The 57,222-nt window shown below is 65.6% G+C and carries 55 protein-coding genes; 44 read left to right on the top strand and 11 right to left on the bottom strand.

Annotation, left to right across the window (positions count from 1 at the left end; translation table 11 throughout):
- Positions 1-3 precede the first annotated feature (3 nt).
- The 10 genes from dnaJ (at position 4) to GNZ21_RS12270 (ending at position 9,162) form a co-directional block, all read left to right on the top strand.
- A complete protein-coding gene (gene dnaJ, locus GNZ21_RS12315) occupies positions 4-1,128 on the top strand; it encodes a molecular chaperone DnaJ (protein ID WP_157324771.1) in 1,125 nt (374 codons plus the stop codon).
- Positions 1,129-1,141: 13 nt separating this feature from the next.
- A complete protein-coding gene (locus GNZ21_RS12310) occupies positions 1,142-1,903 on the top strand; it encodes a 16S rRNA (uracil(1498)-N(3))-methyltransferase (protein WP_188503654.1) in 762 nt (253 codons plus the stop codon).
- Positions 1,904-2,037: 134 nt separating this feature from the next.
- On the top strand, positions 2,038-3,057 hold the full coding sequence (locus GNZ21_RS12305) for a PhoH family protein (RefSeq protein WP_373868430.1): 1,020 nt from the start codon (positions 2,038-2,040) through the stop codon (positions 3,055-3,057).
- Entirely contained in the window at positions 3,054-3,578 is a 525-nt protein-coding gene (gene ybeY / locus GNZ21_RS12300) for an rRNA maturation RNase YbeY (protein ID WP_157324769.1), read from the top strand. The genes GNZ21_RS12305 and ybeY overlap by 4 nt, the downstream gene beginning before the upstream one ends.
- Before the next feature lie 75 nt (positions 3,579-3,653).
- Positions 3,654-4,613: a GTPase Era gene (era, locus tag GNZ21_RS12295; RefSeq protein WP_157324766.1), complete on the top strand. Its 960-nt coding sequence runs from the start codon at positions 3,654-3,656 to the stop codon at positions 4,611-4,613.
- 36 nt (positions 4,614-4,649) lie between these two features.
- Positions 4,650-4,826: a hypothetical protein gene (locus GNZ21_RS12290; protein WP_157324764.1), complete on the top strand. Its 177-nt coding sequence runs from the start codon at positions 4,650-4,652 to the stop codon at positions 4,824-4,826.
- Complete coding sequence (locus tag GNZ21_RS12285) at positions 4,823-5,500, top strand: hypothetical protein (protein ID WP_157324761.1); 678 nt, start codon at positions 4,823-4,825, stop codon at positions 5,498-5,500. Before GNZ21_RS12290 ends, GNZ21_RS12285 begins: the two co-directional genes overlap by 4 nt.
- Positions 5,501-5,742: 242 nt before the next feature.
- Positions 5,743-7,488 (top strand): 2-isopropylmalate synthase, encoded by a 1,746-nt coding sequence (gene leuA, locus GNZ21_RS12280; protein ID WP_157324759.1) that lies wholly within the window; start codon positions 5,743-5,745, stop codon positions 7,486-7,488.
- Between the two features lie 25 nt (positions 7,489-7,513).
- Positions 7,514-8,263, top strand: coding sequence for a DNA repair protein RecO (recO, locus tag GNZ21_RS12275; RefSeq protein WP_157324755.1), 750 nt, complete (start codon positions 7,514-7,516; stop codon positions 8,261-8,263).
- 83 nt (positions 8,264-8,346) lie between these two features.
- Positions 8,347-9,162 (top strand): isoprenyl transferase, encoded by an 816-nt coding sequence (locus GNZ21_RS12270; RefSeq protein WP_188503653.1) that lies wholly within the window; start codon positions 8,347-8,349, stop codon positions 9,160-9,162.
- Here GNZ21_RS12270 and GNZ21_RS12265 read toward each other — a convergent pair.
- Positions 9,144-10,151, bottom strand: coding sequence for an alpha/beta hydrolase (locus GNZ21_RS12265; RefSeq protein WP_157324753.1), 1,008 nt, complete (start codon positions 10,149-10,151; stop codon positions 9,144-9,146). The two genes, GNZ21_RS12270 and GNZ21_RS12265, sit on opposite strands and share 19 nt — an antisense overlap.
- Positions 10,152-10,195: 44 nt before the next feature.
- Here GNZ21_RS12265 and GNZ21_RS12260 point away from each other — a divergent pair, with 44 nt between their 5' ends.
- The gene (locus GNZ21_RS12260; RefSeq protein WP_157324751.1) at positions 10,196-11,302 is read left to right on the top strand and encodes a quinone-dependent dihydroorotate dehydrogenase; all 1,107 of its coding nucleotides are present in this window, start codon (positions 10,196-10,198) and stop codon (positions 11,300-11,302) included.
- Between the two features lie 94 nt (positions 11,303-11,396).
- Here the strand turns inward: GNZ21_RS12260 and GNZ21_RS12255 are convergent, their stop codons facing one another.
- Positions 11,397-12,020: a DUF3043 domain-containing protein gene (locus GNZ21_RS12255; protein ID WP_229659494.1), complete on the bottom strand. Its 624-nt coding sequence runs from the start codon at positions 12,018-12,020 to the stop codon at positions 11,397-11,399.
- A gap of 119 nt (positions 12,021-12,139) precedes the next feature.
- On the opposite strand from GNZ21_RS12255, the gene GNZ21_RS12250 reads away from it, so the two are divergent.
- The 5 genes from GNZ21_RS12250 to def all read left to right on the top strand — a co-directional run bounded on the left by GNZ21_RS12250 (position 12,140) and on the right by def (position 16,479).
- Positions 12,140-12,535, top strand: a complete 396-nt coding sequence (locus tag GNZ21_RS12250) for a HesB/IscA family protein (protein WP_157324748.1) — start codon at positions 12,140-12,142, stop codon at positions 12,533-12,535.
- A 240-nt stretch (positions 12,536-12,775) separates the two neighbouring features.
- Entirely contained in the window at positions 12,776-13,690 is a 915-nt protein-coding gene (ctaC, locus tag GNZ21_RS12245; RefSeq protein WP_229659493.1) for an aa3-type cytochrome oxidase subunit II, read from the top strand.
- A gap of 2 nt (positions 13,691-13,692) precedes the next feature.
- Positions 13,693-15,417 (top strand): aa3-type cytochrome oxidase subunit I, encoded by a 1,725-nt coding sequence (ctaD, locus tag GNZ21_RS12240; RefSeq protein ID WP_157324745.1) that lies wholly within the window; start codon positions 13,693-13,695, stop codon positions 15,415-15,417.
- Between the two features lie 2 nt (positions 15,418-15,419).
- Positions 15,420-15,821 carry an aa3-type cytochrome oxidase subunit IV gene (gene ctaF / locus GNZ21_RS12235; protein WP_157324743.1) on the top strand — a complete coding sequence of 134 codons (402 nt, stop codon included), beginning with the start codon at positions 15,420-15,422 and terminating at the stop codon, positions 15,819-15,821.
- Between the two features lie 70 nt (positions 15,822-15,891).
- Positions 15,892-16,479 carry a peptide deformylase gene (def, locus tag GNZ21_RS12230; protein ID WP_157324741.1) on the top strand — a complete coding sequence of 196 codons (588 nt, stop codon included), beginning with the start codon at positions 15,892-15,894 and terminating at the stop codon, positions 16,477-16,479.
- Here the strand turns inward: def and trpD are convergent.
- A complete protein-coding gene (gene trpD, locus GNZ21_RS12225; RefSeq protein WP_198346023.1) occupies positions 16,461-17,507 on the bottom strand; it encodes an anthranilate phosphoribosyltransferase in 1,047 nt (348 codons plus the stop codon). The two genes, def and trpD, sit on opposite strands and share 19 nt — an antisense overlap.
- Before the next feature lie 204 nt (positions 17,508-17,711).
- Between trpD and ctaE the strand changes: the two genes are divergently transcribed.
- The 4 genes from ctaE to qcrB are packed head-to-tail and all read left to right on the top strand — an operon-like array spanning position 17,712 to position 22,101.
- Complete coding sequence (ctaE, locus tag GNZ21_RS12220) at positions 17,712-18,359, top strand: aa3-type cytochrome oxidase subunit III (protein ID WP_373868429.1); 648 nt, start codon at positions 17,712-17,714, stop codon at positions 18,357-18,359.
- A 60-nt stretch (positions 18,360-18,419) separates the two neighbouring features.
- Positions 18,420-19,217, top strand: coding sequence for a cytochrome bc1 complex diheme cytochrome c subunit (gene qcrC / locus GNZ21_RS12215; protein ID WP_188503651.1), 798 nt, complete (start codon positions 18,420-18,422; stop codon positions 19,215-19,217).
- Between the two features lie 59 nt (positions 19,218-19,276).
- A complete protein-coding gene (qcrA, locus tag GNZ21_RS12210) occupies positions 19,277-20,374 on the top strand; it encodes a cytochrome bc1 complex Rieske iron-sulfur subunit (protein ID WP_157324739.1) in 1,098 nt (365 codons plus the stop codon).
- Positions 20,371-22,101, top strand: coding sequence for a cytochrome bc1 complex cytochrome b subunit (gene qcrB / locus GNZ21_RS12205; protein ID WP_157324738.1), 1,731 nt, complete (start codon positions 20,371-20,373; stop codon positions 22,099-22,101). Before qcrA ends, qcrB begins: the two co-directional genes overlap by 4 nt.
- 91 nt (positions 22,102-22,192) lie before the next feature.
- On the opposite strand, the gene GNZ21_RS12200 is transcribed toward qcrB, so the two are convergent.
- The 4 genes from GNZ21_RS12200 to GNZ21_RS12185 form a co-directional block, all read right to left on the bottom strand.
- On the bottom strand, positions 22,193-23,563 hold the full coding sequence (locus tag GNZ21_RS12200) for a replication-associated recombination protein A (protein ID WP_188503650.1): 1,371 nt from the start codon (positions 23,561-23,563) through the stop codon (positions 22,193-22,195).
- 10 nt (positions 23,564-23,573) lie between these two features.
- Positions 23,574-23,756, bottom strand: coding sequence for a hypothetical protein (locus GNZ21_RS12195; protein ID WP_157324736.1), 183 nt, complete (start codon positions 23,754-23,756; stop codon positions 23,574-23,576).
- Positions 23,757-23,798: 42 nt separating this feature from the next.
- Positions 23,799-24,386 (bottom strand): DUF998 domain-containing protein, encoded by a 588-nt coding sequence (locus GNZ21_RS12190; RefSeq protein ID WP_157324735.1) that lies wholly within the window; start codon positions 24,384-24,386, stop codon positions 23,799-23,801.
- A 104-nt stretch (positions 24,387-24,490) separates the two neighbouring features.
- Positions 24,491-25,165 carry a DUF4287 domain-containing protein gene (locus tag GNZ21_RS12185; protein WP_157324734.1) on the bottom strand — a complete coding sequence of 225 codons (675 nt, stop codon included), beginning with the start codon at positions 25,163-25,165 and terminating at the stop codon, positions 24,491-24,493.
- Between the two features lie 226 nt (positions 25,166-25,391).
- Between GNZ21_RS12185 and GNZ21_RS12180 the strand changes: the two genes are divergently transcribed.
- On the top strand, positions 25,392-26,147 hold the full coding sequence (locus tag GNZ21_RS12180) for a class I SAM-dependent methyltransferase (RefSeq protein ID WP_157324732.1): 756 nt from the start codon (positions 25,392-25,394) through the stop codon (positions 26,145-26,147).
- A 75-nt stretch (positions 26,148-26,222) separates the two neighbouring features.
- Here GNZ21_RS12180 and GNZ21_RS12175 read toward each other — a convergent pair whose 3' ends face one another.
- Positions 26,223-27,221, bottom strand: a complete 999-nt coding sequence (locus tag GNZ21_RS12175) for a helix-turn-helix transcriptional regulator (RefSeq protein WP_157324730.1) — start codon at positions 27,219-27,221, stop codon at positions 26,223-26,225.
- Positions 27,222-27,326: 105 nt separating this feature from the next.
- Here GNZ21_RS12175 and GNZ21_RS12170 point away from each other — a divergent pair, with 105 nt between their 5' ends.
- On the top strand, positions 27,327-27,689 hold the full coding sequence (locus GNZ21_RS12170) for a VOC family protein (RefSeq protein ID WP_198346022.1): 363 nt from the start codon (positions 27,327-27,329) through the stop codon (positions 27,687-27,689).
- A gap of 152 nt (positions 27,690-27,841) precedes the next feature.
- Here the strand turns inward: GNZ21_RS12170 and aspS are convergent, their stop codons facing one another.
- On the bottom strand, positions 27,842-29,626 hold the full coding sequence (gene aspS, locus GNZ21_RS12165; protein ID WP_188503649.1) for an aspartate--tRNA ligase: 1,785 nt from the start codon (positions 29,624-29,626) through the stop codon (positions 27,842-27,844).
- 13 nt (positions 29,627-29,639) lie between these two features.
- Positions 29,640-30,989 (bottom strand): histidine--tRNA ligase, encoded by a 1,350-nt coding sequence (gene hisS, locus GNZ21_RS12160; RefSeq protein ID WP_157324723.1) that lies wholly within the window; start codon positions 30,987-30,989, stop codon positions 29,640-29,642.
- An 87-nt stretch (positions 30,990-31,076) separates the two neighbouring features.
- Between hisS and GNZ21_RS12155 the strand changes: the two genes are divergently transcribed.
- The 6 genes from GNZ21_RS12155 (at position 31,077) to aroB (ending at position 38,384) form a co-directional block, all read left to right on the top strand.
- Entirely contained in the window at positions 31,077-32,366 is a 1,290-nt protein-coding gene (locus GNZ21_RS12155; protein ID WP_188503648.1) for a DUF349 domain-containing protein, read from the top strand.
- Between the two features lie 91 nt (positions 32,367-32,457).
- Complete coding sequence (locus tag GNZ21_RS16210; RefSeq protein WP_157324718.1) at positions 32,458-34,509, top strand: endolytic transglycosylase MltG; 2,052 nt, start codon at positions 32,458-32,460, stop codon at positions 34,507-34,509.
- The gene (locus GNZ21_RS12145) at positions 34,506-35,441 is read left to right on the top strand and encodes a shikimate dehydrogenase (protein ID WP_157324716.1); all 936 of its coding nucleotides are present in this window, start codon (positions 34,506-34,508) and stop codon (positions 35,439-35,441) included. The genes GNZ21_RS16210 and GNZ21_RS12145 overlap by 4 nt, the downstream gene beginning before the upstream one ends.
- Before the next feature lie 5 nt (positions 35,442-35,446).
- Entirely contained in the window at positions 35,447-36,694 is a 1,248-nt protein-coding gene (gene aroC, locus GNZ21_RS12140) for a chorismate synthase (protein WP_157324714.1), read from the top strand.
- A complete protein-coding gene (locus tag GNZ21_RS12135; RefSeq protein WP_157324711.1) occupies positions 36,694-37,227 on the top strand; it encodes a shikimate kinase in 534 nt (177 codons plus the stop codon). The genes aroC and GNZ21_RS12135 overlap by 1 nt, the downstream gene beginning before the upstream one ends.
- Positions 37,224-38,384 (top strand): 3-dehydroquinate synthase, encoded by a 1,161-nt coding sequence (gene aroB, locus GNZ21_RS12130; protein ID WP_157324708.1) that lies wholly within the window; start codon positions 37,224-37,226, stop codon positions 38,382-38,384. The genes GNZ21_RS12135 and aroB overlap by 4 nt, the downstream gene beginning before the upstream one ends.
- A gap of 138 nt (positions 38,385-38,522) precedes the next feature.
- Here aroB and GNZ21_RS12125 read toward each other — a convergent pair whose 3' ends face one another.
- Entirely contained in the window at positions 38,523-39,605 is a 1,083-nt protein-coding gene (locus GNZ21_RS12125; protein WP_157324706.1) for a hypothetical protein, read from the bottom strand.
- Between the two features lie 221 nt (positions 39,606-39,826).
- On the opposite strand from GNZ21_RS12125, the gene GNZ21_RS12120 reads away from it, so the two are divergent.
- The 16 genes from GNZ21_RS12120 to GNZ21_RS12045 all read left to right on the top strand — a co-directional run bounded on the left by GNZ21_RS12120 (position 39,827) and on the right by GNZ21_RS12045 (position 57,165).
- The gene (locus GNZ21_RS12120; RefSeq protein ID WP_188503647.1) at positions 39,827-41,128 is read left to right on the top strand and encodes an MFS transporter; all 1,302 of its coding nucleotides are present in this window, start codon (positions 39,827-39,829) and stop codon (positions 41,126-41,128) included.
- 76 nt (positions 41,129-41,204) lie between these two features.
- Complete coding sequence (gene efp / locus GNZ21_RS12115) at positions 41,205-41,768, top strand: elongation factor P (RefSeq protein WP_188503646.1); 564 nt, start codon at positions 41,205-41,207, stop codon at positions 41,766-41,768.
- A gap of 25 nt (positions 41,769-41,793) precedes the next feature.
- Complete coding sequence (gene nusB / locus GNZ21_RS12110; protein ID WP_188503645.1) at positions 41,794-42,204, top strand: transcription antitermination factor NusB; 411 nt, start codon at positions 41,794-41,796, stop codon at positions 42,202-42,204.
- A gap of 209 nt (positions 42,205-42,413) precedes the next feature.
- Complete coding sequence (gene pyrR, locus GNZ21_RS12105) at positions 42,414-42,977, top strand: bifunctional pyr operon transcriptional regulator/uracil phosphoribosyltransferase PyrR (protein ID WP_157324704.1); 564 nt, start codon at positions 42,414-42,416, stop codon at positions 42,975-42,977.
- Positions 42,974-43,966, top strand: a complete 993-nt coding sequence (locus GNZ21_RS12100; protein ID WP_157324702.1) for an aspartate carbamoyltransferase catalytic subunit — start codon at positions 42,974-42,976, stop codon at positions 43,964-43,966. The genes pyrR and GNZ21_RS12100 overlap by 4 nt, the downstream gene beginning before the upstream one ends.
- Entirely contained in the window at positions 43,963-45,309 is a 1,347-nt protein-coding gene (locus GNZ21_RS12095) for a dihydroorotase (RefSeq protein ID WP_157324700.1), read from the top strand. The genes GNZ21_RS12100 and GNZ21_RS12095 overlap by 4 nt, the downstream gene beginning before the upstream one ends.
- Positions 45,306-45,929 carry a PH-like domain-containing protein gene (locus GNZ21_RS12090; protein ID WP_157324697.1) on the top strand — a complete coding sequence of 208 codons (624 nt, stop codon included), beginning with the start codon at positions 45,306-45,308 and terminating at the stop codon, positions 45,927-45,929. Before GNZ21_RS12095 ends, GNZ21_RS12090 begins: the two co-directional genes overlap by 4 nt.
- Positions 45,930-45,940: 11 nt before the next feature.
- Positions 45,941-47,260 (top strand): glutamine-hydrolyzing carbamoyl-phosphate synthase small subunit, encoded by a 1,320-nt coding sequence (gene carA, locus GNZ21_RS12085; protein ID WP_188503644.1) that lies wholly within the window; start codon positions 45,941-45,943, stop codon positions 47,258-47,260.
- Positions 47,203-50,523: a carbamoyl-phosphate synthase large subunit gene (carB, locus tag GNZ21_RS12080; protein ID WP_157324690.1), complete on the top strand. Its 3,321-nt coding sequence runs from the start codon at positions 47,203-47,205 to the stop codon at positions 50,521-50,523. The genes carA and carB overlap by 58 nt, the downstream gene beginning before the upstream one ends.
- Complete coding sequence (gene pyrF / locus GNZ21_RS12075) at positions 50,520-51,383, top strand: orotidine-5'-phosphate decarboxylase (RefSeq protein WP_157324689.1); 864 nt, start codon at positions 50,520-50,522, stop codon at positions 51,381-51,383. Before carB ends, pyrF begins: the two co-directional genes overlap by 4 nt.
- A 117-nt stretch (positions 51,384-51,500) precedes the next feature.
- The gene (mihF, locus tag GNZ21_RS12070; RefSeq protein WP_188503643.1) at positions 51,501-51,821 is read left to right on the top strand and encodes an integration host factor, actinobacterial type; all 321 of its coding nucleotides are present in this window, start codon (positions 51,501-51,503) and stop codon (positions 51,819-51,821) included.
- Entirely contained in the window at positions 51,821-52,405 is a 585-nt protein-coding gene (gmk, locus tag GNZ21_RS12065) for a guanylate kinase (protein ID WP_157324687.1), read from the top strand. Before mihF ends, gmk begins: the two co-directional genes overlap by 1 nt.
- A gap of 8 nt (positions 52,406-52,413) precedes the next feature.
- Positions 52,414-52,677 (top strand): DNA-directed RNA polymerase subunit omega, encoded by a 264-nt coding sequence (rpoZ, locus tag GNZ21_RS12060; RefSeq protein ID WP_188503642.1) that lies wholly within the window; start codon positions 52,414-52,416, stop codon positions 52,675-52,677.
- Between the two features lie 13 nt (positions 52,678-52,690).
- Positions 52,691-53,944 (top strand): bifunctional phosphopantothenoylcysteine decarboxylase/phosphopantothenate--cysteine ligase CoaBC, encoded by a 1,254-nt coding sequence (gene coaBC / locus GNZ21_RS12055; RefSeq protein WP_188503641.1) that lies wholly within the window; start codon positions 52,691-52,693, stop codon positions 53,942-53,944.
- 54 nt (positions 53,945-53,998) lie between these two features.
- The gene (gene metK, locus GNZ21_RS12050) at positions 53,999-55,183 is read left to right on the top strand and encodes a methionine adenosyltransferase (protein WP_229659492.1); all 1,185 of its coding nucleotides are present in this window, start codon (positions 53,999-54,001) and stop codon (positions 55,181-55,183) included.
- Positions 55,183-57,165: a primosomal protein N' family DNA-binding protein gene (locus GNZ21_RS12045; RefSeq protein ID WP_157324685.1), complete on the top strand. Its 1,983-nt coding sequence runs from the start codon at positions 55,183-55,185 to the stop codon at positions 57,163-57,165. The genes metK and GNZ21_RS12045 overlap by 1 nt, the downstream gene beginning before the upstream one ends.
- Positions 57,166-57,222: the final 57 nt, after the last annotated feature.

Raw genomic sequence — 57,222 nt, 5'->3', positions numbered from 1 at the left:
CTGATGGCAACTGACTACTACCAGCTGCTGGGCGTGGAGCGCAGCGCGTCCACCGAAGAGATCAAGAAGGCCTACCGCAAGAAGGCCCGCCGGCTGCACCCGGATGTGAACACCGCGGAGGACGCAGAGGACCAGTTCAAGCAGCTTGGCCGTGCCTATGAGGTGCTCGCCGACCCGCAGAAGCGCCAGGTCTACGACGCCACCGGCGACCCCGACGGCAAACCCTCCGGCTTCGGCGGAGCCGGCCAAGGCGGGTTCGGCGGCTTCGGTGACATCTTCGAGACGTTCTTCGGCGGTGGCGGCTCTGCCGGCCCCGCCTCCCGCACCCGGCGTGGTCAGGATTCGCTGATCCGGGTCAGGATCGACCTGGGCGATGCAGTTTTCGGCACCACCAAAGAGGTCCAGGTGGAGACCGCGGTGACCTGCTCGGAGTGCAACGGATCCTGTATGCGCCCGGGCACCAGCCCCACCACCTGCCCGGACTGTCACGGCCAGGGCCAGACCCAGCGCCCCATGCGCTCCATCCTGGGCACGGTCATCCAGACTCAGACCTGCGCCCGCTGCGCCGGATTCGGCAATATCATCGAGGACCCCTGCCAGGAGTGCGATGGCCAGGGCCGGGTCCGGGAGCGCAAGACTCTGAAGGTCAAGATCCCCGCAGGGGTGGACCGCGGCAACCGCATCCACCTGGCCGGCGAGGGCGAGGCCGGGATCGCCGGCGGACCCCCTGGGGACCTGTTCATCGAGGTGGATATCCGCCCCCACGAGGTCTTCACCCGCCGCGGCAACGATCTGCACGCAACGGTCACCGTGCCGATGACGGCCGCAGCGCTGGGCACCACCGTGAGTTTGGACTCCTTCGACGGTGAGGAGCAGATCGAGGTCAAGGCCGGCACCCAGTCCGGGGAGGTCATCACCCTGCGCGGCAAGGGCGTGTCCCACCTGCGGGGGATGGGCCGCGGGGATCTCAAGGTCCACCTGAAGGTGGCCACCCCCACCAAGCTCTCCGATAAGCAGAAGGAGCTGCTGCGCCTGCTGGCCGAGGAGCGCGGCGAGGAGGCCAACGAGTCGCATACCCAGCACAAGGGGGTCTTCGCCAAGCTCCGCGAGGCCTGGGAATCAGTATGAGGACTGCCCGGCCGTGACCGCACCGCTGTTCCACCTGGCCCCCGGGGCGCTCGACGGCGCCGCGGCAGGCACTGTGGTGACACTCACCGGCGCCGAGGGCCACCACGCGGCCACAGTGATGCGGCTGGCAGCCGGGGAGCAGATCCAGCTCTCCGACACCCGCGGCATCAGGGCGGGTGGCGTCGTACTCAGTGCCGGTGACGGACAGCTCAGCGTTGAGGTCCAGGAACTGACCCTGGAACCGGCTCTGCGCCCGCAGCTGGTGCTGGTCCAAGCCCTGGCCAAGGATAAGCGGGACCTGCAGGCGGTGGAGTCCGCCACTGAGCTGGGTGTGGATGCGGTGATCCCCTGGGAGGCACAGCGTTCAGTGGCCCGGTGGAAACCCGGGCGCGAGGCCAAGAAGCACGCCGAATGGGTCAACACCGTCCGCTCAGCGGCCAAGCAGACCCGCCGCACTGTGATCCCGGAGGTCCGCGGCCTGCACACCACAGCCCAATACCTCCACGCCGTGCGCGGGGACCAGGGGGTGGACGTGATTGTGCTCCACGAGCTCGAGGAGAAGCCGCTGCGGGAGAGTCTCGAGGAGGTCCAGGAGGCTCAGGAGCTGCACCTGGTGGTGGGCCCCGAGGGCGGGATCACCGATTCCGAGGTCGAACAGCTGCTCGCCGCCGGGGCCCGTACGGCGCGGCTGGGCCCCCATGTGCTGCGCAGCTCCACGGCCGGACCAGCTGCCCTGGCCGCAGTGCAGCTGCTGCTGGGCCGCTGGGACTCATAACCGCCCGGGGCCGCACCGGGATCTATTTCCGCGTAGGGCTTTGCGCTTTGCCTGGGGTTATTTCCCTATGCGGAGTGCAGAACGCTAGGCAGAATGAGGGGAGTACAATTGGGTGCACCTGAAACCGACTTTCTGTGAGGCCACTGATTACTGAGACGCTGACTCCCGCCCCTGTTGAGCGCGAAGTGCACTTCGCCGATGCCGAGACCATGTTCCGCACCCTGGGGGTGCAGGATATGGCGCTGCGCATTCTTGCCGGGCTCTATCCTGAGGCCTCGATCGGGCTGCGCGATCAGCTGATCACCATCTCCGGCGCAGCCGAGGACACCAACCAGATGGTGGAGATCCTCACCCAGCTGAAGACCCTGGCCGCCTCCGGCACCACTGCCACCGAGGATGTGGTTGAGCAGATCGCCAGTATGGTCCGCGCCCAGGACGCTCCCACCAGCGCCCGGATGATGACCACCAACATCCTCTCCCACCGCGGCCGCACCATCCGCCCCAAGACCGCCAACCAGCAGGCCTATGTGGATACCATCGATGAGTCCACAGTGATCTTCGGGATCGGCCCGGCCGGCACCGGCAAGACCTATCTGGCCATGGCCAAGGCCGTGCAGGCGCTGCAGGCCAAGGAGATCAAGCGGATCATCCTCACCCGCCCAGCAGTGGAAGCCGGGGAGAAGCTGGGCTTTTTGCCCGGCGGGCTCAACGAGAAGATCGACCCCTATCTGCGCCCGCTCTACGATGCGCTCTACGACATGATCGAACCGGAGTCCATCCCGCAGCTGATGGCCGCCGGGACCATTGAGGTGGCCCCGCTGGCCTATATGCGCGGCCGCACGCTCAACGACTCATTCATCATCCTGGACGAGGCCCAGAACACCACTGCGGAGCAGATGAAGATGTTCTTGACCCGCCTGGGCTTCAACTCCAAGATCGTGGTCACCGGAGACATCACCCAGGTGGACCTCCCGCGCGGCACCGATTCCGGGCTGCGCACCGTGCTGGACATTCTCGACGGTGTGGAAGATGTTGAGATCTCCCGGTTCGGCTCCCAGGATGTGGTGCGCCACGAACTGGTCGGCCGCATCGTCGATGCCTATGAGAAGCACCAGAACCAGCAGCACAGCCGCGGAGGTGGGCCGCGGCGATGACCGTGACCCTCGACGATGCCTCGGGCAGTCACCTCATCACCGCAGAGCACTGCGCCGAGCTGACCGATCTGGTCGCCTTCCTCTACGCCCGGCTGCACCTGGGTCAACAGGTGGAACTGGGCCTGACCCTGGTGGATGCGACCGCGATGGAGCGGCTGCACCTCGACTGGATGGACCTGCCCGGCCCCACCGATGTGATGAGCTTCCCCATGGACCAGCTGCGCCCCGGCACTGAGGCCGCCCCGGTGACCGAGGGGATGCTGGGCGACGTCGTGATCTGTCCCGCCGTGGCCGCAGCCCAGGCTGAGAGCGCCGGGCACTCGCTGAGCGATGAGCTGTGCCTGCTCACCACCCACGGGGTGCTGCACCTGTTGGGCTATGACCATGACCAGCCGCAGGAGCGGGCCCAGATGTTCGGCCTGCAGGCCCAGCTCCTCCAGGAGTACCTGGGCCGGCCCGCCCCGGTGCCCACCGAGACCGATTCCGCCGAAGATGCGGCCGGTCAGGAGAACCTGCCGTGAGAATCACACTGCTGGGTGACTCGGAACAGAGGCTGAGTCCGAGGACAGCCGTCATGAACAAGAAGAGGTCCAGGTTTGAGCGAGTTTCCTGAGTACGACGACACCTATCGGGCGGGGTTTGCCACTTTTGTGGGCAGGCCCAATGCCGGAAAGTCCACCCTCACCAACGCTCTGGTGGGGGAGAAGGTAGCGATCACCAGCTCCAAGCCGCAGACCACCCGGCACACTATCCGTGGAATCGTGCACCGGCCCGACTCCCAGCTGGTACTGGTGGACACTCCCGGGCTGCACCGTCCCAGGACTCTGCTGGGCTCCCGGCTCAACGACCTGGTCATCGATACCCTCAGCGAGGTCGATGTAGTGGGCTTCTGCCTTCCCGCTGACGAGAAGATCGGCCCGGGGGACAAGTACATCGCCGGGCAGCTGACCAAGCTTCCGCATAAACCGGTGGTGGCGCTGGTCACCAAAACGGACAAGGTCTCCCGCGGGAGCCTGCCGGAGCAGCTCATCGCAGTCGACCAGCTGGGGCGTGAGCACCTGGCCGGAGAGGGCAAGCAGGCAGAGGGATTCGCCGCGATCATTCCGGTCTCAGCACTGGAGGGTGAACAGGTGGGCCTGGTCGCTGATGAGCTCACCGCGATGATGCCGCTCTCCCCGCCGCTCTACCCCAGCGGTGAGCTGACCGATGAGCCTGAGCAGGTGATGGTGGCTGAGCTCATCCGGGAGGCCGCCCTGGAGGATGTCCGCGAGGAGCTGCCGCACTCCATCGCGGTCACCGTGGAGGAGATGAACCCCCGGGAAGGCCGCCCGGCGGAGAAGCCGCTGCTGGATGTGCATGCCACTATCCATGTGGAGAGGGATTCCCAGAAGGGCATCATCATCGGCAAGGGCGGGTCCCGGCTGAAGGCGATCGGCGCTGCTGCCCGTGAAGGCATCACCCGCCTGCTGGGCACCCCGATCTACCTGGACCTGCACGTGAAGGTCACCAAGGAATGGCAGCGCGACCCCAAAAAGCTCAACCGGTTGGGCTTCTGAGCACGGTAGTTTGACCCGGAGGGGAAAGGGGCCGATATGGGCGATCAGCTGAAGCAAGAGGCCGATGAAGCTACCAGGGAGCCTGCACCTTGGTGGAAAGGCGCTGATTTCCGCAGCGGAATCGCCCTCGGCTGTGCCCTGGGGCTGATCATCAGCGTGCTGTTTGTGCTCTGGGTGATGAACTTGTTCGAACAGGCGCTGAGCCCCCCATGAGCACCACAAGCAGTATGAGCAGATGGAAGAAACCGGCATTCTGGGCGGGACTTATTCTGGGCATGATGCTGGCCTTCGGCGGTTGCACTGCGTTCTGGTGGGTGGGATTACCGGCCTGGGACAGCTGGCAGTCTGGCAAGCGCGCAAACGAGCAGCTCGAGGCTTCCCGGGTGATCGCCCAGCAGCGGGATTACCCCCAACTCCGGGAGGCTGAGCTCGAGGCAGCGGGGGAAGAGACCTCCGCCCAGTTGGCGGCACTTCTCGCTCAGGCGCCAGCCGGTGAGCCGAACCGGCGGGGTCTTCTCCGGCGGGCCCAGTGCGCTCCGGAGGGCAGCGACCCCGAGTTCTCCCGCATCGAGGGCCGGCTGACCTGGATCGAGGACCCCGCAGAACGGTGGGACAGGGACATCAGCGCAGAGCAGGTGCTGGAGACTGCTGAACTGTTCGCCGAACGGCTCCAGGCTGATCCTGCCTGGCAGGTGGAGGAGACCACCATTGAGGAGGAGCAGAGCTGGGCGGCACGCGGAGCCCTTTCAGGCCTGGAGTTCGAGATCAGGCTGTGGCAGGGGCGGCTCGAATCCGGTGCGGAACAGTTCCAGGTTCAGGTGGAAACCCCCTGCTACTGGATCCGTGATTCCCAGGCCGAGACGGCCTTCACCCCGCTCTGGCCGTAACCGATGTGAAGGTGGGTAGGCGCCGTCGTGATCTGTGTTAGGTTCTGAAGTGTGCAGAACATTCAGCGCGCACTTCTAGAGCTACTACTTCTCCGCCGCAGCGGGGAAGAGCTCATGCGCGTCTGAGGCGCAGGAGCATCCTGAGGCCGAATCCCTGCTGCGGAGTCTCACCGGTATCTGATCCGGCGCCCCTCGGCCCTCGCCTGAGAGTCCCTCCTGACCAGACTGAAAGAAGTTTCACCATGCGTACTCTGCAGAAGCCTTCCCCGATGCCCTACCAGCGTTACCTGCCCTTCCAGGACCAGATCAGCGTGCACCTGCCGGACCGCACCTGGCCGGATCAGCACATCACCTCGGCACCCCGCTGGTGCGCGGTGGACCTGCGGGACGGAAACCAGGCGCTGATCGATCCGATGAGCCCGGAGCGCAAGCACCGAATGTTCGATCTGCTGGTGGATATGGGGTACAAAGAGATCGAGGTCGGTTTCCCCTCAGCCTCCCAGACCGACTTCGACTTTGTCCGTCAGCTCATCGAACAGGGCAAAATCCCCGAAGACGTCTACATCCAGGTGCTCACCCAGTCCCGGGAACATCTGATCGAGCGGACCTTCGAAGCCATCGCCGGGGCGCCGCGGGCCATTGTGCACCTCTACAACTCCACCTCGGTGCTGCAGCGTGAGGTGGTGTTTAAGCAGGACAAGGCCGGGATCGTGGACATCGCCACCACCGGCGCCCGGCTGTGCAAGAAGTTTGAGGAGCAGCTGCACGCCGAGCACCCGGACACTGAGATCGTCTACCAGTACAGCCCGGAGTCCTTCACCGGCACCGAGTTGGACTTCGCCGCGCATATCTCCAATGAAGTGGTGGAGATCTTCGGCGCCACCCCGGAGAAGCCGGTGATCGTGAACCTGCCGGCCACTGTGGAGATGGCCACCCCGGATGTCTACGCGGACTCCATTGAGTGGATGCACCGGAACCTGACACCGCGGGATTCGATCATCCTGAGCCTGCACCCGCATAATGACCGCGGCACTGGCGTGGCTGCAGCGGAGCTGGGCTATAAGGCCGGCGCAGACCGGATCGAAGGGTGCCTGTTCGGCAACGGTGAGCGCACCGGCAACGTAGACCTGGTGACCCTCGGCATGAACCTGTTCAGCCAGGGTGTGGACCCTCAGATCGATTTCCGGAACATGGACGAGATCCGCCGCACTGTGGAGCACTGCAACCAGATGCCGGTACCGGAGCGTTCCCCCTACGGCGGGGACCTGGTGTTCACCGCCTTCTCCGGCTCCCACCAGGATGCGATCAACAAGGGCTTTGCCCATATGGATGCCCGCGCAGCGGACCTGGGGCGGGACCGCGATGAGATCACCTGGGCGGTGCCGTATCTGCCGATCGACCCCAAGGACATCGGCCGCAGCTATGAGGCGGTGATCCGGGTCAATTCCCAGTCCGGCAAGGGCGGGGTCTCCTATGTGCTGAAGGCTGAGCGCGGCATTGAGCTGCCTCGCCGGGCCCAGATTGAGTTCTCCGGGGTTATCCAGCGCCGGGCAGACACCCAGGGTGGGGAGGTCACCCCGGCCGAGATCTGGCGGATGTTCCAGGACGAGTATCTGCCTGCTTCGGAGGGCGACCAGCAGTGGGGCTACTACCGCCTGGGCACAGTGGAGACCTCCTCCACTGCTGATGGCGGGTTCTCCATGGACTTGGAGCTGCAGGTGGATGGCAGCCTGCGCAAGATCACCGGCGCCGGCAACGGGCCTATCGACGCCTTGCTGAAGATCCTGGCGGCAGAGGGCGTGGATGTGCGGCTGCTGGACTACACCGAACACGCCATGAGCTCCGGCGGCGACGCCCAGGCGGCCAGCTTTGTGGAGCTGGCCATCGGTGAGCGGGTGCTCTGGGGTGTGGGCATCGACTTCAACACCACTCTGGCCTCCCTGCAGGCGGTCATCTCCGCGGTGAACCGTGCCCTTCGCGATGCCTGAGCCCAGGCCGGCGTAGCCTGAGTCCATGGCCGGTTCCACCTTCGCCTCGCGCAGCTACCGAGACATCGGGATCGTGCTGCGCACCCAAAAACTGGGCGAGGCCGATCGCATCATCACGGTGCTCACCGCCTTCCACGGGCTGGTCCGTGCGGTGGCCAAGGGGGTGCGCCGGACTTCATCGAAGTTCGGCGCCACCCTGGAGCCCTTCATGGTGGCAGACTTGCAGCTGGTGCACGGGCGCAGTCTGGACATCATCACCCAGGCCCAGGGGCGCAGCGCCTACGGCACCATGATTGCCGCCGACTATGAGAAGTACACTGTGGCCTCAGCGATGGCCGAGGCTGCCGAGCGGCTCACCGATGCTGCGGACACTGCCGATCGTTCCCAGTTCGATCTGCTGCACGGCGGCTACTCAGCCCTGGCCCGTGGAGTGCACGCACCTGACCTGGTGTTGGGCTCCTATCTGCTGCGGGCGCTGAGCTCCGCCGGCTGGGCGGTCACCTGGTCGGTGTGTGTCAGCTGCGGAGAGCCCGGCCCGCATGTGGGCTTCCACGCCTCAGCCGGGGGACCGGTATGCCCAGCCTGCCGGCCACCCGGGACCCGGAATCTCCCCGCGGGCACCCCTGAGTTCCTGCACGCTCTTCAGCAGGGGAACTGGGAGCAGACAGCCGAGGCCGCCCCCGATATCCGGCACCAGGCGGTAGAGGTGGTCACCGACTACGCCCAGCACCACCTGGAACGCCGCCTCACCTCGCTGCGCGCCTACGCCCACTGAAACGATGAGGCGAGGCCACTCTGCTCAGCCGCGCGAGCACCGAGAAGCGATGCCGCAGCCGCACCGCCTGGCAGAATGAGCGGGTGACCACCAGCAGAACCGCCAACGACGACGCCCCCTACCAGGACCCCTGGCCGCATCCGACCGGTGCCACCGCACCTGCGCTGCCCGCTGAGCTGATCCCGCGGCATGTGGCAGTGGTGATGGACGGCAACGGGCGCTGGGCAAACCAGCGCGGCCTACCGCGCACTGAGGGGCACCGGGCGGGCGAGCACAGCCTGATGGAAGTCATGGCAGGTGCCATCGAGGCTGGTGTGGAGCATGTCAGCGTCTACGGGTTTTCCACGGAGAACTGGAAGCGCTCCCCGGAGGAGGTCCGCTTCATCATGAGCTACTCCCGCGATGTTCTGCGCCGGCAGCGTGATGTGCTCAACTCCTGGGGAGTGCGGATCCGTTGGAACGGACGGCGGCCCAGGCTCTGGCGCTCCGTGATCAAAGAGCTGCAGGCCGCCGAGGAACTGACCAAGCACAATACCCGGGCCACCCTGACCATGTGCGTCAACTATGGTGGGCGCGCCGAGATCACCGATGCGGTGCGCAGCATCGCCGAGCGCTCCGCCGCCGGGCAGCTCAACCCCAAGCACATCCGTGAATCCACTATCGCTGCGCATCTGAACCAGCCCGATGCACCAGAGGTGGACCTGTTCCTGCGCTCATCGGGGGAGCAGCGGATCAGCAACTTCCTGCTCTGGCAGTCCGCCTATGCCGAGCTCGTGTTCTTGGACACGCTCTGGCCCGATGTGGACCGCACCACGCTCTGGGAGGCGATAGAGATCTACGCCAAGCGGGACCGCCGATACGGCGCCGCTGTCGATAAGGTTCAGACCCCGTCCACATAGCCGCGCAACCAGCGGCTGGTCTCCCGGAAGGCTGTGCTGCGCACCGGCTCCGCCGAGGCGAAGACATCATGCATCGCCTTGGGGATCCGCACAATGGTCACACTTCGGCCCAGCTTAGGGGCGCGGCGGGCCAGCAGCTCCACGTCCAGCACCCCGTCGTTCTCCTGGTACTCAGGGGTCCACTGGGCCCGGTAGACGGTCTTAGCCGAGAGCAGCACCAGCACCGGGATGTCCATATCCAGGCCCTGGTAGACCCGGCGGTGGCCGGCAAAGACCGCCTTGAGCCAGCCCAGGGTCATCGGGAATGACTTCCGCGGCCGCCACAGCGGATGCAGCTGCCATTCCCCATGGGCTTCATCCGAGAGGGACTCCCAGTAGTTCTCCAGCCGCGGCACCTTCAGCGTGGCCGTCGGGTTGACCCGGGTCAGTGGAGTGACGATCCCCTCGGCGGCGGCGCGCGCGGGGGAGTGCCCCGGCAGCTCGAGCCAGGGAGAGTTCAGCACCAGGCCGGAGAGCTGCTCCGGGTGCCGCTCAGCCCACAGAGCAGCTACCAGCCCGCCGGTGGAGTGCCCGGCCACCACCGGGGGAGGAGAGCCGGGGTTCTCCTGGGCGATCTGGGCACAGGCGGCGTTGATCTCGGCGTCGTACTCTGCCAGGTCTTCGATATGGCCCGGAGTCTGGTGGGCCCGCAGGCTTCGCCCGTACTTGCGCAGGTCCAGGGCGTAGAAGCGGTGCCCACGCTCAGCCCAGTCCCGGGCGAGGGCCAGGTTGTAGAAGTAGTCGCTCCACCCGTGGATCTGCAGCACCGGGGCCAGCTGCTGGGCAGCCGGCTTCTGGTCCAGGCGCACCAGCGTGGCGCACAGCGGCCCCTCGAAGTCCTCCTCCAGCGGCAGCGTCATCCGAGAGCACCCGTCCAGATAGTCGGGCACCCACTCCCCGGGCGCCGAATCTTCCAGCAGCTCGGTGGTCAGACTGTGAAGCACATCCATCAGTCCAGTCTAATGGGCGTTCCGATGCCGATAGGATCGGGGGCATGTCTGCTCCGCTCTACAGCCTGGCCTTCCGCACTGTCTTCTCCCGGATGGATCCGGAGCAGGCCCACCACCTGGTGACGCGCGGGCTGCGCGCCGCCCACCGGCTCGGGGCTGGGCGGATCCTCGAATCGCTCACCCGCCCGGAGGAGCAGCTGGCGGTGCAGGTTCTGGGTCAAAAGTTCCCCTCGCCGTTCGGCCTGGCCGCAGGCTTCGACAAGGGGGCTTCCGCTGTGCTGCCGCTGGGCAGCCTGGGCTTTGGCCATATCGAGATCGGCACGGTGACGGCCAAGGCGCAGCCGGGCAACCCCAGGCCGCGGCTGTTCCGCCTGCTGGCTGACCAGGCGCTGATTAATCGGATGGGCTTCAACAATGATGGTGCCGCTGCGGTGCGACGGAGACTGGAGCGCACCCGGCAAAAGGTCCAGCGGCTGCGCGAAGCCGGCCGGCACGCTCCTGTGATCGGGGTGAACATCGGCAAGACCAAGATCGTGCCCCTGGAAGGCGCAGTGGAGGACTACCTGACCTCCACCCGCACACTGGCCCCGCTGGCCGACTATCTGGTAGTCAACGTATCCAGTCCCAACACCCCTGGGCTGCGACAGCTTCAGGAGATCGCCTCGCTGCGCCCGCTGCTGCGGGCGGTTCAGACAGAGGCCGACGCCGCCGCGGGCAGCCATGTGCCCCTACTGGTCAAGATTGCCCCGGATCTGGCAGACGAGGATATTGATGCGGTGGCCGATCTGGTCACCGAACTGGGGCTGGACGGGGTGATCGCCACCAACACCACGATCTCGCGGGAAGGGCTTGAAACCCCTGCGGCCAAGGTGTCGGTAGCCGGTGCTGGCGGGCTCAGCGGCCCGGTGCTGGCGCAGCGCTCCAAGGAGGTGCTCGGCAGGCTGCGTGAACGGCTCCCGGAGGGCGTCGTCGTCATCTCGGTGGGCGGCGTGGTCAGCGCCGAGGATGTAGCCCAGAGGCTGGAACTAGGCGCAGATCTGGTCCAGGGCTATACGGCGTTCATCTACCAGGGTCCGATGTGGGCCCGCCGGATCAACCGCGAGCTGCTGAAGCTAATGGCTCAGCTGCGAGCGAAGCGAGGCAGCGTGTGAGCGGAGTGCCTGCGCTCGGCGACTTTAGGACCTGAAGTCGCCGGTCACGGCGACCATAGCGCGGCGGGGTTTCCCGCCCGCGGGACCAGCACCGCTAACCCGGGAACTCGCCGCGCTTAACCAGGGGCTTGGGCAGGCGCAGGCGGCGCATCTGCAGGGCTCGCATCGCCCCGTAGAACCGCACACCCTTCTCCACGTTCTCCGGCCCGTATTTGGCGGCCAGGCCCTTCCGCACCTTGCGGCCCACCCAGAAAAGCTCCACAAAGACGGCGATCATCAGCAGGAACATGAAGTAAGTGACCATGCCGCGAACCTCGAGCGGCATCATGAAGGAGGCGAAGAGGAACACCAGCATGATGATCAGCAGCCACTCGCCGATGCCGAAGCGGGCGTCCACATAGTCGCGGACCCAGCGCTTCTGGGGGCCGCGGTCGCGGACGGGGAGGTACTTCTCCTCACCGGTCTCCATAGCCTGGCGCATTTTGGCCCGTTGCTCAGCCATCGCCTTCTTCTGCGCCTCACGTGCGGCCTTGCGGTCGTTGTGCACCAGAGGGCGGCGGCGGGCAGCCTCCTGATCCTTCCGCCTGGGCGTCGGGGCGCCCTTCTTCTGCGGGAGGCTCTTCTTAGGCTGCACCGGCTCAGCCTCAGCGGCCTCGCGAGCCGCGGCAGTCTCTGCCTGAGTGATCCCGTTCTGACTCTTCTTCTTGAAACCAAGCACCGAACCAGTGTACTGGTGCCTGCGGTGCACCGCGTCACACGGGAATGAGCTGCCCCGTTGCAGTGTTGATACCCTGCATACCGAGCACTGCGACGCCGACCATATATTAAGGGGAGACCATGAGCACTGCTACTCAGGAAACTGCCGAGACCACCGAGATCCGCGGGACAGTGGTAGAGGACTTCAAGACCCACCAGGTGGAGCTCTCCGAGACCGCCTGCCAGAAGGTGACCTCCCTGCTGGAGCAGGAGGGCCGCACCGATCTGCGGCTGCGGGTGGCCGTGCAGCCTGGCGGCTGCAGCGGACTGATCTACCAGCTCTACTTCGACGAGCGGATCCTGGACGGGGATGCCCTGCGCGAGTTCGACGGTGTGCAGGTAGTGGTGGACAAGATGAGCGTCCCCTACCTGGAGGGGGCCAAGATTGACTTTGAGGACTCCATCTCCAAACAGGGGTTCACCATCGATAACCCCAACGCCGGGGGCAGCTGCGCCTGCGGCGACTCCTTCCACTGAACTCCACGCTTCTACGTAATGTAGAAGTCATATTGAGACCCGCGTTCCGCACAGGGACGCGGGTTTCTGCGTTTCTGTGCGGGCAACGGCGGTGTTGTGGTCACCCATGTGCTCTACAACTCGTAGTAGTCTTATCCCCAGCGTAAAGAAGTCGCTGACACCGGCCTGAATGGTCGGTGTCCAGACCCAAGTGATGGTGCGCGAGTCACTCGCCCACAAGTGAAAGAGGAAGGGCCGTCTGTGAGTTCATCGCAGAAGCAGACCGGCAGGTTTGGCCGCAAGGCCAAGTCGCTGGCCCTGGTCGGTGTGGCACTGTTGGTGCTCACCGCCTGCGCAGAGGATCACCCCGCACGCCGAGGCTGGCTGCCGGGCGAGCATGAGAACATCACCTCCAACACCGCGGAGGTGACCAGCCTCTGGGTGAATTCCTGGATCGCGGCACTGGCCGTGGGTGTGGTCACCTGGGGGCTGATGCTCTGGTGCATGGTGGCCTACCGCCGCCGCAAGGGTGAGACTGGCTACCCCCGCCAGCTGGCCTATAACGTGCCCCTGGAGATCATGTACACCCTTGTCCCGCTGGTCATGGTGGCCGTGTTCTTCTTCTACACCGATCAGGTGCAGCGCTCGATCGATGAGCCCTACGAAAACCCCGATATGACCATCGAGGTCTACGGCAAGCAGTGGGCTTGGGACTGGAACTACACCTATACCGCGCAGGACGGCACCGAGTACGAGGTCCACGACACCGGGACCCAGGCTCATCTGACCGGTGAAGAGGGCGTGCGCGATACGCTGCCCACCATCTACCTCCCGGTGGACCATGACATCACTTTTGCGCTGAAGTCCCGTGATGTCATCCACTCCTTCTGGGTGCCGGCCTTCCTGCAGAAGCGCGATATGGTCCCCGGCCGGACCACCTACATATACCTGAACCCCCAGGAGACCGGCAGCTTCGACGGCAAATGTGCCGAGCTCTGCGGCGAGTACCACTCAGAGATGCTGTTCAACGTTGAAGTGGTGGAGCCTGAGGAGTTCGTCGAGTACCTGGAGACCCTGGACGAGGGTCACATGGGTGACGAATACAACCGCAATCCGAACCTGCACGACTCCGACAGCCTGCGTGAGGCTGAGGACTTCCCCGGAGGGACTAACTGACGATGACGACCATGGAGTACTCTGCCGACGACTCCCGCGAGGTCTCCCGGGCTGTGCCGGTCTCCAAGGGCAGGATTGTGGTCAACTGGCTCACCACCACCGACCACAAGACCATCGGGTACATGTACCTGATCACCTCCTTCCTGTTCTTCTGCCTCGGTGGCGTGATGGCACTGATCATCCGTGCCGAGCTGTTCGAGCCGGGGATGCAGTTCCTGCAGACTAAGGAGCAGTACAACCAGCTGTTCACCATGCACGGCACAGTGATGCTGCTGATGTTCGCCACCCCGCTCTTCGCCGGCTTTGCCAATGTGATCATGCCGCTGCAGATCGGTGCACCGGATGTGGCATTCCCACGGTTGAATGCCCTGGCCTTCTGGTTGTTCCTCTTCGGCTCACTGGTGGCAGTGGCCGGATTCCTGACCCCGCAGGGGGCGGCCTCCTTCGGCTGGTTCGCCTATGCCCCGCTGTCTGACACCACATACTCGCCAGGGGTGGGTGGAGACCTATGGGTCTTCGGCCTGGCGCTGACCGGGTTCGGCACCATTTTTGGCGGTATCAACTTCATCACCACCATCATCTGCATGCGCGCCCCCGGAATGACCATGTGGCGGATGCCGATCTTCACCTGGAACACGCTGATCACCTCGATCCTGGTGCTGATGGCCTTCCCGCCGCTGGCTGCAGCCCTGTTCGGCCTGGGCCTGGACCGCCGCTTCGGCGGGCACATCTTTGACCCGGAGTCCGGGGGTGCCATCCTCTGGCAGCACCTCTTCTGGTTCTTCGGACACCCTGAGGTGTACATCATCGCGCTGCCGTTCTTCGGCATCATCTCCGAGATCCTCCCAGTGTTCAGCCGCAAACCGATCTTCGGGTACAAGGGCCTGGTCTATGCCACGATCGCCATCGCTGCCCTGTCGGTGACCGTGTGGGCGCACCACATGTACGTCACTGGTGCTGTGATGCTGCCGTTCTTCGCGCTGATGACCATGCTCATCGCGGTGCCCACCGGAGTGAAGTTCTTCAACTGGATCGGCACGATGTGGCGAGGATCGATCACCTTCGAAACGCCGATGCTGTGGAGCCTGGGCTTCCTGGTGACCTTCCTCTTCGGTGGTCTGACCGGAATCATCCTGGCCTCCCCGCCGTTGGACTTCCAGCTGTCCGACACCTACTTCGTGGTGGCGCACTTCCACTATGTGGTCTTCGGCACCGTGGTGTTCGGAATGTTCGCCGGATTCTACTTCTGGTGGCCCAAGTGGACAGGCAAGATGCTCAATGAGCGCCTGGGCAAGATCAGCTTCTGGATGCTGTTCATCGGCTTCCACGGCACCTTCATGATCCAGCACTGGTTGGGCGTGATGGGTATGCCGCGGCGCTATGCCGACTACATGGTCGAGGACGGCTTCACCGCGATGAACCAGTTCTCCACGGTGTTCTCGATGCTGCTGGGCGCCAGCCTCATCCCGTTCTTCTGGAACGTATGGATCACCCACCGCAAGGGCAAGAAGGTCCTGGTGGACGATCCCTGGGGCTTTGGCGGCTCCCTGGAGTGGGCCACCAGCTGCCCGCCCCCGCGGCACAACTTCCACTCGCTGCCGCGGATTCGCTCCGAGCGGCCCGCCCTGGACCTCCACCATCCGGAGCTCTCCGAGCGGCACAGCCTGCACGCTCCGGCAGGCAAGGTGTTCGGCCCCGCTGATCAGAAAGACAAGGCAGGTATCTGAGCGTGCGTACCAATAGTGTCCTCTTCGGCGGCATCGGAGTCTTTATTCTGGTGGTTGCCTTCATCTACGGGTTCCTCACTGGCTTCAACGAGCTCGCCGGGTTCCCTGCCCTGCTGTGCACTGCCGGCTTGGGCTTCATGCTCTGGTGGTACCTGCGGTCAGTGGACAAGAACCACGAGGTGCTCGACGGCGATAATGCAGATGGCGAGATCGCAGATATGGCCGGTAACTACGGCCAGTTCTACCCATGGAGCTGGTGGCCGCTGGGTCTGGGATTCACCCTGGCATTCCTGTTCTTCGGGATGGCTATCGACTGGTGGGTATTCCTCATTGCCTGCATCCCCGCGGCGTTCTTCATCACCGGCTGGGTGATGGAGGGTAATCGCAAGACTTACGCCCACTGACACACTTCTGTGCGCGGCCCGTCGCAGTGACCTGCGGCGGGCTTCGCCGTGCCCGATAGGATAAGCCGCTATGGCCGTACACCCCATCGTTATCCACGGAGAGCCCGTTCTGCACCGGCGCGCCGCCGAGGTGGAGACCATTGACCAGCAGATCCGCACCCTGATCTCTGATATGGACGAGACGCTTGAAGCTTCGCACGGCGTGGGACTGGCGGCGCCCCAGATCGGGGTGGGACTGCGCATCTTCAACTGGAAGTACCCGGAGACCGGCGCTGCACCCAACAGGGGAGTGATCATCAACCCGCGGCTCCGACTGATCGGCCGAGTCTCCCAGGAGGCCCCAGACCCCGAGAACGAACTCGAAGGGTGCCTCTCCGCCCCCGGATACAGCTTCCCGCTCAAACGCAGTGACCATGTGGAGATCACCGGGTTTGACGCTGAAGGGCAGCCGCTGAGCTTTGAGGCCACCGGATGGTTCGCGCGCATCCTGCAGCACGAGTACGACCACCTGGAGGGCTATCTCTACGTCAACCGGCTCAATGATCGCTACGCCAAGCGCTGGAAGAAGGTGGTCAAGCGGGAAGGTTGGAGGGAACCCGGCAACTCCTGGCTGCCCGGTGTGGACCCAGATCCCTTCGGTCACGAGGGCGAGGAGTAGTCCACCCAGTTCTGCAGCACCCCAGCCGCGGCACCTGAGTCAATGGACTCGGCCGCCAACTCCATCTTGCTGCGGAGCCGGCTGACCAGGTCGGCGTCCTCAGCCTCCTCATCCAGCGCCACCAGACCGCCGGCGGCGTTAAGCAGTACCGCATCACGTACCGGCCCCGGCGCGCCGGAGAGCACACTGCGCAGCACCTGAGCATTGTGCTCGGCGGTGCCGCCGCGCAAATCGTTCACTGCCACCTCAGGCAGCCCTACATCAGCGGGCCGCAGCTCGGTATGAGTAACTGCACCGTCACGGACCTCCCAAATGTCCGTGGCCGCAGAGGTGGTGATCTTATCCCGGCCGTCCTGACCGCGGAAGACCAGAGCACGGGTACCACGTACGGCGAGGGTCTGGGCCATCTGAGGGGCCAGCTCCATACTGGCGCATCCCAGGGCCTGGGCCTCGGGCCGGGCTGGATTGGAGATCGGCCCCAGGAAGTTGAAGACGGTGCGCACCCCCAAAGCTCTCCTTGCGCCCATCACGTGCTTCATCGCCGGGTGGAACTGCTGGGCGAACAGGAAGGTGATCCCCACCTGCTCAGCCGCTGCCGCCACCCGTTCCGCAGGCAGGGCAAGATCCACGCCCAGCGCTTCAATGACATCTGCGGCCCCCGCGGTGGTGGAGGCACCACGGTTGCCGTGCTTAACCACCCGAGCACCGGTGCCCACCGCCACCAGCGAGCTCATAGTGGAGATGTTCACCGTGCCAAGCCGGTCGCCTCCGGTCCCCACGATGTCTAGCGCCGGGCCGGGGATGCTGAGCGGGACCGCTTTGGCCATCATCGATTCCGAGAGCCCCAGCAGTTCCGGGCCAGTCTCGCCTTTGGCGCGAAGAGCAACCAGAAAGCCGGCGATCTGTCCCTCATTCAGTTCTCCGCTCATCAGCCGGTCCATTGCCCAGGCGGAGGTTTCCGCGCTGAGGCTCTCCCCAGCCAGCAGGGTCTCCAACAGTTCCGCCCACGTCATCTCTTCAGTGCTCATGCAGACCACAATAGCCACCATGGAGCTGCCCCGCGGAGTGACTTTTACTACGGCTTGTAGAAATATTTGTGCAACTTTCATCACCCCCACCATCGGCCGATCCCAGGAAACACGCGGGAACAGCGGAAGCATGCCGATTGCGGCAACGCGCCACACCACCATCGGCGTATGCAAACCGACTCGATTTCAGGACATAATGTCTCTGTGACGTCTGCAACCCAAGCCCCCGCAGCACCGGCACGCACGCTGCCGAACCGGCCCGACATGGTTTCCGTAGGAACTATGGTCTGGCTGACCAGCGAGCTGATGTTCTTTGCCGGACTCTTCGCCATGTTCTTCACTCTGCGCTCCACCCAGGGCGAGATGTGGGCCGTGTACAGCCAGGAGCTTGACATCCTGCTGGCCGGCATCATCACTGTGATCCTGGTGGCCAGCTCCTTCACCGCTCAGTTCGGCGTCTTCGCCGCCGAGCGTCACCAGCCGCGCCGCACCGGCGGGATGTTGAGTGTGAAGTCATGGGGGATGGTCGAGTGGTACATCCTCTCGTTCATCCTGGGTGCTATCTTCATTGCCGGGCAGTCCTATGAGTTCGCAGTGCTGGTCTCGCATGGCGTGTCCATCCAGGCCAATGCCTTCGGTTCAGCCTTCTACATCACCACCGGCTTCCACGGTCTGCACGTGATCGGCGGGCTCTTTGCCTTCCTCTACGTCATCGCACGCGCCTATTTCAGCGTGAAGTTCTCCGCCCGGGAGGCCCATGCCGCAGTGGTGGTCTCCTACTACTGGCACTTTGTGGACGTGGTCTGGATCGCCCTGTTCGGCATTGTCTACATTCTGCCCCTGCTCGTCTAGCACGACGACGCCCCCACCCAAGCTTGCACACCGCACCGAGAAGAAAAGGAACCGGCTGAAGTGAAGGCTCTCTCCCAGAAGCGCCGCCACCCGTTCGCGTTTGTGGCGCTGCTCCTCCTGGGTCTGCTGCTCACCGGCGGGCTCTACGCCGCCGCGACCACGGTGAACCAGGCCCAGGCCTCCAACGTTCCCGACGGCTACAGCGCCGACCAGGTTGACGAGGGCGAACGCCTCTTCGTAGCCAACTGCGCCACCTGCCACGGAATGAACGCGGAGGGAACTGACGCCGGCCCCTCGCTGGTCGGTGTAGGCGCCGCCTCGGTGGAGTTCCAGGTCGGCACCGGGCGTATGCCCATGCAGATGCAGGGCCCCCAGGCCCAGCAGAAGCCGCCGCAGTTCAATGATGAACAGACCACCCAGCTGGCCGCCTATGTGGCCTCCCTGGGCGCAGGCCCAGCCGTTCCGGACGATGAGTGGCTCGACGTGGACCAGGGTGATCCGGCCCGCGGCGGTGAACTCTTCCGTATCAACTGCGCCATGTGCCACAACGCGGCCGGCGCCGGCGGCGCGCTCACTGAAGGCAAGTACGCCCCCAGCCTGCACGGAGTGGAAGCGGTTCACATCTACACCGCAATGACCACCGGACCCCAGAACATGCCGGTGTTCAACGACGCGAACATCCCCCCGGAGGACAAGCGCGACATCATCGCCTTCCTGAAGACATACGAGCAACAGGGATCGCCAGGCGGATTCTCACTGGGCTATTTGGGCCCGGTTTCTGAGGGACTGCTCATCTGGACTCTGGGCCTGGCGCTGCTGATCGGCTCCATGGTCTGGTTGACCTCCAGATCGTCCTGATCCCAGGCACCCACACGCACCCAAGAAGCACTTGAGACATAGCAAAGGACACGAACCATATGGCCGAGCACGGTAACGGCGATACCGGCGCCGTCGTCACCACCGGCGAGGGGGAGTCGGGCGGCTACGCCATCGACAACCCTGGCCTGCCGCCGCACCGCCCCCGATTGGCCGATGTTGACGAGAAGTACGCCAAGCGCAGTGAGCGCCAGGTGTCGGTGCTGTTCTTCATCTCCATCATCGGCACGGTGCTCTTCTTCATCGGCTACTTCGCAGTGGGCCGGATGGACTCCTTCGATGACTACTTCGAGGGCATGAGCGCACTGCGGGTACAGAACACGCTCCTCGGAGTGGGCTCCGCCCTGGCGATGCTGGGCATCGGTCTGGGCGTAGTGCATTGGGCCAAGACCCTGATGCCGGACCACGAGGTGATCGAGGACCGCAAGCCGCTGCGCACCGAGGCGCACCGGCAGGAGGCCGAGCAGATCGTCACCGAGGTCATCGACGAGACCCAGATCAAGCGCCGCCCGCTGCTGCGCAATACCTTGATCGCTGCTGCTCTGCTCGCGCCGCTGCCTGCTCTGGTGCTGTTCCGGGATCTGGACCGCAGTGAGGACTTCGGCGTGGAGCGGATGCGCCACACCCTCTGGGGCGAAGGCGTGAGGCTGGTCCGGGACCCGGTGGGCACCCCCATCCGGGCCTCCGACCTCACCATCGGCTCAGCTATGCATGTGATCCCGGAGACGCTGCGTGAGATCCCCGGCCACGGTGCCCGGCTCTCCGAGAAGGCCAAGTCCGTGGTGCTGCTGATGCGCCTGCACCCCGATGACTTCGGCGATCAGATTCCCGGACGCGAGGACTGGACCCACGAGGGCATCATCGCCTGCTCCAAGGTCTGCACCCACGTAGGCTGCCCGGTTGCCCTCTACGAGCGGCACACCCATCACCTGCTCTGCCCGTGCCACCAGTCCACCTTCGACGCCGCGGAGAACTTCAAAGTAGTCTTCGGCCCCGCCGGCCGGCCGCTGCCGCAGCTGCCTATCTCAGTGGACGAGGAAGGCTTCCTGATCGCAACAAGCGACTTCACCGAACCTGTGGGCCCCACCTACTGGGAGCGCGGCCACACCGATCCGGAAGGTGACTATCCCAAATCATGAGTGCCTCCAAAGAAAAGTACACTGAGGCCCAGTACCTCGAGGTTGACCAGTACCAGCCGAAGACCCGCACGGGCCGAATCGCCAACTACGTGGACACCCGCGTAGGCGGCACCGGCATGATCCGCGAGTTCGGGCGCAAAGTGTTCCCGGATCACTGGACCTTCATGTTCGGCGAGGTGGCGCTGTACAGCTTCATCATCACCGTGCTCTCCGGGGCGTTCCTGACCTTCTGGTTCGACCCGTCCATGGCTACCACCCGTTACTCAGGGTCCTACGCGCCGCTGCAGGGCCTGGAGATGTCCATGGCCTACGCGACTGCACTGGAGCTCAGCTTCGATGTACGTGGCGGGCTGTTCATGCGCCAGCTTCACCACTGGGGTGCACTGCTGTTTATTCTGGCGATGAGCGTGCATATGCTGCGCGTGTTCTTCACCGGCGCCTTCCGCAAACCGCGTGAACTGAACTGGGTGGTGGGCTGCGCGCTGCTGATCCTCGGCCTGGGCGCCGGGTTCACCGGATACTCACTGCCGGATGAGGTGCTCTCCGGTAACGGTCTGCGCATCATTGACGGCATGCTCAAGGCCATCCCGGTGGTCGGCACCTACATCAGCTTCTTCCTCTTCGGCGGCGAGTTCCCCGGCAACGAGGTCATCCCGAGGCTTTACACTCTCCACATTTTCATCCTTCCGGCACTGATCCTGATCCTGATCGCTGTCCACCTGTTCATGGTGGTCACCCATAAGCACACCCAGTACCCGGGGCCTGGCCGTACTGAGCGCAACGTGGTGGGCTACCCGGTGGGACCGGTGTACGCGGCCAAGGCCGGCGGGTTCTTTTTCATCGTGATGGGCATCCTGTGCCTGATCGCCGGAACCTTCCAGATCAACGCACTGTGGAACTACGGCCCCTATGATCCCTCACCGGTGCAGGCCGGTGCCCAGCCGGACTGGTACATCGGACCCTTCGAGGGCGTGCTGCGCCTGATGCCCGGCTATATCGGGGACTTCTCCCTAGAGTGGGTCATTCCCACCCCCTGGGGCGGCAATTCCCTGGCCCTGCCGGTGCTGATCCCGATGATCCCGGTGGCATTGATCTTCCTGGGCCTGTTCATCTGGCCCTGGATCGAGGCGTGGATCACCGGGGACAAGAAGGAACACCACCTGCTGGACCGTCCCCGCAATGCCCCCACCCGCACCGCCTTCGGCGTGGCAGTGATGACCAACTACCTCATCATGTGGGGAATGGGCTCCAACGACCTGATCGCCACCCACTTCGGTCTCAGTCTCAACGACATCACCTATTGGTCCAGAGTGCTGTTCTTCCTGGGCCCGGTGATCGCCTATATCCTTACCAAGCGCATCTGCCTGGCGCTGCAGCGCAAGGACCGCGAGGTGGCACTGCACGGACATGAGGCCGGTGTGATCGAGGTCAGCCCAGAGGGCGGCTTCAGCGAGAAGCACAAGCTGCCCAGCGAGTACGAGCTCTGGAGCCTGGTCTCCTACGAGGCGGCTGCGCCGAGCGGTCCCCGGCCCAACGCCAAGGGTAAGGTCACCGCGATGGAGAAGTTCCGTTCCCGGCTCAACCGGATGTGGTTCGAGGACCGTGTGGAGCCGGTCTCCCGCGAGGAGTACCTGGAGGCCCTGGAGCACCACGGTCACGGCGAGCACACCGAAGGCCTCGAGGCAGCTCAGTCCCGCGGGGAGATCGGCCCCGGCACCGGGCACTGAGCTGGTCCGGTGCGGTGCAGACCGCACAGAATTGAATAGTAATGACGGCGCTCTGTCCTCTTCCGAGGATGGAGCGCCGCTGTTTTCCGTCTCAGTCTGTGCCGCGGATGATCTGGCGCAGCCGGACTAGCCGCTCCGCCACCGCGCGCTCGTTCCCGTTCTGGGTGGGGGAGTAGTAGTCCACGCCGAGCAGATCATCAGGGGCATACTGTTGGGCGGCCACATGGTGCGGCTGGTCGTGGGCGTAGACATAGTTCTGACCGTGCCCAAGCCGCTGCGCACCCTTGTAGTGGGCATCACGCAGATGCGCTGGCACCGGGGCCCCCTTGCCGGCGCGTACGTCAGCGATCGCGGCATCCAGCGCCTTATAGCTGGCATTGGACTTCGGCGCGGTGGCGATATGTACGGTGGCCTGGGCCAGGATGATCCGCCCCTCGGGCATCCCGATCAGCTGCACAGCCTGTGCCGCGGCCACTGCCGTCTGCAGGGCGGTGGGATCAGCCATCGCCACTTCCTCGCTGGCGGCGATCACCAGCCTGCGGGCGATGAATCTGGGGTCCTCCCCGGCGACGATCATCCGCGCCAGATAGTGCAGGGCTGCATCCACGTCCGAGCCCCGTAGGGATTTGATGAAGGCCGAGATGATGTCATAGTGCTGGTCGCCATCCTTGTCATAACGCTGCACCGCGTAGTCGGCCGCCTGCTCAGCATCAGCCGCGGTGATGGTCTCAGCGCCCCGGCCAGCAGCGACTGCGGCAGCCGCCTCGAGAGTGGTCAGCACTCGCCGAGCGTCCCCGCCGCCTACCCGCAGAATATGGTCCCGGGCGGCATCCTCCAAGGAGAACTGGCCAGCCAGCCCGCGCTCCTCGGTCAAAGCCCGGTCCACCAGGCCTTCCAGATCCTCCCGGCTCAGCGAGGTCAGGGTCAGCAGCAGCGAACGCGAGAGCAGCGGGGCGACCACACTGAAGCTGGGGTTCTCGGTGGTTGCCGCCACCAGGATCACCCAGCCGTTCTCCACCCCGGGCAGCAGAGCATCCTGCTGCGCTTTGTTGAACCGGTGAATCTCATCCAGAAACAGCACAGTGGTCAAACCCCGCAGATCCCTGTCCTCCAGGGCCCGGTCCATCACCTGCCGGACATCTTTCACCCCGGCCCGGATCGCAGAGAGCTCCACGAATTTCCGGGTGCCGCCCCGGGCGATCACATGGGCGATAGTGGTCTTGCCGGTACCAGGCGGGCCGTAGAGAATCACCGAGCTGGGCCCGGCCGGACCGGTGGTGCCCTGGGTCAGTACCCGCAGCGGGGAGCCTTCTTTGAGCAGATGCTGCTGGCCTACCACCTCGTCCAGGGAGCGGGGCCGCATTCGGACTGCTAGGGGAGTATGACGACGCCGCCCCTCCGCCGGTTCTGGTGAGGGGGCGTCGTCGTCATCTGTCCCAGGTGCGGAGAAGAGATCGCTCACAGATTCCAGCTTACGCGCCGGTCCCCACCCGGTTCTGCTCCGTGGCTGCATAGGTGACCTCATCGGTGAGTCTGGTCCCGCTGAGCTTTCCGTGCCGCCCGTAGTTGACGAAGACGAAGGGCACAAACAGCACCACCGCGAGTACGCTGCCGGTAAGGAACGCCAGCACTGCTGAGACCACCTGATCGCTCATAGGCCAAGACTACCGAGACCCAGCGAAGCAGACCGCACAGCTCTAAGCAGCCAGGGCGAAGCTCGCAGCCAGCCACAGGCAGGCCAGAGTCAGGGTCAGCTTCTGCACCAGGCCGGTGAGGGCACCGTCCTTCTCCCATGCCCTGGTGAAGCCGGCGACACCTGCGATGAGCCCGACCGCTACTGCGGCCGCGGTGAGTCGGGTAGGCCAGGACTCGCCGGTGAAGAAGACCACGGCAGGCATAGCAGGCATCACTAAGAACACCACCGCCCCGGCGATATCATGCAGCCGATGCGCAGTGGAGAACTCGTCCGGGTCCTTCTGGTCAGTTCCGGGGGGATAGCCGCGCATCGGATCCATTGGGAAGATCCCGGAGAGCACCAGACCCAGACCAAAGACCCCCACCGCTGCCGCGAAAAGAAAGAACCCGGAGAAAGCCAGGCCGGCCGCCCCGAGAGCAACCGCGGTGCCGCAGAGGATGAAATTGCAGGTCTGCAGCCAGCTCCGGGAGCCGGTGGCCAATGCGCTCACCGTATGGCGCAGTGAGGAATAGCCGTTCCGCAGCCACCCGTCCAGGAGGAACACCGCAGGAAACAGCAGTGCACCACCGACTCCGACCCACAGCAGCATCTTCTTCCCCCTCGGCTCCGGCCGGTTCACGCGCTGAACCGCTCAGTCCAGTCTGACCACCGCCGGTTACCGAGCAGAAGTGCCGATAGTCATGGCAGAGGCATTCAGCCCCCGGCAGCTAGGTCCTCGAGCCAGTCAGCCCAGTACTGCTTCCAAACCTCAGCGCTCTGAATATCTGGGAGCTTCTCATGGGTGACTACGAGCTTGGCCCCTGAGGATGCAGACTCGACCCGGAACTGCAGGATGCCGAGGTCCTCACCTGAGACAGCGTCAGCGATGGCGAACCTGGGCGCTTTGGTGCCCGGCTTGGAGCGGGCTGCCGAGGTGAGACCGGGCAGAAGGTCTGCGCGGGCGGCGTCGTTGTTGAGCAGCTCCCGGAACTCGGTGCTGTCCAAATCCAGCTTCTTGGTCTTGGAGACAGTGAAGGTTCCGTCCGGCATCTGACCAGGAAGCCGCAACCCGGTAATCCGTTCGTACCCGACAGTGACGCCCTGGGCCCACCAGCCGCCGACCCCGTGCTCCGCCACGACCCAGGCGGCAATGGCGGTGTGCCCGGCTTCCCGGCCCGGGCCGGCGTCGATGAGCGCGACCCACTCGTTCCAGCTGTGGCCGGTGTTCTCACGGATGACGGTGTCACTGTGCGGGGGAGCCGAAACCCAGTCGGATCCGTTCGGTATGGGCTCGGGCGCGGCAAGAAGGGCGGCTCGAGCAGCCGTGTAGCGCTCCCCGGTTTTGACCATCCGTGCCCGGATCTTCTTCAGTGATTCTTGTGCGGTCATCGGTTTCTCCGTCTCTTCAGGCGCGCGTCAACGGCTCGCGCCCGGAGCACGTGCACCTGTCGATCAACGGGTGTCCGGTCATTCCGCACGCCGAGCACTTATGGTCCCCTTTGCCTCCGCCGCGGCAGCGGCCCCTGATAGCGCGAGTATCAGGTGCAGGAGGTTCGGCGAGGCGCATCGCCAAGGCCATCATACTCAAGAGTCTTCAGGTGGAAGAATGCTGCTTATGCGGGATTTCGAGCAGCTGGTTGCCGAGGCGGAGCTGGCAGATGTCAGCGGCTGGGGCTTCAGCTGGCTGGAGGGGCGAGCCACCGAGGAACGCCCACCCTGGGGGTATGCCTGGCTGCTCAGCGAGCGGCTGGCCAAGGTCAGCTCCGCGCTTGACCTGGATACCGGCGGGGGAGAGGTGCTGAGCGAAGTGCCGGTGCTCCCCGCCCGGATGGTGGCCACCGAGGGGTGGCCGGCCAATCTTCAGCTGGCCCGTGAGCGCCTGGAGCCGCGTGGGGTCGAAGTGGTTGAGGCTGCGCCGGGCGGCCCGCTGCCGATCCCCGATGCCAGTTTTGAGCTGGTAACCAGTCGGCACCCGGTGGATCCTCCCTGGGGCGAAGTGGCCCGGGTGCTCGGGCCTGGCGGACGGTACTTTGCCCAGCACGTCGGGCCCGAGTCGGCTTTCGAGCTCACCGAGTTCTTCCTCGGCCCTCAGCCGGACCACATACGACGACGCCGGCATCCCGAGCTGGAAAGAGCGGAGGCGGAGTCTGCCGGGTTGAGGATCCGTGACCTCCGCACCGCCCGCTGCCGCATGGAGTTCTACGACGTGGGCGCCGTCGTCTGGACCCTGCGGAAATGTCCCTGGTGGGTTCCTGGATTCACGGCTGAGCGCTTCAGGGAGAAGCTCAGAGCAATGGATACGCATATCCGCGAACACGGCGCGTTCGTCGCCCACTCCACGCGTCACCTCATCGAGGCTGAACGCGGGTGAGACTAGGAGCGCGGTCCGGGCAAGCTTTCAGTCATCGCGGCCTGGCGGAGCCAGGCTCCGAACGAGGTGCCGAGGTCAGTCGCTGTACAGCGACGCCGTCTCTTCTGCCAGATCACGCAGCCGTTGCTTAGCCTCCGCTGGTGAGATGATCAGCAGGTCGGGGCCGAACGGCAGCAGGCCTCGGACTTCTTCGAGATCCTGATAGTGATAGTCCAACCTCACCCACTCCAATGCGCCGTCGTCGATACCGTGCTCAGCATCCTCTAACGGCGGCACCAACCGTGAGCCGAGCAGCCGGTGGGCACGCTCCACCTGGTGTGGTGCCAGCAGAAGCTGCACTCTGAGTGCCCCGTACTGTTCCCACTGGCGGACTAGCTGATGGGCCAGATCCTCCAGGCGGATCCCGGGCCGCAGACGGCGGCGGGACTCCAATGCCTCCCAACGCTGTACCCTGGTGAGCGCGAAGAGACGCGGTTCCCCTGACTGATCGGCCACGAGGTACCAGCGCCCAGATTTCGCGAAGAGTCCATAGGGATCCACAGTGCGCCATCTAGCAACCCCCTGCTGGGAGCGGCGATAAAGCACACGCAGTCTCGATCCGGCGCGCAAGTCGTCCAGTAACGCGGCCGGAGCGGTACCGATATCAGGATCCTGCCGGCTGGCGAACCAGGGTTGATGGTCGGTCACCACAAGGTTCCTCAGCGGTATTTCATATGCGTCGCGAAGAGTCTGCGGGGTCCGCCGCACAGACTGACCCAACTTCTCCATGGCGCGGTCAATAGTCACGTCCAACCCGGCGGCTTTCCGCTGGGAGGCGTCCAGCCCCAGCACTGACATGCTCTCCTGCTCCTGGGGGCTGAGCCTGCTGAGATCATAGAAACTGCCCGGCACCCAGGTCACCCCGCCATATTTACCGGGTCTGGTGAGCACGGGATACCCAGCTTCGCTCAACCACTGCAGATCACGGCGGAGAGTGCGCACCGAGACGCCTAGTTGGGACGCCAAGACAGCTGCCGTCGTCGTGGGGCTCTGTTCCAAGAGCCGCAGCAGCAGAAATAGCCGGTCCGGAGTCACGTCAGCATCATCTCTCCAAACTGGTCAGTTTCTGTCACCTTATCTGCTTAGCGTTGCTCATGTCCCCAAGAGACAACGGAAAGGTTACTAATGAAAACCCCAGACATGACGATTCTCTACGTCCGCAACACCGCCGCTTCGACGCAGTTTTATCGCAAGCTGTTCGACCGTGAACCCGCCTTCGATACCCCGTACTTTGTGAGTTTCGTGCTGGACGACGGTCACCAACTGGCATTGTGGAGCGGGCCGGATGAGCACACGCCTTTGCCTGTGGCCGCCACGCAGACCGCCACCACAGAGTTGTGCATCACCCTGGATGAGGGGCCGTCGGCCATCGAGGCCGTATACCGTGAATTCCTCGAGAAAGGCATCGAGATCCTTGAGCCGCCCCATGATGCTGTCTTCGGGCGGACCTTTGTGGCTGCTGATCCGGACGGAAACCGACTGCGTGTAGCCCCAGAGGACTGAGTCACCTGCCTTGACGAGACCGTGACTGCACTGCTTCTCCCGATTGGGTCTACCCCGTCGACGATGAATCCTCCGCGGGTATCGACGGGGTCCGGGGCCGTCCCCCCAGGTCAATGACCTGGGGGGGACGAGGAGCGCTGAGAGCCTGCGGGTCAGCCTGTGCTGACCTTCTTCTCCTTCGGCTCGGGCTTGGAATCGACACCAGCTTCCTTGCGCTGCTGGGCGGTGATCGGGGCAGGTGCGGCGGTCAGCGGGTCATACCCGCCGCCGGTCTTAGGGAATGCGATGACCTCACGGATCGACTCCTCACCGGCCAAAAACGCCACGGTGCGGTCCCAACCAAAAGCGAAACCACCATGCGGGGGAGCGCCGTACTTGAACGCATCCAGCAGGAACCCGAACTTCTCCCGGGCCTCGTCCTCGGAGATCCCCATCACCTTGAAAACTCGCTCCTGCATGTCCTGGCGATGGATACGGATGGAGCCGCCGCCGATCTCGTTGCCGTTGCAGACCAGGTCGTAGGCATAGGCGAGTGCCTCCCCGGGCTCAGTGTCAAAGGTGTCTGCAAACTCGGGCTTCGGCGCAGTGAACGCGTGGTGCACGGCAGTCCAGCTGCCAGAACCCACAGCCACATCGCCGGCGGCTTTAGCCTCATCGGCGGATTCGAACATTGGGGCATCCACCACCCAGGCGAAGGACCAGCTGCCCTCCTCGATGAGTCCGATTCGCTGCGCGATCTCATTGCGGGCCGCGCCGAGCAGCGCCCGGGAGGGGGAGACCTCCCCGGCGGCGAAGAAGATGCAGTCACCAGGCTCTGCGCCCACCGCATCAGCGAGGCCCGCCTTCTCAGTCTCCGAGAGGTTCTTGGCCACCGGCCCGCCGAGCTGGCCGTCCTCCTGAATCAGCACATAGGCCAGACCTTTGGCGCCGCGCTGTTTGGCCCACTCCTGCCAGGCGTCCAGGGTGCGGCGGGGCTGGTCGGCGCCACCGGGCATCACCACGGCACCCACATACGGGGCCTGGAACACCCGGAAAGGAGTCTCCTTGAAGTACTCGGTGAGCTCGGTGAGCTCCAGGCCGAAGCGCAGATCGGGCTTATCGGTGCCGAAGCGGCGCATCGCCTCCCGGTAGGTGATGCGCGGGATGGGGGTCTCGATCTCAACGTCGATGAGCTTCCAGAGACGGCGGACAAGCTCCTCCACCAGAGCGATGATGTCCTCCTGCTCCACGAAGGAAGCCTCAATGTCCAACTGAGTGAACTCCGGCTGCCGGTCAGCGCGGAAGTCCTCATCCCGATAACAGCGGGCGATCTGGTAGTACTTCTCCACTCCGCCGACCTGCAGCAGCTGCTTGAACAGCTGAGGTGACTGCGGCAGTGCATACCAAGATCCGGGTGCCAGGCGTGCCGGCACCAGGAAGTCACGCGCACCTTCCGGGGTGGAGCGGGTCAGCGTGGGGGTCTCCACCTCGGTGAAACCCTCGCCGTGCAGCACCTCGCGGGCTACCCGGTTGGCCTCCGAGCGCAGTCGGATTGCGTTCCGGGGGCCCTCACGGCGCAGATCCAGATATCGATGGCGCAGCCGCGCCTCCTCACCGACCTCCACATGCTCATCAATTTGGAAGGGCAGCGCCTCGGCCTTGTTGAGTACCTCGAGCTCATCCACGATGATCTCCACCTCACCCGAGGCCAGGTTGGGGTTCTCATTGCCCTCCGGGCGGCGCTCCACCGTACCGGTGACCTTCAGCACCCACTCATTGCGCAGCGGGCCGAAGTCCGCCTCATCGCGGACCACCACCTGGGCGATTCCGGAGGCATCACGCAGATCCAGGAAGGCCACTCCGCCATGGTCCCGGCGCCGGGCAACCCATCCGGTGAGGGTGACGGTCTGGCCGATCAGCTCGGCGTTGATCTGGCCGGTGGTGTGGGTGCGCAGCACGTGGGTGACTCCTTTAGCCTTCAGCGGTCTTGTGAATGATCTGTGGGGTGAGGTCCTCCGCCGGAGGACTCCAGCTGGCCGGATCCGCCGCGGTCTGCTCACCGGAGCGGATGTCCTTGACCTCATGGCCGCCATCGCCGTCAGTGAACCATACGAACGGGATCCCGCGCTTATCGGCGTACTTGATCTGCTTGCCGAACTTCTCCGCACTGAAGGCAACCTCGGCGCTGATGCCGCGGGCGCGCAGCTGATCGGCCACATCCTGCGCCGCGGCCCAGTCCTCATCCGCGCGCAGGGTCACGTACACCGCAGTGGGCACAGTGCGCGAAGCCCCCAGCTCACCAGAGTCGACCAAGGCGGACAGCAGCCGGGTCACACCAATGGAGAGTCCGACGCCGGGAAAGCTCCGCTTGCCCTTGGTGGCCAGCGACTCATAGCGGCCGCCGGAGCAGATGGAACCCAGCTCCTCGTGCCCCCGCAACACTGTCTCGATGACGGTGCCGGTGTAGTAGTCCAGGCCGCGGGCGATGGACAGATCGGCCTCAGCTCGGCCGGGCACCCGCGCATTGAGCTCATCGACCACCTCAGTCAGCTCAGCAAGCCCCTCCTCCAGGAGCTCTGCGCCAGCAGCATCAGCGGGGAGCAGCTCACGTACCTGGCTGGCGAAGCTGGTATCAGCAGTGCGAATCTGGGCTAGGCTCAGCGCCTGCCGCGCCTGCTCCTCCGTGGCGCCGGCAGTTTCGCTGAGCTCCCGAGCCACTCGGTCTGGGCCGATCTTCTCCAGCTTGTCCACCGCGCGCAGCACCGCAGCGGTCTCAGTCAGGCCGATGGCCTGGTAGAACCCCTCTGAGAGCTTGCGGCTGTTGACCCGCAGGGTGAACTCGCCGATCTGCAGGGTTTGGAGTGCTTTGGCCATCACCACAGCGATCTCCACGTCGGCGCGGGTGCTCAGCGCGCCCTCGCCCACAATGTCGATATCGGCCTGGGTGAATTCCCGGAACCGTCCGGCCTGGGGCCGCTCGCCCCGCCAGACCTTCTGGATCTGGTAGCGGCGGTAGGGGAACGCCAAGTGCCCAGCGTTCTCGGTGACATACCGGGCAAAAGGCACGGTGTTGTCGAACCGGAGTGCCAGTTTGGCCTCCTTGGCGGCGTCGTCGTCATGGATCCTGGAGATCGCGTAGATCTCTTTATCGATCTCGCCCTTCTGCAGCAGGGTATCCACCGTCTCCACCGCACGAGTCTCCAGATTGGAGTAGCCGTGGGCCTCGAAGACTTCGCGCAGAGTGTCCAGCAGATGCAGCTCCACCAGCCGCTCGGCCGGAAGCAGCTCGAGATAGCCGGAGAGAGAGGCGGTTCTCGCCATAGATGCTCAACGCTCCTTACCAGGTGGGCTCTGCCAAACCACACCATCATACGCGGCATGGGCGGAGCTCGCGGTAGGCTTGTGAGCATGAGTCCTGCTGCAGTCAAGCCGAACTATCACAAGACCCCGCTGGAAGAGATTCGGGACCGTGCCCGGGTCGATGAAGAGGGTCATGTCTACGCGCTGCCCGCCGAAGAGGGTGGCGAAGAAGTCTATATCGGCCAATACTCTGCCGGGGACCAGGACCAGGCCCTGCAGTACTTCGTGCGGAAGTTCGACGACCTCTACAACCGCGTGCTGCTGCTGGCCGCCCGAGTAGCCACCCAAGCCGACTCTGCGGCCCATCTACGCTCCAGCCGTGAGCAGCTGGTCAAAGAGCTGGAGGCCGGAGTCTGGCTCGGCGATGTGCAGGGCCTTCGCGGGCTGCTGACCGAAGTCGAGAAGGGCATCGGGGCGATCGCCGCCGAAGAGGACAAGCAGCAGCAGGCTGCCGTTGAGGCCAAGATCGCCAAGCGGGAGGAGATTGTCGCCGCCGCTGAGGCCCTGGCCGCCGGGGATCCCGAGAATACCCATTGGAAGTCGGCCCAGGAGCAGCTCAATGAGCTGTTTGAGCAGTGGAAGGTTGAACAGCGCACCCCGCCGAGGCTGTCCAAGGCTCAGGAGGATCCGCTGTGGAAGAGGTTCCGGGACGCACGCAGCAGCTTCGAACGCAGCCGCAAGGCCTTCTTCGTTCGCCGCGATAAGGAAGCAACTGAGATCAAGCGGGCAAAGGAGGAGCTCATCGCTGAGGCCGAGAAGCTCTCCAGCTCCACTGATTACGGCCCTACCACCAAGGCCTACCACCGTCTGATGGACCAGTGGAAAGCCCTGGGCAGAGGACCCCGCAAAGCTGAGGACGCCCAGTGGAAGCGATTCCGTGCCGCCCAGGACGTATTCTTCTCAGCGCGTGACGCCGCCAACGCCAAAATTGATGCCGAGTACGCCGAGAATCTCAAGAAGAAGGAGGAGATCCTCGGCAAACTCCATGACCTGATGCCCTTCACCAAACCAGCCGCTGTCCGCGACCGATACTTCAAGCTGCTTGACGAGTGGGACAACGCCGGGAAAGTTCCCCGCGGCGATGTTAAGCGTATGGAAAAGGCAATTGGTGAAGTTCAAGACGCTTTCCGGGAGGCGGAAGGAGCGGCTCGCAGTCCGCGTGAGTCGGCGCGCAATGACCGCCAGTCGGAGATGATTGCTCAGCTGCAGGACACCATTGCCGGCCTGGAGGCGGAGCTGGCCGAAGCGCAGTCCAGCGGAAACGATAAGCGCATCCGCGAGGCCGAGGAAGCATTAGCGGCGCGCTGGAGCTGGCTGCAGATGCTCACCTCGAGCTGAATAACGGATAGATTACAATCGTTAGGTCTATGGATAGACGTATGTCTATTTGTGGCTCGTCCTGTCGTCTATCTGCCCAGCGAGGAACTGCGTGAGCGATGAACAGCCCCCGGAGGCGGGGTCCCGGCGCCGCCGCCGGGAGATTCGCGAAGCACGCGAACGGGAACGCGCCGCACAGCGGGAGCGCGAGTCCGCCGTACGCCGGCTGAGCAGCTCCTCCACCGCAGACACCACCTCCAGCGGGCGCCGCGGCACCGAGCCGCAGGCGCAGCCTGCGGTGGAGCAGGATGAGTCTCCTGCCCTGTTCGACCAAGAGACATCCACACCCAAGGACCAGCGGCGTAGCCGCCGGCCGCGCCAGCAGCCGGTCCAGAGCAATTCCGGACAGAGCAGCTCGGCCCAGAGCCCCGCCCCAGCCAGACCCGCACCCCGCCAGCGGAGCACATCAGCCCCTTCCGCAGCCTCCTCCGCCTCGGCTGAGCAGGGGTTCGTCTCCCGCCGGGAACGGCGCAGGCTGCAGACCCAACAGAACCAAGCGGTGCCCCCCGTCCAGCCGCCAGCTCAGACCCCACCTGATGCTGCGAGTCCCCAGACGCAGGCCGTGCCCGCTCAGCCGCAACAGGTCCCCGCGGCGCCGCAGCAGCCGCAGGAATCTCCCGGACAGTTCGGGCATACTGGGCTGGCTGAGACACCAGCTGCCGCAGAGCCATCACCGGTGCCCTCTGCCATTTCCCCCGCCACGCCCTTTGAACATGTGGTGGCCCCACATTCAGCCGCCTCCCCGGAATCGGATCAGATCCACCCCACCGAGGAGCCCCCCGAGTACGAGGACTTCCACGGCTATCAGGCGGAGGACTGGGACGAGGAGTACCAGGAGCACGAGTATGACGAAGACGGCACCCCCGTACTGGTGGGTGCCTCCGGATACGGGCGCGGATACCAGACTGTCGCTCCGATGGAGGGGCGCGTGAACCGCAACCTGCTAAGACAGCGCAAGGCCAAGCGTCGCCGCCGGAACATCACCTTGGGCATCGTGGTGCTGGTCTTCGGCGGTGTGATGTTCTGGCTGGTCACATTCCTCCAGGGCATCTTCGAACAGGGGGAGGTCGCCGACTACGACCAGGTGGCCGGCGAGAGCGTGGAGTTCGAGATCTACCCGGACGAGGGGTTGGCGTCAGTGCAGCAGCGCCTGGTGGACGAGGGCATCGTCGCCAGCCCGGAGGCTTTCCAGCAGGCTCTGGCGGACCTGGAGCCGGGTGCGGTGCATCATGACGGCACCTACCCTCTGCGCGAGCAGATGCCGGCGGCCGAGGCGGTGGAGGTGATCTTCGCCCAGCGGGAAGGCCAAGCGACCTTCAGCGTTCCGCTGGGATCGCGTCAGGACGAGGTGTTCGAGCTGATTGCAGGGGTCCAGGAGCTCGATATCACTGTTGAAGAGCTTCAGGAGCTCGCCGAGGATCCCCAACAGTTCGGCCTGCCGGAGCAAGCAGAGAGCCTGGAAGGTTTCCTCGCGGGCGGCGACCACTTCTTCGAATACGAGGCAACTGCTGAGGAGGTCCTGCAGGAACTGATCTCCTCCACGTTCCGGGTCCTCGAGGAGAATGGAGTCACGGACCCTGATGAGCAGTGGGAGACCATCATCGTGGCCTCGCTGATCACCGCCGAGGCGAATAATAACTACGATCCCGAAGAGCGCACCCGCGATGAACGGTATGAGGACTACCGGATTATGGCGGGGGCTATCCAGAACCGCATCAACAATCCTGACCATGACGGCATCGGCGGGCTGCTTCAGATCGATGCCGCGGTCCACTACGGCAGCGGTCGCACCGGGGACCTGCACTTCTCGGATGAGGATCGGCTCGATGAGGACAACGAGTACAACACCTATGTGCACCCGGGGCTGCCGCCGGGTCCGATCGGAACACCGATCTGGGACACCATCCGCGCCGCCGCGAACCCTGCAGATACGGACTACTTCTACTGGGTCACGGTTAACCCGAACACCGGCGAGACCGAGTTCAATCGGACTCATGACGAACATCTGGAAGATGTGGCAGTCTTCAATCAGTTCTGTGAGGACAATCCAGGCGCCTGCAGCCCCGCCGATGAGCAGGCTGCCGAGGAGGAGCTCGAGGAATGAGCCGCCGGGCGGCGCACCTGAGAGCCGCTGTGCTCGGGTCACCGATCAGCCACTCCAAGTCGCCCCAGTTGCATTCCGCCGCCTATCAACATCTGGGGGTTGACCTCAGCTACACAAGGATCGAAGTGCCCGAGTCCGCCCTGACCGGCTTCCTCTCCGGAGAGGGAGCTGAGCCAGGCTGGGCCGGATGGTCGGTGACGATGCCGCTGAAAGCGGCGATGCTGCCTCATATGACAACAGTGTCTCGCCGGGTGGATCTGCTGGGAGTGCTCAACACTGTGGTGGTCGCCGAAGACGAGCAGGGCGGCCGCACTCTGCACGGTGAGAACACCGATGTGGACGGGATCACCAATGCCCTGCGAGAACAGGGCGTGACCCGGGACGAACCCGCCGCCGGAGTCTTCGCAGTGCTCGGGGCGGGGGGAACCGCGGCCGCTGCGCTGGCTGCCGCTGCGGAACTGAACTTCGCCGAAGCCCGGGTCTACGCCCGCTCCCCGGAGAAGGCCGCTGCCGCCGCGCCCCTGGCAGAACAGCTCGGCCTACCCCTGATCATCCGGCGATTGGACCAGCTGGGCGAGGACCTGCACGGCAATCTCCTCGACGTGGTGGTCTCCACCCTGCCGCCGCGGGCAGCTGACTCCCTGGTCAGCCAGCTGCCCCCCGGCGGTCCGGTAGCCCCGGCCCTGCTCGACGTCGCCTATGACCCCTGGCCCTCAGCACTGGCCCAGGCCTGGGCCGAGCGGGATTGGACGGTGATCAGCGGCCTGGACATGCTGCTGCACCAAGCGGTGAAACAGGTGGAGCTTTTCACCACCGGAACTCCCAACCCCGCCGACAAGTTGCCGTTCGAGGATCACGGGGCAATGGTGGACCGGATGCGTGCAGCCATCGGACTGCCGGTGCCTGGCGGCGGTGGATCACCGTTAGGATGAACTCCATGCTTCGTTGGCTCACCTCTGGAGAGTCCCACGGCAAAGCCCTCGTCGGAATCATTGAGGGCCTGCCCGCTGGGATCGAACTGACCACCGCCGATGTCCAGGCTGCCCTAGCTCGCCGCCGCCTCGGCTATGGGCGCGGCGCCCGCATGAAATTTGAGCAGGACCAGGTCCAGCTGCTGGGCGGCGTTCGGCACGGTGTAACCATGGGCGGACCCGTGGCGATCGAGATCGCCAATACAGAATGGCCCAAATGGGAGAAGGTCATGGCTGCCGACCCGGTGGACCCCGAGGAGCTGGAGGGTCTGGCCCGCAACGCCCCACTGACCCGGCCCCGGCCCGGCCACGCCGACTATACCGGCATCCAAAAATATGGGTTCGCCGAGGCCCGCCCCGTGCTGGAGCGCGCTTCCGCCAGAGAGACCGCCACCCGGGTGGCACTGGGCACTGCAGCCAACCAGCTGCTGAGCGCCCTGGGCATCCACACTGTCTCGCACACAGTGGCCGTGGGGAGCGTGAGCGTACCCGAGGGGGCACCCGTGCCTTCGGCGGAGGATGTGCAGAGCCTCGACGCAGACCCGCTGCGCTGCCACCATGCCGAGACCTCAGAGGCTATGGTGGCCGAGGTCGACGCCGCCCATAAGGCAGGGGAGACCCTCGGCGGGGTGGTCGAGGTAGTGGTGGACGGAGTGCCCCCGGGGCTGGGCAGCTATGTGCACTGGGACCGTCGGCTCGACTCCAGGCTGGCCGGTGCGCTGATGGGCATCCAGGCCATCAAGGGAGTCGAGGTCGGCGACGGGTTCCGCACCGCCGCCCGCCGCGGCACCGCCGCCCATGATGAGATCGAACTCGCTGAGGACGGCAGCATCCGGCGCAGCACCAACCGGGCCGGAGGGATCGAAGGCGGTATGAGCATCGGCGACAGCATCCGGGTCCGGGCGGCGATGAAGCCCATCGCCACTGTCCCCAGGGCGCTGCGCACCGTAGACCTCGCCAGTGGCGAGCCCACCACAGCCCACCATCAGCGCAGCGACGTCTGCGCGGTGCCTGCAGCCGGGGTGGTGGCTGAGGCCATGGTCCAGCTGGTGATCGCCCAGGCCGTACTGGAGAAGTTCGGCGGGGACAGCCTCGCCGAGGTGCAGCGGAACCTGAGCACCTACCTGGCGGCTCTGCCCGAGCTTGGGGCAGATCCGGAGGCTGCCGGCCATGGGGGCGACCCCCTCCAGGCGCCGGCCGCCATGCAGTCGTGATGCCCAGCAATATAGTGCTCATCGGCCCCATGGGGTCCGGAAAGTCCAGCGTGGGCGCGGCTCTGGCCCGCAGGCTCAGCCGACCCCATGTGGACACCGATCATTTCTTCGTCGCCCGCCACGGTCCCATTCCCCGCTACTTCGCCACTTACGGCGAGCAGGCTTTCCGGGCTGAGGAGGAGCGGATAGTGGCCGAGCTGCTGGATGCCCCACGCCCCTCGGTGATCAGCTTGGGCGGAGGCTCAGTGACTTCCGCCGCCACCCGCAGCCTGCTGACTGAGCACTTTGTGGTGATGCTAGATGTCACCGCAGCCCAGGCTGAGCTGAGAATCGGCGACGCCGCCACCCGGCCGGTGCTCACCGAAGGTACAGATGACCCGCCGATTGAGCGCTGGAAGCGGATCTACGCAGAGCGTGAGCCGCTCTACCGGCAGCTGGCGGACCTGGTGGTCAGCGCCGAGGAAGCAAGCATTGAAGACAGAGTCGATACCATCGTTGAGGCCATGCGGAAAGGACGTGCGGAACAGGTATGAGTGAATCAGCATCAGAAGGCAGCGCTGCGGCAGCTGCCGAGCCCACTGTGATCACAGTAGGGCAGGGCAACGGTACTGGCGGTCCGGAACTGGGCTACGGCGTCGTCGTGGGTAATGGTCTGCTGGCCAGGCTTCCCGAACTGGTAGGCGCCCAGGCAGAACGGGTCCTGGTGATCCACCCCCGGGCACTGCGCGCAACCGGTGATGTGGTCCGTGAGGACCTCGAGAAGGCGGGCTACCAGGCGGTCACTGCGGAGATCCCCGACGCCGAGGAGGGCAAACACATCCAGGTGGCTGCCTTCTGCTGGCAGGTGCTGGGCCAGAACGATTTCACCCGCACCGATGCCGTGGTCGCCGTGGGTGGGGGAGCAGTCACCGATCTGGCCGGGTTCGTCGCCGCCACCTGGCTGCGCGGCATCCGGGTGGTGCATATGCCCACTACGCTGTTGGGTATGGTCGACGCCGCGGTGGGCGGTAAGACCGGCATCAACACCGCAGAGGGCAAGAACCTGGTGGGCAGCTTCCACCAGCCCGCAGGCGTGCTGGCAGACCTGGACACCCTGGCCACCCTGCCCCGCAATGAGCTGGTGGCCGGGCTGGCCGAGGTGGTCAAATGCGGGTTCATCGCCGATGAGCGGATCCTGGAGATCATCGAGGAGAATCCGGAGGCTGCCCAGACCCCCGAGTCCGCAGAGCTGCGCGAGCTGATCGAGCGCGCCATCCGGGTCAAAGCTTCAGTGGTGGGCCAGGACGTCCGCGAGGCCGGGCTGCGCGAATCGCTGAACTACGGGCACACCCTGGGGCATGCAATTGAGCACGCGGAGCGGTACCAGTGGCGCCACGGTGCGGCCGTCTCGGTGGGGATGATCTTCGCCGCTGAGCTGGCGCGCAGCCTCGGCAGACTTTCCGACGGGGATGCCGACCGGCACCGCGAGGTGCTGACCAGCTTGGGCCTGCCGGTCAGCTACCGCGATGACCGGTGGAACCAGCTATTGGAGGGCATCCGCCGGGACAAGAAGAATCGCGGGGAGACGCTGCGGTTCGTGCTGCTCTCCGGGATCGGCAAACCGGCCACTGTGGAGATCCCGGATCCTTCAATCCTCTTCGCCACGTATCAGGAGATCGCCGAGCCGGCCAGCCCCACGATCAGCCTGTGAGCCCGCGCCGCATAGGGTTTTGCGCTCTGCGTATGGAAATAACCCTATGCAGTGCGCAGAGCGCTACAGGTTGTGTGTGGAGGTTTGACGGATGAGCGGCCAGGGACCCCGGGCGATCCAGAGATCCTCGACAGGATCTCACCCTTCCCTAGGGATGTGGTGGCGTTGCAGAAGGCTGCGGAGGCGGACTAATCCAGGCTCCATCAGGTCCTCCCAGTACACGCGAATTACTGTGCAGCCGGTACTGCGGATAGCGTCCTCCCGGAGCTTCTCCTGCTTGTGAAGCTCATCGAAAGTCGCTCTCTGCTGGCGGTACTTTATCCAGCCGTCGAACTCGAGGGCGACTCTGGGCTCCTCCCACAGAAAATCGAGCCGATAGCTGCGCCCATCCACGTGTACAACCACCTGTTGCAGTGGCTGAGGGAGGCCCAGTTCATGAAGGCGTACCCGCAGGAGCGACTCACCCGGCGATTCAGAGAGGGGAGAGGCGAAGCTGAGCAGGCGTTCCACAGCATAGAGCTTGCGCTGGGCGAGCTGCATGGCCTTCGCACGATTCTTTAGCGCCTCGGCGTTGACCGGGGCTCGCTTGTCTCCGCCCCGCAGTGCCGCTTCTAGCGCCATCACAGCACCAGCGAAGGGCATGCGCGGGACTGTGTCTGCTAGCGCCAGCTCCAAACTCTCCGCCAGTACGCTCATCGGGCAGGGCCCAACCGCCTGATCAGGGTCGGTGGGGAGCTCAAGATCGAGCCTGGTGGTTTCACTATTGCCGCCGGGCAATGGCCGGTGCCGCTGAGTGGGGAAGCCCCGCAGTGCGACGGCAGGGACCTCCGCTTCGTCGTGCACGGTGTTCCGGGCCTTCTTCAGGAAGTCCGGGACAGCGAGACTGCCGGTCATGGGCGTTTGTTGGGTGGTTCGCGCTCCACCGGGTGAGCGTGCCCTGATGTGGACGGACTTCGGAAGGTTCAGCAGCGGGAGTCCGTGCAGTTCCAGAGCAGAGTCCTTGCAGAACAGAGGATCGGTCAGCTGCAGCGCGGTGGCCGCAAGCATCAGGCGGTACCGCGCTGAAGGCTGAGTATTCAGCCAGAATCGGGGCGTGATGTACACGCCGCGGCGCAGCCGCAACAGGCGGCCCTGCGCCACCGCCCGGGAGAAATCAGTACTTGTGTGGCTGCCGTCCGGCAAAGCCGAGGCCCGGGCCAGCGGGCTTAGCGTTGTGTCCATGACATAAGGATGGCGGAACATTAGGGTTTCCGCAGACAATTTCCACAAGCCTGTGGATAACTTGGATCCAGGTCTGCCAGGGAGCTTCACCTTTGGACCATCCTGCATGAGGTTTTGCACTCTGCATCGGGATATAACCCTATGCAGAGCGCAAAGCCATACAGAATACGGGTGGACGGAGCAGGCCGGGGGGATGGGCCGGTGGGGCTAGACTTTCGCAGGTGTCCCGCCTGCTCGCTGATCTCACCCCGCTGAGAGTCTCTCCGGCATACCGCCGGCTCTGGCTGGGCAATGCGATTTCCGCGGTCGGAGTCCAGGTCACCCTGACTGCGGTGAGCCTTCAGGTCTACGAGCTCACCGCATCAAGCCTCTATGTGGGACTTGTGGGACTCTTCGCGCTGGTGCCCCTGGTTGCGGCTGGACTATACGGTGGGGCGATCGCGGACAACTTCGACCGGCGGAAGGTGGCCCTGATCTCCGGGCTGGCCCTATGGCTCTCGGCAGCCGGGATCGCCGCCCAAGCCTGGCTGGATCTGGGCAATGTATGGGTGCTCTACCTGCTGGTGGCCCTCCACTCGGCAGCCCAGGGCGTTAATCAGCCCACCAGAAGCGCGATCATCCCTGCCCTGGTGGGCCGGGAGCTGCTACCGGCAGCCAATGCGCTGAATATGCTCACCGCCTCCATCGCCATGATGGCCGGCCCGCTGCTGGCCGGGACCCTGGTCCTCACCGTGGGCTACGCCTGGACCTACACCATCGAAGTCGTCACCTTCCTGGCCGCGCTCTGGGCGCTGTGGCTGCTGCCCGCGCTGCCGCCCGGATCAGCGGGGGAGCTGGACCCCAAACGCAGCCGCCGGGTCGGGCTGCGATCCGTCCTGGAGGGCTTCCAGTTCCTCTCGACCCGGAAGAACGTGCGGATGACCTTCCTGCTGGATATCAACGCCATGGTGATGGCCGCGCCCCGGGCGGTTCTGCCGGCCATCGGTGCCCTGATGATCGGTGGCGGGGAACTGACCGTGGGCATCCTGATGGCCGCCATGGCCGCAGGTGCCTTCTTCACCGGGGTCTTCAGCGGACCGCTGACGCGGATGAACCGGCACGGGGCAGCCACCTTCTGGGCCGTGGTGAGCTATGGGCTGGCTGTCAGCGGCTTCGGCGTCGTCGTACTCCTGGCCTCCCGAGACCCGCTACCCGAGGGCGGCTCGCTGACCTGGTGGGTATGGCCCGCTGCGATCTTCCTGCTGCTGGCCGGCAGCGCAGACTCAGTGGCGATGATCTTCCGCTCAACCATTCTGCAGTCGGCCACGCCGGATCATCTGCGCGGCCGGCTGCAGGGCGTCTTCATCGTGGTGGTCGCCGGCGGCCCCAGGGTGGGCGATATGGTCTCCGGCTCGGTGGGAGAGGCCATCGGCGAGCACTGGGTCATGATCGTGGGAGGCATCGCCTGCGCCCTCATCGCCGCCCTGCTCATCCGGTGGCTGCCCGGATTCCTCCGGTATGACTCCCGGAATCCGGTCCCCTAGGACTGGACTGAGCCCGGCACCAGGTAGGATGGTCAGCTGGTGATTCTGAAGACGACCGACAAGAAAGCTCCAACCTGTGGCTACCTCGAATGACATCAAGAACGGCGCCGTGCTCAAGCTGGAGGGCCAGCTGTGGAACACGATCGACTTCCAGCACGTCAAACCCGGCAAGGGCGGGGCGTTCATCCGCACCAAACTGAAGAACATCACCTCCGGCAAGGTGGTCGATAAGACCTTCAACGCCGGTGCCAAAGTTGAGTTCGCCACTGTGGATCGCTCGGACTACCAGTACCTCTACCAGAACGGTGAGGACTACGTCTTCATGGACCTGCGCGACTACGATCAGATCACCGTCCCGGCGGCAGTGGTGGGCGAGGCCGCGAACTTCCTGCTGGAGTCCCAGGAGGTCACCATCGCCATGAATGAGGGCACTCCGCTCTACCTGGAGATGCCCCCCTCGGTGGTGCTGGAGATCACCCAGACCGATCCCGGCCTGCAGGGCGACCGCTCCAAGGCCGGCACCAAACCAGCCACACTGGAGACCGGTCACGAGATCCAGGTGCCGCTCTTCGTGGAGCAGGGCACCAAGGTCAAGGTCAACACCTCGACCTCCGAATACCTCGGCCGGGTCACCGACTGATTACCTACGACGACGCCCAACTCCCGTGAAACGCACACGCAGCAAGGCCCGGCAGCGGGCCCTAGAGGTCCTCTTCGAGGCACAGCAGCGCGGCACCCCCGCCGAGGAGGTGCTCACCAACCGTGCCGAGAAGTCTCAGATCGAGTTCAACGACTACGTCCGCGCCCTGGTCCGCGGCGTGACCGAGCGGCAGGACGAGATCGATGAGCTGCTGGCCACCTACGCCCGGGGCTGGACCCTGGACCGGATGCCCCCGGTAGACCTGGTGGTGTTGCGGATCGGCGCCTGGGAACTGCTGCACAACGAGGAGATTCCCGACGAGGTGGCCGTCAATGAGGCCGTGGCGCTGGTCAAGGAGTTCTCCACTGACGAGTCCCCGCGGTTTGTCCACGGCCTGCTGGGGCGGCTCCAGAAGCTCAAGCCCAGCCTCGGTTAGTCTCCACGGGCACGCCTGGCCTGCCTCGCCCGGTTCACGGGCCCGTCCGGGGTGCGGACCTCAGGGGCCGGCTGCCCCACCAAAGCCGTTGTTGCACTCCTCACAGGCCGCCGCGCTGGACGGCGCAGGCTGCCTGCGCTGATAGAGTGGACCCGACATAAGCACTCCTTTAACGGATCGTCCTGTGAGGCGAGGAAGGAGTCGATACGATGAGTCACTCATCTGAGACTGCTCAAGTCATGGCAGCGCCGGACATTGACCGCGCCCTGACTCGGATTGCCCACGAGATCGTGGAGGCCCAGCGCGGCACTGAGGGCCTGATCATTCTGGGCATCCCGCGCCGCGGTGTTCCGCTGGCCCAGCGCCTGGGCGCGAAACTGGCCAGCATCGACCCCGGCTTCGATTCCGAAAGCTCCCTTGGCGCACTGGACATCACCATGTACCGGGATGATCTGCGCACCACCGCAGCGCGAACCCCCGAGCCCACCAGCCTACCCACTGCCGGCATCGACGGTGCCACGGCCGTACTGGTGGATGATGTGCTCTACTCCGGGCGCACCGTCCGCGCAGCCCTGGACGCCCTGGCCGACTACGGCCGCCCCGCGGTGGTCAGGCTCGCAGTCCTGGTTGACCGCGGTCACCGGGAACTGCCCATCCGGGCCGACCACGTGGGCAAGAACATCCCCACCGCACGCCATGAACGGGTAGCCGTGCGCCTGGCTGAGATTGACGGCATAGCCCGTGAGGCCGAAGAGGTGGTGATCACCCGATGAGGCATCTGCTGGCCACGGAGGGGCTGACCTACGACGACGCCCTCACCATCCTGGACACCGCTGAGGAGATGGCCGCGGTCACCTCCCGGGAGGTCAAGAAGCTGCCCACCCTGCGCGGACGCACTGTGGTCAACCTGTTCTACGAGGACTCCACCCGTACCCGGGTCTCCTTCGAGGCTGCCGCTAAGCGGCTCTCCGCCGATGTGGTGAACTTCTCCGCCAAAGGTTCCTCCGTGTCCAAGGGAGAGTCGCTCAAGGACACCGTGCAGACCTTGGATGCGATGGGTGCTGATGCGATCGTCATCCGGCACTCCGCCGCCGGAGCTGCCGCCCAGCTGGCCGCCTCCGACTGGTCCGAGGCCGCAGTGGTCAACGCCGGGGACGGCACCCATGAGCACCCCACCCAGGCGCTGCTGGATGCGCTGACCCTACGCCGGGACTGGCATGCTGCCCACCGGGGCAGCGGCAGCAGCACCAGCCCCCGCGGCACCGACCTGGCCGGTATGCGGGTGCTGATTGTCGGAGACATTCTGCACTCCCGCGTGGCCCGATCCAATCTGTGGCTGCTGCGCACTCTGGGGGCTGAAGTGCACTTCGCCGCCCCGGCCACCCTGCTGCCGCTCGGTGTGGAGAGCTGGCCGGTCACCGTGCACTACAGCTTGGACCAGGCCCTGGCCGCCGCCCCGGACGCGGTGATGATGCTGCGGGTGCAGGCCGAGCGGATGGGCGGAGCCTTCTTCCCCACCGCCGCGGAGTACACCCGCCGCTGGGGGCTCACCGATGAACGCCTGGCCACCGTTGCTGACCTCACCCTTGGTGAGACCCAGTCCCCGGCGCTGATCCTGCACCCTGGGCCGATGAACCGCGGAGTGGAGATCTCGGCGGCGGCTGCCGATGCACCCCAGACTCGCATCACTGAACAGGTCACCAACGGCGTGGCCGTACGGATGGCCGTCCTCCACCTGCTGCTGACAGGAGACCACGCATGAGCACCCCCGCCTACCTCATCACCGGCGCCCGGCCCTACGGGGAGGAGCCCCAGGACATTCTGATCACCGAAGGGCGCATCGCGCAGCTTGGGCCCGATGCCGGCCGGGCTCCAGGGTCCGAGAATGCAGTGACCGTCCAAGCCCAGGGCCAGATCCTGCTGCCCGGCATGGTGGACCTGCACACTCACCTGCGCGAACCGGGCCGGGAGGACGCTGAGACCGTGGAGACCGGAAGCCGGGCTGCGGCCAAGGGCGGCTTCACCGCCGTGCACGCCATGGCGAACTCCTCTCCGGTGGCTGACACCGCCGGGGTGGTGGAACAGGTCCACCGGCTGGGACTGGACTCCGGCTGGACCGAGGTCTACCCCGTGGGAGCCATCACCAAAGGCCTGGCGGGCAAGACCCTCGCAGAGCTCGGCGCCATGGCCGAGTCGGCAGCCCAGGTGCGGATGTTCTCCGATGACGGCCACTGTGTGAACAACGCCCAGCTGATGCGCCGTGCCCTGGAGTATGTGAAGACCATTGACGGGTTTATCGCCCAGCACGCGCAGGATGCCGACCTCACGGCCTGGGACACCGAGCAGCCCGCGCAGATGAACGAGGGAAGGGTCTCGGCCACCCTCGGGCTGCCCGGCTGGCCGGCCGTGGCTGAGGAGGCGGTGATCGCCCGGGACGTGCTGCTGGCCGACTACGTGGGCGCCCGGCTGCATATCTGCCACGTCTCCACCGCAGGCTCAGTGGAGATCCTGCGCTGGGCCAAGGCCCGCGGCATCCAGGTCACCGCGGAGGTCACCCCGCACCACCTGATGCTCACCGATGAGCTGGTGGCCACCTACAACCCGGTGTACAAGGTCAACCCTCCGCTGCGCACTGAGGCCGATACCCAGGCGCTGCGGGAAGCCTTGGCCGAGGGCATCATCGACGCCGTGGGCACCGATCACGCACCGCACCCTGATCAGGCCAAGGAATGCGAATGGGCCCAGGCGGCCATGGGCATGACCGGCCTGGAGACTGCACTCAACGCCGTGCAGCACGCCATGGTGGAGACCGGGCTGATCAGTTGGCGGCGCTTCGTCGAGATCACCTCAGAGCGCCCCGCCGAGATCTACGGACACCCGCACCAGGGCCGTCCCCTGGCGGCAGGGGAGCCGGCCAACCTCATCCTTGTCGACCCCAGCGCAAGCACCACCATCACCCCGGAGCAGCACGCCACCAAGGGGCGCAACTCACCCTTCCGCGGCCTGGAGCTCCCGGGAAGGGTCACTCACACCTTCCTGGGTGGGCACCAGGTGCTCGCCCAGGGGGAGCTGACCACAAGCCGCAGCGGAAGGAGCGCCGAATGAGCCCCGAGCTTCAGGCACTGTCTCTTCAAGCACTGGCCCTTCAGGCAGTGTCACCTCAGGTTCCGGGGTTGGGCCACCCAGTTCCCGCTCTGACCCGGAACCCAGAGATGACCGGCACTTACCTGAACTATCTGTGGATCGCCGGTGGCGGCGTCGTACTCTTCTGTCTGCTGATCTGGTTGGGCTGGCAGCACCGCAAGCGCCGCCAGTCCGATGTCCCGGAGCCTGAAGACATCCCGGCCGAGCTGCTGGATCTGGAACCCCGTGCCGCCGCCGAGGGCATGGTGATCGGCTCGGTCACCGGCGGTGAGTACCTGGACCGGATCGCAGTACACCAGCTGGGCCTGCGCACCACCGGTCGGGTGGAGGTGCACCAACAGGGTGTGGCCATCTTCCGGGCCGGTGCGCGCAACCTCTTCATTCCCGCCGCAGATCTGGCTTATGCCCGCACCGACCGCGGCATGGTGGGCAAATTCGTGGAGAAGGACGGGGCTATCATCCTGGGTTGGACCCTGGGAGAGCATGCCCTGGACACCGGGTTCCGGCCACGCCGGGTCCAGGAGGGCCGCACCCTCCTTGCTGAGCTGACCGCACTGACTGAAAGTGAGACTTCCCTTTGAGTACTTTAGGCGTGAAGTCCGGCGCCACTGCAGCCGGACGAGAAGGCAACACTGGGACCGGCACCGCCCTGCTGGTGCTGGAGGACGGCACCGTCTACACGGGCAGCGGCTACGGAGCCGCCGGCCAGACCCTGGGTGAGGCCGTCTTCGCCACCGGGATGACCGGCTACCAGGAGACGCTCACCGACCCCAGCTACGCTCGCCAGATCGTAGTCCAGACCGCCCCGCATATCGGCAACACCGGGATCAATGATGAGGATCCCGAGTCCCGCCGGATCTGGGTGGCCGGCTATGTGGTCCGCGACGCCTCCCGGCGCCCCTCCAACTGGCGCAGTGCGCGCAGCCTGGAGGAGGAGCTCACCGCCCAGGGCATCATCGGCATCAAAGACATCGACACCCGGGCGGTCACCCGGCACCTGCGCGATAAAGGTGCCATGAAGGCCGGCATCTTCTCCGGGGAGGCCCTGTACGACGACGCCGGGGCACCACGGTCCCACACCGAGCTGGTCAACGCTGTGCTCACCCAGCCCGATATGCTCGGCGCCCGGCTGGCCGAGGAGGTCACCACAGAGCAGGCCTATGTCATCGAGCCCGCCGAGCACGGTTGGCGGGATAAGCCGCTGGGCACTGTGGCCGCCATCGACCTAGGCATCAAGACCATGACCCCGGTGCGGATGGCCGAACGTGGCCTGCGGGTCCATGTGCTGCCGGCCACCACCAGCTTCGCCGAGATCCAGGCGCTGGACCCGGATGGGGTCTTCCTCTCCAACGGGCCAGGAGATCCGGCCACCGCCAGCGCCCAGATCGGGCTGCTGCGCGAGGTCCTGGACTCAGGCACCCCGTTCTTCGGCATCTGCTTCGGCAACCAGATCCTGGGCCGCGCCCTGGGCTTTGGCACCTATAAGCTGCCCTTCGGCCACCGCGGCATCAATCAGCCGGTGATGGACCATGCCACCGGAAAGGTGGAGATCACCAGCCAGAATCACGGCTTCGCAGTGGACGCCCCGGTGGGTGAGACCGTCACCGCTCCGGAATCCCGCTACGGCCGGGTCCAGGTCAGCCACAGCTCATTGAACGACCATGTGGTGGAGGGCCTGCGCTGCCTGGACATCCCGGCATTCAGTGTCCAGTACCATCCGGAGGCCGCGGCCGGCCCGCATGACTCCGCCTACCTCTTCGACCGGTTCACCGAGCTCATCGCCGCCCATCAGGCCGGCCGCAGCGCCACCGGAGCCGAGACCCTCCCCCCCGAACGACAGGAGACCATCCGCCCATGCCTAAGCGCGCCGACCTCAACTCCGTACTGGTCATCGGCTCAGGGCCGATCGTGATCGGCCAGGCCGCCGAGTTCGACTACTCCGGCACCCAGGCCCTGCGCGTGCTTAAGGAGGAGGGCATCCGGGTGATTCTGGTCAACTCCAACCCGGCCACCATCATGACCGACCCGGAGTTCGCCGACGCCACCTATGTGGAGCCGATCAGCCCCGAGGTGGTGGCCAAGATCATCGCCAAGGAGCGCCCGGACGCCCTGCTGCCCACCCTGGGTGGACAGACCGCGCTGAACACCGCCATCGCCCTGGACAAGGACGGCACCCTCGAGAAGTACGGTGTGGAGCTGATCGGGGCAAATATCGCTGCGATCGAGCTGGGCGAGGACCGAGAGAAGTTCAAGGGCGTGGTGGAGCGCTCAGGCGCTGAGTCCGCCAAGTCTGCGATCGTGCACTCCATGGCAGAGGCCCTGGAGGCCGTCAAGGAGCTCGGCTACCCGGTGGTGGTCCGGCCCAGCTTCACTATGGGTGGGCTCGGCTCCGGGATGGCCTACAACGAGGCTGACCTGCACCGCATCGCCGGGGCCGGCCTGCAGTACTCGCCCACCACCGAGGTGCTCCTGGAGGAGTCCATCCTCGGCTGGAAGGAGTACGAGCTGGAGATGATGCGCGATGCCAATGACAACGTCGTCGTCGTCTGCTCCATCGAGAACCTGGACCCAGTCGGTGTGCACACCGGGGATTCGATCACCGTGGCCCCGGCGATGACGCTCACCGATCGGGAGTATCAGCGGCTGCGTGATATCTCGATCAACGTGATCCGCGAGGTGGGTGTGGACACCGGCGGCTGCAATATCCAGTTCGCTGTGGAGCCGGGTACCGGGCGGGTGGTGGTCATCGAGATGAACCCCCGGGTCTCCCGTTCCTCCGCCCTGGCCTCGAAGGCCACTGGTTTTGCGATCGCCAAGATCGCCACCAAGCTGGCGGTGGGCTACACCCTGGATGAGATCCCCAACGACATCACCCAGAAGACCCCGGCGAGCTTTGAGCCCACCCTGGACTACGTGGTGGTGAAGGTCCCGCGCTTCGCCTTCGAGAAGTTCCCGGCGGCTGATCCCACACTGACCACCACCATGAAGTCGGTGGGCGAGGCGATGGCGATCGGACGCAGCTTCACCGAGGCCCTGCAGAAGGCGCTGCGCTCCCTGGAGCAGCGCGGCAGTGAGTTCTCCTTCGCGCCGCAGACCGCTCCGGTGGAGGAGCTGCTTCAGGGCATGGCCACCGCCACCACGGAGCGGCTCTACCAGGTGCAGCAGGCCCTGCTGGCCGGGGCCGATCTGGAAGAGGTGCACCGGATCACCGCTATCGACCCCTGGTTTCTGGACCAGATCCAGCTGATCAACGAGACGGCTGGGGCCATCGGCTCGGCAGAGTCCCTGGATGAGGCGACCCTGCGCACCGCCAAGCGGCACGGTTTCTCCGATGTCCAGATCGGCCAGCTGCGCAATATGGACCCGGCTGTGGTGCGCGGGGTGCGGCATGCCCTGGGAGTCCGCCCGGTGTTCAAGACAGTGGACACCTGCGCTGCCGAGTTCCCCGCCTTCACTCCCTACCACTATTCCAGCTACGACCTGGAGGATGAGATCGAGCAGCATGAGAAGCCCTCGGTGATCATCCTGGGCTCCGGGCCCAACCGGATCGGACAGGGCATTGAGTTCGACTACTCCTGCGTGCACGCCACCATGGCGCTTCGCGAAGCCGGCTATGAGACAGTGATGGTCAACTGCAATCCGGAGACGGTCTCCACCGACTATGACGTCTCCACCCGGCTCTACTTCGAGCCGCTGACCCTTGAGGACGTCCTGGAGGTCATCGCCGCCGAACAGCGCACCGGGGGAGTGGCCGGAGTGTTCGTGCAGTTGGGCGGGCAGACCCCGCTCAAGCTGGCCCAACAGCTGGCCGATGCCGGGGTGCCGATCATGGGCACCTCCCCCGAGGCCATCGACCTGGCCGAGCACCGGGGTGCCTTTGACCAGGTGCTGCAGGCCGGCGGGCTGATCGCACCCAAGAACGGCACCGCAGTCAGCTTCGACGACGCCAAGGCAGTGGCAGACGCCATCGGCTATCCGGTGCTGGTCCGCCCCAGCTACGTGCTGGGCGGGCGCGGTATGGAGATCGTCTATGACGAACCGGGGCTGGAGCGCTATATCGCCAATGCCACCGAGGTCACCCCGGAGCATCCGGTGCTGGTGGACCGGTTCCTGGAGGACGCGATCGAAGTGGACGTCGACGCCCTCTACGACGGCACCGACCTCTACCTCGGTGGGATCATGGAACATATCGAGGAGGCCGGGATCCACTCCGGCGACTCCGCCTGTGTGCTGCCGCCGATCACCCTGGGCCCCGATGTGCTGCAGCGGGTCCGGGAGGCTACGGCTGTCATCGCCGCAGGAGTCGGTGTGCGCGGGCTGATCAACATCCAGTTCGCCGTAGCCTCGGATGTGCTCTACGTGATCGAGGCCAATCCCCGGGCCTCACGCACCGTGCCGTTCGTCTCCAAGGCCACCGGAGTACAGCTGGCCAAGGCTGCGGCACTGATCGGTACCGGGATCAGCATCGCGCAGTTGCGCGCCGGCTCCGGGCACAGCGCCGCAGGGCTGCTGCCGGGCACCGGCGACGGCTCCCTGCTGCCCCCCGCAGCACCCGTGGCGGTGAAAGAAGCCGTACTGCCCTTCGCCCGGTTCCGCACCCCCGAGGGCCGGGTGGTGGACTCCCTGCTGGGCCCTGAGATGCGCTCCACCGGCGAGGTGATGGGCATCGACACCCACTTCGACACCGCTTTCGCCAAATCCCAGCTGGCCGCCAACAACCCGCTTCCCACCTCGGGCAAGGCGTTCGTCTCAGTGGCCAACCGAGATAAGCGCGGAGTCATCATGCCGGTGAAGCGGCTCGCCGATCTGGGCTTCAGCATCATCTCCACCGGCGGCACCGCCGATGTGCTGCGCCGCAACGGGATCAGCTGCGAGGTGGTGGACAAGATTGCCGATACCCCCGAGGCCCAGGGCACCGTGCTGCCCCTGGTGGAGGCCGGGGAGATTGCCCTGATCATCAACACTCCCAGCGGAGGCGATGCCCGCAGCGACGGCTACGAGATCCGTGCCGCAGCAACCAGCCTCGGGGTTCCGGTGATCACCACCATCGCTGAGTTCGGAGCCGCGATCCAGGCCATCGAGGCCCAGCGTACCCACAGCTGGTCAGTGGCCTCCCTGCAGGAACATGCCGCTGCTCTTCACGCCGCAGGCCTGGCCGTGGCGGCAGCCGTATGAGCAGCGCCGGGCCCCGCCCGCCGTTCGGCGCACGGCTGGCCCGGGCCATGGACCGCTATGGCCAGCTCTGTGTGGGCATCGACCCCCACCCGGGGATGCTCAAGGACTGGGGTCTGAGCGATGACGGGGCCGGACTCCAGGAGTTCGGTGCCCGGATCATCGAGGCCTCGGCAGACCGGGTCGGTGTGGTCAAACCCCAGGTGGCGTTCTTCGAGCGCTACGGGATCGCCGGAATGGAAGCACTGGCCCAGATCATCCGCACCGCCCAGCAGGCCGGGCTGCTGGTCCTGGCCGACGCAAAACGTGGGGACATCGGCTCCACGATGGCCGCCTATGCCGAGGCCTGGCTGAACCCGGAGCGTGACTTCGGAGCCGATGCGCTGACAGTGAGCCCCTATCTCGGCTACGGCTCGCTGGACCCCGCAGCGGCAGCCGCCCAGCAGTACGGGGCCGGACTGTTCGTGCTGGCCCTGACCTCCAACCCCGAGGGACAGCAGCTGCAGCTGGCCCAGGGACACTCCGATGGGGAGCAGAGCACTGTGGCCGGCAGCATTGTCACCCAGGCGGCGTCGTCGAACGCTGTGTACCAGGACCAGCCGCTGGGCAGCATCGGACTGGTGGTGGGGGCCACCACCGCGCATCTGGCCGGTGAGCACGGCATCGACCTCACTACCGGTTCCCCACCCCTGCTGGCTCCGGGATACGGCGCTCAGGGTGCCACCGCACAGCAGCTGCGAAGCGGCTTTGGTCCGGCCTGGCCCCAGGTGCTGGTCAGCTCTTCCCGAGGTATTCTCCGCGCCGGCCCCCGCCAGGCAGATCTAATCTCTGCAATCGAGTCATCCCGCTCTGACCTGCAATGACACCGTCTACTCACCCTGCATGAGTGTCACGTCCTATTGTCCCATTCAGGAATTGCCGCTACATTCTGGCACATAGGAAAAGTCCGGCTGGGCGCAACGCAAGTGAAGGAGATAGCTGTGGCACTGCGAGATCTGACCCAGGAAGAGCGGGACACCGCACGGAAGAAGGCGCTGGCGGCACGCTCCGAGCGCGCCGAGGTCAAACGAGGATTCGGTGCCGGAACCCTCAGCTTCGAATCGGTGCTCCAGCGCGCAGACTCCTCCGAGGCAGTGGCCAGACTCAAGACCATCGAGCTGCTTGAGGCGCTGCCCGGAGTGGGCAAGGTCACCGCCACCCGGATTCTGGAGGATCTGGGCGTCTCGGTCAACCGCCGGCTCGGCGGACTCGGCGTCAAGCAGCGCCGGGCACTGACCGAGTATCTGGCAGAATTGGCTTGATGCCGAACACTGATTCCACGCCGCGGGTGACCGTGCTCGCCGGCCCCACCTCGGTGGGCAAATCCACACTGAGCAGATACATCCGCAGCACCTTCCCCCAGGTGCACTTCTCCGTCTCCGCCACCACCCGCCCGGCGCGCCCCGGCGAGGTCCACGGCGAGGACTACCTCTTTCTGGGTGAGGAGCAGTTCGACCAGCTGCTGGAGCGCGACGCTTTCCTGGAGTGGGCGGTGGTGCATAAGAAGCACCGCTACGGCACCCTGCGCAGCACAGTCGAGGACGCCCTGGCCGAGGGCAAGAACGTGCTGCTGGAAATTGACCTCCAGGGCGCACGCCAGGTCCGGGCGAAGCTGCCCGAGGCCCAGTTCGTGTTTCTGGCCCCGCCCACCTTCGAGGATCTGGTGCACCGGCTGATCGGCCGCGGCACCGAATCTGAGGAGGAGCAGCAGCGCCGGCTGGAAACCGCTAGAATAGAGCTTGCGGCAGAACCGGAGTTCGACGTCACCATCATCAATGACGATGTCGACCGGGCCGCCAGAGAGCTTATCGCCCGCATGGGCATAGAACTGACCACCAACGCATAAGGAACTTTGTGACTGAGCAGCTTGAAGGCATCATTGACCCGCCCATCGACCAACTGGTGAGCAAGGCGGAGTCCAAGTACGCCCTGGTCCTCTTCGCCGCCAAGCGGGCCCGCCAGATCAACAACTACTACGCCCAGCTCCACGAGGGCCTCTTCGAGCACATCGGCCCCCTGGTGGATACCAAGCTCAACGAGAAGCCACTCTCCATCGCCCTGCGCGAGATCAACCAGGACCTGCTGGTCAAGAAGCCCGCCGCCGAGGCAGCAGCGTAACCAGGCGCAGAACGTGCGCATCGTCCTAGGAGTCTCGGCCGGCATCGCCGCCTATAAGGCGGTGATCCTGGCCCGGCTCCTCACAGAGGACGGCCGCCAGCTGGAGGTCATCCCCACTCCGGCCGCACTGGAGTTCGTGGGCCGGGCCACCTGGGAGGCGATTACCGGCCGTCCGGTCACCACCAGCGTGTTCGAGGGTGTTGACGAGGTCCGGCACGTCCGGCTGGGGCAGCAGGCCGATCTGATCGTGGTAGCTCCGGCCACTGCCGACCTTCTGGCACGGACCCGGGCCGGGACGGCCGGTGACCTGCTGAGCTCCACGCTGCTGGCCTCCGAGGCGCCCAAGCTGCTGGTGCCCGCCATGCACACCGAGATGTGGCGCAACCCGGCCACCGTCGAGAACGTCGAGGTGCTGCGCGGCCGCGGCATAGAGGTGATGGAGCCTGCCTCCGGGCGGCTCACCGGCACCGACTCCGGCCCCGGCCGGCTGCCCGAACCCGAGCAGATCAAAGCCCGGATCGACCAGCTGCTGGCACCCAGCGGTCCGTTGACCGGGCGCCGCGTGGTGGTCACCGCCGGCGGCACCCGTGAACCCCTGGACCCGGTGCGCTACCTAGGCAACCGATCCTCCGGCAAACAGGGATTCGCCCTGGCCGAACAGGCGGCCACCGCAGGTGCCGCAGTCCACCTCATCGCCGGGATCACCGAGAGTCAGCCGCCCGCAGGGCATCCCAATATCACCGTGGAGCGCATTGAGACCGCCGCCGAGCTGCAGCAGGCTGTCCACCGGCGGGCCGCGGACGCCGATGTGCTCATCATGGCTGCGGCAGTGGCTGACTTCCGGCCCGCCGAATACGCCGCGGCCAAGATCAAGAACAACAACGACGACGCCGCCCCCACCATCACTCTGAGCCGCAACCCGGATATCCTCGCCGAAACAGTCCAGCGGCGAACCGAGACCGGCACCGGCCCAGCAGTGATCATCGGCTTCGCCGCTGAGACCGGAGACGACCGCGCCGAGCCCCTGGCGCTGGCCCAGCAGAAGCTGGCCCGCAAGGGCTGCGACCTGCTGGTGCTCAACCGGGTGGGGGAGAACCTGGTCTTCGGCCGGGAAGATACCGAGATCCACATCCTTGCCTCCGAGTCCGCCCAAGCAGTCCTGGGCCAGGACGTGCCAGTGCACTTCGCCGGGGGCAAACTCCAGGCCGCCGGCGTCGTCGTAGACTGCGCGGCCACTCTGCTCAGCAGTGCCGCTGCCGGTTCGTGAACACATATGACCGCCGCAGACTGAGAGTTCGGCACCCGGGGTTAGGATGAGTCGGTGACGAATTCTGACTCGCTGCGGCTTTTCTCCTCCGAATCGGTGACCATCGGGCACCCGGACAAAATCTGCGATCAGGTCTCCGACTCCATCCTGGACGCCCTACTGGCCGTGGACCCAGACTCCCGGGTGGCCGTGGAGGCGCTGACCACCACCGGTCTGGTCCAGGTGGCCGGAGAGGTCACCACCAGCGGCTATGTGGAGATCCCCCGGATCGTGCGCCAGACCCTGGTGGGCATCGGCTACGACTCCTCGGCCAACGGGTTCGACGGCGAACGGGTCGGGGTCAACATCAGCATCGGGCAGCAGTCCCCAGAGATCTTCAAGGGCGTGTTCAAGCCGGGTGCGGAGACTGAGGACCCGCGAGACGCCCAGGGCGCCGGCGATCAAGGCATTATGTTCGGCTATGCCACCAATGAGACCCCAAGCTACATGCCCACCCCGATCGCCCTGGCCCACCGTTTGGCTGCCCGGCTGACCGAGGTGCGCCAGGAGGGCCTTCTGGAGTACCTGCGCCCGGACGGCAAGACCCAGGTCACCATCGGCTATGAAGGGGCCCGCCCGGTCAGCCTGGACACGGTGGTGGTATCCGGGCAGCACACCGCGGATATCAGCCAGCCCCAGCTGCGTGCTGATATCTCCGCGGAGGTGATCAAGCCGGTGGTGGAGACCGCGGGGCTGGAGCTGGCCGGGGTCAAGGAGATCATCAACCCCTCGGGGCCCTTTGTGATCGGCGGACCGGTGGGAGATGCCGGCCTGACCGGGCGGAAGATCATTGTGGACACCTACGGCGGCTTCGCCCGGCACGGCGGGGGCGCCTTCTCCGGTAAGGACCCCTCCAAAGTGGACCGCTCCGCGGCCTACGCGATGCGCTGGGTGGCCAAGAACGTCGTGGCAGCCGGACTCGCTGAGCGCGCCGAGATCCAGATCGCCTACGCGATCGGCCGGGCCCAGCCGGTGGGCGTCTACGTGGAGACCTTCGGCACCGAACAGGTGGACCCCGCCGCCATCCCGGCGGCGATCCGTGAGGTCTTCGACCTGCGCCCGCTGGGCATCATCGAAGATCTGGACCTCAAGCGGCCCATCTACGCCGAGACCGCAAAGAACGGGCACTTCGGCGGTGAACAGTTCCCCTGGGAGCAGCTGAACCGGGTGGACGCCCTGAAATCCTACTTCGGCGCCTGATGAGTGAGCGGGCCGCAGAGCAGCCTGCCCTGATCGGGATCGCTGAGACGCGCGCCGAGCCAAAGCTCCCGGCGTCAGCCGCGCCCCGAGACCCCATTGCCAAGGTGCTGCTGGAATCCCCGGTTCCGCATCTTGACCGGCCCTTCGACTACGCCGTCCCGGCAGACCTGGATCAGCAGATCATGGCAGGCTCCCGGGTCAAAGTCCCGTTCTCCGGCCGGGAGATGAGCGGCTGGGTGCTTCAGCGCAGTGCCGCCACGCAAGCGCATCAGCTGGCCCTGATCCGCAAAGTGGTCACCCCCCTGCCGCTGCTCTCCGCCGAGGTGCTGGACCTCTCCAGCCGGGTGGCTGAGCGATACGCCGGGGTTACAGCAGATGTGCTGCGGGCCGCGATCCCGCAGCGTGTTGCCTCAGTGGAGAAGGAGTACTCAGGGATCAGCGCCCCGGCCGACCCGGCTGCCGCTGAGCAGCCCGGCGCCCGGGAGGCAGTGCTGGCGATGAAGTCCTATGGGACCCAGGGCTGGCCGCACCTGGTGGCCGATGCGGTTCGGGAGACCCACCGCGCCGGAGCCTGCACCGTAGTGGTGCTGCCGGACCAGCGTGACGTGGATCTGCTGCTGCCTCAGCTTCAGGAGCAGCTGGGCAGCGAGGCCATCGCTGCGCTGAGCGCTGGGATGGGCCCAACCCCGCGGTACCGCTCCTATCTGCGGCTGCGATTCGGCCAGGCCCAGGTGGCAGTGGGCACCAGGTCGGCCGCATTCGCCCCGGTGAGCCGGTTGGGTCGGATTATCGTGGTGGACGACGACGACCCCAGCCACCAGGAGCCCCGGGCTCCCTATCAGCACAGCCGGGAGGTGGCTCTGCTGCGCAGCGTGGCCACCGGTGCAAGCATCCAGTTCATCTCCACCCACCGCAGCCTGGAGGTTCAGCGGCTGGTGGAGCGCGGCTGGCTGGCCGAGCGCAGCCCGGAGCGCAGGGCACGCACCGCCGCGGCTCCGCTGGTCACCGCCTCCGCCGACTCCTACCAGCAGGAGCGCGATCCGGACGCCCGCCGGGCCCGGCTGCCGCAGGTGGCCTATCGGACCGCCCGCGACGGGCTGGAGCGCGGCCCGGTGCTCATCCAGGTGGGCCGGTCCGGGTTCATCCCCGCAGTGCGCTGCCAGCAGTGCCGTGCCCGGCAGCAATGCCCACAGTGCCACGGACCCCTGGCCCTCCCCGGGCATTTCGAACAGTCGGACACCCTGCGCTGCCGCTGGTGCGGGCTGCACCACCGGGGGCACCGGTGTGCCGAATGCGGCAGCACCGCCTTCCGGGCCGGCGCGGTGGGGGCCGACCGCACCGCCCAGGAGCTGGGCCGGGCCTTCCCGAACATTCCGGTGATCTCCTCCACCGGTGAGCATCCGGTGGCTGAGGTCCGGGACCGGCCAGCGCTGGTGGTCAGCACCCCCGGGGTGGAACCGGCGGCTGAGCACGGCTACGCCGCAGCCCTGCTGCTGGACGGGGATGCCCAGCTGGCCCGCGAGGGCCTCGACGTGCCCCGGCGGGTGTTGGCCCGTTGGTTCCGGGCGGCGAGCCTGGTCCGGCCGCGTGCGGAGCAGGGGGCCGTGGTGGTCACCGCGGCCGACCCGGAACTGACCGGAGCCCTGGTCCGCTGGGACCCCGCAGGCTACGCCCGGCGGGAGCTCTACCGGCGGCTGGAGCTGAACCTGCCGCCGGCAGTGCGGATGCTCAGCATCACCGGGCAGCCCAGTGAGGCCAACGCCCTGCTGCGCGAGATCAGCCTGCCCGCCGGCCTGGACTGGGTGGGCCCGGCGCCAGCCGGTGAGAACGCCCAGCGCTGGTTGCTGTTCTTCACCTACGCCCAGGCCGCGGAGCTGATCGCAGAGGTATCCAGGGCCCGCCGCACCGGCTCGGCCCAGCACTCAGGCACCGGCCGCGCGCTGCGCATCGCCGTGGACGATGTGGCCTCATTGGAGTTCTAGTGGTGTGTCTCGTAAATAGTTAAGCGGTTGGGTTGTAGAATGAGGTATGGCTCGTTC

Origin of the sequence: Nesterenkonia alkaliphila, from assembly GCF_009758175.1 — a bacterium.
Taxonomy (GTDB): domain Bacteria; phylum Actinomycetota; class Actinomycetes; order Actinomycetales; family Micrococcaceae; genus Nesterenkonia; species Nesterenkonia alkaliphila.
Note: the sequence above shows the minus strand (reverse complement) of the source record. Positions and strands in the feature narration are given on the sequence as shown.

Excerpts from the sequence above, each read along its gene's own strand:
- pyrF (WP_157324689.1), top strand. The coding sequence starts at position 50,520 with ATGAGCAGCGCCGGGCCCCGCCCGCCGTTCGGCGCACGGCTGGCCCGG.
- GNZ21_RS12095 (WP_157324700.1), top strand. The coding sequence starts at position 43,963 with ATGAGCACCCCCGCCTACCTCATCACCGGCGCCCGGCCCTACGGGGAG.
- GNZ21_RS12290 (WP_157324764.1), top strand. The coding sequence starts at position 4,650 with ATGGGCGATCAGCTGAAGCAAGAGGCCGATGAAGCTACCAGGGAGCCT.
- GNZ21_RS12125 (WP_157324706.1), bottom strand. The coding sequence starts at position 39,605 with ATGGACACAACGCTAAGCCCGCTGGCCCGGGCCTCGGCTTTGCCGGAC.
- leuA (WP_157324759.1), top strand. The coding sequence starts at position 5,743 with ATGCGTACTCTGCAGAAGCCTTCCCCGATGCCCTACCAGCGTTACCTG.
- GNZ21_RS12045 (WP_157324685.1), top strand. The coding sequence starts at position 55,183 with ATGAGTGAGCGGGCCGCAGAGCAGCCTGCCCTGATCGGGATCGCTGAG.
- GNZ21_RS12155 (WP_188503648.1), top strand. The coding sequence starts at position 31,077 with ATGAGTCCTGCTGCAGTCAAGCCGAACTATCACAAGACCCCGCTGGAA.
- GNZ21_RS12190 (WP_157324735.1), bottom strand. The coding sequence starts at position 24,386 with ATGCTGCTGTGGGTCGGAGTCGGTGGTGCACTGCTGTTTCCTGCGGTG.
- GNZ21_RS12185 (WP_157324734.1), bottom strand. The coding sequence starts at position 25,165 with ATGACCGCACAAGAATCACTGAAGAAGATCCGGGCACGGATGGTCAAA.
- qcrB (WP_157324738.1), top strand. The coding sequence starts at position 20,371 with ATGAGTGCCTCCAAAGAAAAGTACACTGAGGCCCAGTACCTCGAGGTT.
- GNZ21_RS12195 (WP_157324736.1), bottom strand. The coding sequence starts at position 23,756 with ATGAGCGATCAGGTGGTCTCAGCAGTGCTGGCGTTCCTTACCGGCAGC.
- GNZ21_RS12180 (WP_157324732.1), top strand. The coding sequence starts at position 25,392 with ATGCGGGATTTCGAGCAGCTGGTTGCCGAGGCGGAGCTGGCAGATGTC.
- GNZ21_RS12260 (WP_157324751.1), top strand. The coding sequence starts at position 10,196 with ATGTCTGCTCCGCTCTACAGCCTGGCCTTCCGCACTGTCTTCTCCCGG.
- ybeY (WP_157324769.1), top strand. The coding sequence starts at position 3,054 with ATGACCGTGACCCTCGACGATGCCTCGGGCAGTCACCTCATCACCGCA.
- carB (WP_157324690.1), top strand. The coding sequence starts at position 47,203 with ATGCCTAAGCGCGCCGACCTCAACTCCGTACTGGTCATCGGCTCAGGG.
- GNZ21_RS12100 (WP_157324702.1), top strand. The coding sequence starts at position 42,974 with ATGAGGCATCTGCTGGCCACGGAGGGGCTGACCTACGACGACGCCCTC.
- trpD (WP_198346023.1), bottom strand. The coding sequence starts at position 17,507 with ATGAGCACTGAAGAGATGACGTGGGCGGAACTGTTGGAGACCCTGCTG.
- ctaD (WP_157324745.1), top strand. The coding sequence starts at position 13,693 with ATGACGACCATGGAGTACTCTGCCGACGACTCCCGCGAGGTCTCCCGG.
- recO (WP_157324755.1), top strand. The coding sequence starts at position 7,514 with ATGGCCGGTTCCACCTTCGCCTCGCGCAGCTACCGAGACATCGGGATC.
- aroC (WP_157324714.1), top strand. The coding sequence starts at position 35,447 with ATGCTTCGTTGGCTCACCTCTGGAGAGTCCCACGGCAAAGCCCTCGTC.
- GNZ21_RS12145 (WP_157324716.1), top strand. The coding sequence starts at position 34,506 with ATGAGCCGCCGGGCGGCGCACCTGAGAGCCGCTGTGCTCGGGTCACCG.
- GNZ21_RS12250 (WP_157324748.1), top strand. The coding sequence starts at position 12,140 with ATGAGCACTGCTACTCAGGAAACTGCCGAGACCACCGAGATCCGCGGG.
- GNZ21_RS12090 (WP_157324697.1), top strand. The coding sequence starts at position 45,306 with ATGAGCCCCGAGCTTCAGGCACTGTCTCTTCAAGCACTGGCCCTTCAG.
- GNZ21_RS12265 (WP_157324753.1), bottom strand. The coding sequence starts at position 10,151 with ATGGATGTGCTTCACAGTCTGACCACCGAGCTGCTGGAAGATTCGGCG.
- pyrR (WP_157324704.1), top strand. The coding sequence starts at position 42,414 with ATGAGTCACTCATCTGAGACTGCTCAAGTCATGGCAGCGCCGGACATT.
- gmk (WP_157324687.1), top strand. The coding sequence starts at position 51,821 with ATGCCGAACACTGATTCCACGCCGCGGGTGACCGTGCTCGCCGGCCCC.
- GNZ21_RS12135 (WP_157324711.1), top strand. The coding sequence starts at position 36,694 with ATGCCCAGCAATATAGTGCTCATCGGCCCCATGGGGTCCGGAAAGTCC.
- GNZ21_RS12285 (WP_157324761.1), top strand. The coding sequence starts at position 4,823 with ATGAGCACCACAAGCAGTATGAGCAGATGGAAGAAACCGGCATTCTGG.
- aroB (WP_157324708.1), top strand. The coding sequence starts at position 37,224 with ATGAGTGAATCAGCATCAGAAGGCAGCGCTGCGGCAGCTGCCGAGCCC.
- dnaJ (WP_157324771.1), top strand. The coding sequence starts at position 4 with ATGGCAACTGACTACTACCAGCTGCTGGGCGTGGAGCGCAGCGCGTCC.
- qcrA (WP_157324739.1), top strand. The coding sequence starts at position 19,277 with ATGGCCGAGCACGGTAACGGCGATACCGGCGCCGTCGTCACCACCGGC.
- GNZ21_RS12170 (WP_198346022.1), top strand. The coding sequence starts at position 27,327 with ATGACGATTCTCTACGTCCGCAACACCGCCGCTTCGACGCAGTTTTAT.
- def (WP_157324741.1), top strand. The coding sequence starts at position 15,892 with ATGGCCGTACACCCCATCGTTATCCACGGAGAGCCCGTTCTGCACCGG.
- hisS (WP_157324723.1), bottom strand. The coding sequence starts at position 30,989 with ATGGCGAGAACCGCCTCTCTCTCCGGCTATCTCGAGCTGCTTCCGGCC.